A 57,022-nucleotide genomic window follows, 5' to 3' on the forward strand; every position below is an offset into this window, starting at 1 on the left:
GCCTGGTTCGAAGAGCAGGGTCTGCGTGGCCTTCACGGCGGCAGCGTGGAGAGCGTCATCTCCACCACTCGCCGTGCCCTGGTGGGCGGCGAGAGCCGGACCGGCGCGGGTGCCCGCGTCGGTGCCGCGCCGTCGCGGTTCGCCGCTCTCGCCGCGGCCCATCGTGCTCGCGCGCGCCGGCCCGAGATCGCTCCGGAGAAGCCGGCGGGGCTGGCCGCGTACCTGGCGCCGTTGCCCGTCTCGCTGCTCAGCTCGCGCGGCGAGGTCGCCGCGTTGCCGGAGGCGTTCGAGCGCTTCGGGATCGCGACCCTCGGCGAGCTGGCCAAGCTCTCGCGCGCTGCGCTCGCCGATCGCTTCGGCAACCCCGGCCTGCTGGCACGAGACCTCGCGCTCGGTCGGGACACACCGCTCCGCCCGCGTGTCCCCACCGAGCGTCTGCAGGAGATCCTCGAGCTGCCGGAGGCCGCGCTCGGCCAGCAGCTCGAGCGGGCCCTCGGCATGCTGATCGACCGTGTCCTCGCGCGGCCCGAGCGCCGCGGCCGGACGGTGCGGGCCGTCGTGCTGTCGGCAGCGCTCGTCGGCGGCGGCACCTGGCGCTCGCAGCTCACCTTCCGGGAAGCACTGGCCGACCCACGCCGGATGCGCCTCGCCCTCGGGGGACGCCTCTCCGAGCTGCCCGCGCCGGCGGACTCGCTCCGCCTGCGCGTGGAGGCGTTCGGCCCGCCGAACGGAGATCAGCGTTCCCTGCTCGCCGAGCCGGCCGCGATCCGCCGCGCTCGCCTGCGCGAAGCCGTCCGCCAGACCCGCGCGGCCGCGGGCCCGGACGCCGCCCTGCGCATCCTTGCCGTCGACCCGGACTCACGCGTGCCCGAGCGTCGCCTGGCGCTCGCGCCGTGGGAGCCATGAGCCAGCCGAAGCCCGCGCGGGCTCGGGCGGCGGCCATCGCGCGTGCCACCGGCGCCGTGCCCCTACCGCGTCTCGCGCAGGCTCGGCCCGTCGCGCGGGCGACCGGCGCCGTGCCCCGGCCGCGTCTCGCGCAGGCTCGGCCCGTCACGCGTGCGCCTGGCGTCGTGAGCCTGCCGCGTCTCGCGCAGGCTCGGCCCGCCACGCGTGCGGCCGGCTCTGCGGCTCGGCCGCGGCGGTGCGTGCCGTCGTGAGCGCCGAGCGCGGTCATCCACCCAGCCGTCCGCAGGCGGGTCCGCCGCCCGCCCAAGGCGGTCCGCGCCGGCTCCCCGCGGCGGTCTCGCCTGGGGAGGAAGCGCCGCCGGTTGGCCTTCGGCGCGTGCGGGGCTCGAGCGCGGCGGGCGAGGCTCGCAACGCGGCGCAACGCGGCGGCGCCGCCAGCGTCGGCATCGAGCCGCTCACGAGCCGCGGTCCACGGCGCCTCGCGAAGCCCAAGCCGGTGCGCGTCCAGGCGGACAAGGTCGGCCGGCCGCTCCGGATCGGGCACCGCGAGGTGGACGCCGTGCGCGAGTCCTGGCTCGTCGAAGACCGCTGGTGGACGGACGAGCCGCTCCGCCGGCGCTACTGGGAGGTGGTCACGGGCGACGGTCGAGACCTCGTCGTGTTCCGAGATCTCGAGGAGGGCCGCTGGTACGCGCAGCGCTAAGCCACAGCGTGGCGAGCACGCGCGCGATCGCCGGATGGCGCAGCGCGCCTGGGCGCTCGCCCCGCGGAGTGAGCGGCCGCCCGCGCCGCCGCCGCCGCGCGGGCTCCGCGACGCGGCTGGGTCAGCGCGAGAGGCGTTGGTAGCGGCGCACGGAGAGCGGCAGGAAGATCGCGGAGATCACGACCGGCCACACCACCGCCATCAGGACGGCGTGGGAGCCGATCCAGGAGTCGGCGGTGTTCGCGCCGACGTTGCCGAAGAGCTCACGGGCCGCGCCGACCGTCGAGGACAGCGGGTTCCACTCGGCGAGGAAGCCGAGCCAGTTCGGCATCAGCTCCGGGGCGACGAACGCGCTCGTGACCATGGTGACCGGGAAGAGCAGGCCCCAGACCGAGCCGGCCGCCTCCGGGCTGCCGACGATCAGGCCGAGGTAGATGCCGACCCACAGGCACGCGAAGCGCAGCAACAAGAGCAGCGCGACCGCGAGGAGCGCGTTCCCGAGGCCGTCATGCCAGCTCCAGCCGACGACGAGGCCGCAGCCGATCGTGATCAGCAGGCCCGCGAACGAGTTGATCATGTCGGCCGTGCAGCGCCCGGTCACGATCGCGGACGGCGCCATCGGCAGCGAGCGGAAGCGGTCCATCACGCCGCGCTCGATGTCGGTCGCGACCACGGTCATCGTGTTGCCGATCCCGAACGCCATCGTCATCGCGAAGATGCCCGGCATCAGGAAGTCGCGGTAGTCACCGCCGCCCGGGACGACCATGCCGCTGCCGAAGACGTAGCCGAACAGCAGCACGAACATGATCGGGAACGCCAGCTCGCCGATCACCCGGACCGGGCTGATGATCCACGTCAGGAGGTCCCGGCGCGTGATCGTCCAGGTGTCGTACACGCTCCACTGCAGCCGCGCGATCACGCCGCCACCTCCTCGGAAGCCGTCTTCTCGGCCGCCGGGCGACCGGTCAACTGCAGGAACACCTCATCCAGCGTCGGACGCCGCAGCGCCACGTCCTCGGCTGTCACGCCGACATCCTCGAGCCCGCGCAGCACCGCGCTGAGCGCCGCCACCGGTTCCGCCGCGGGCGCGGTGATGCGACGGGCCAACGCGTCGACCGAGGGTGAGCCGCCGCACGCCAGCTCGATCGCCGTCGCCGCGACCGACACGTCCGACTCGGCCGCCACGACCACGTCGATCTGCGACCCGCCGACCCGTGCCTTCAGCTCCGCCGGCGTGCCCGCGGCGATCACCCGCCCGCGGTCGATCACGGAGATCGAATCCGCGAGTTGATCCGCCTCGTCGAGGTAGTGCGTCGTCAGCAGCACGGTGGTCCCCTCGGACACCAGCGTCCGCACGACGTCCCACACCTCGTTGCGGTTGCGCGGGTCCTGCCCGGTGGTCGGCTCGTCCAGGAACAGGACGCGGGGCGCGCGGATGAAGCTCGCCGCGAGGTCCAGCCGACGGCGCATGCCGCCCGAGTACTTCTTCGCCGGCCGCAGCGCCGCCTCCGTCAGCCCGAACCGCTCGAGCAGCTCATCCGCCCGCTGTCGCGCGGCCCGCGGCGAGAGATGGTGCAGCCGCCCGAACATCTCCAGGTTCTGGCGGCCGGTGAGCACGTCGTCGACCGCGTCGTGCTGGCTCGTCAAGCCGATCCGCGCCCGCACCGCCCGCGGCTCGGAGACCACGTCGCAGCCCGCGACCCGCGCTCGCCCCGAGTCCATCCGCAGCAGTGTCGCGAGCACGCGCACCGCCGTCGTCTTGCCCGCGCCGTTCGGGCCGAGCAACCCGCAGACGGTCCCCTCCGGCACCGCGAGGTCGAGCCCGTCCAAGGCCACCGTGTCCCGGTACCGCTTGCGCAGCCCGTCTGCGACGATCGCCAGCTCATCCACCGAAACCGACCCCTTCCGAGTACGCTGTACGCATAAGCGAGTACAGCGTACGCACTTTGTCAAGTCCGCATGCCTGAATCGACCGGCGGAAGCGACTTCCGCATCAGTCTGAAGCTCCTCTGGGGCACGAAAGAACGCGCGCCGCGCGGCCCCAAGCCGACGCTGACGGTCGCGCAGATCGTCGAGGCGGCGATCGCGCTCGCCGACGCCGAGGGGATCGACAACGTGAGCATGCGGCGCGTCTCCGAGCGCCTCGGCGTCGGGGCGATGTCGCTCTACCGCTACGTGCCCTCGAAGGCCGAGCTCCTCGACGTGATGCTGGACACGATCCACGCCGAGCACGCCAACGCGCCGGCGCCGGCGGACAGCGAGCCGTGGCGCGTGCGGCTCGCGTGGCACGCGCGGCAAAGCCGCGCGCTGATCCAGCGCCACCCGTGGATGCTCCAGGTTCGCCATGGCCAGCGCCCGCCGCTCGGGCCGAACATCATGGCCGTCTTCAATGCCTACCTCGGCACGGCCAAGGACATCGGCCTCGAGCCGCACGAGACGCTCGCGGTCACTGAGCTCGTCGGCAACTACGTCCAGGGGGCGACGCGCGCCAGTGTCGAGGCCGTGCAGGTCGAGCTGGAGAGCGGCACCTCGGACGAGGAGTGGTGGGGCGAGCGCAACGAGTTCTGGGAGGAGTACTTCGACGTCGAGCGCTTCCCGCACATCACCCTGATGTGGGAGCAGGGTGGCTACGACGAGCCGGTCGATCAGTTCGAGTTCGGCCTTCAGCGCGTGCTCGACGGCATCGAGGCGATGCTCGCCGGGCGCTGACCGCGGAACACGGCGTGAGGCCGGCCGAATGCGAGCCGCTCGCCGGCACGCTGCATCCCGAGCTTCGTCAGCACGTGCAGCGATGCGACGTTCGCCGGCTCCGCCAGCGCGACCACCTCGTCCATCCCCAGCCGGTCGAACGCGACTTTGAGCCACGTCCCGGCGGCCTCCGTCGCGTAGCCGCGACCCCACCACGCCGCTCCGAGCGTGTACCCCAGCTCGACCTCGCCCGCCGGCGTGCGGTACAGCCCCGCGTCGCCGATCAGCGCTCCCGACGAGCGCTCGACCACCGCCCAGAACGAGTACCCGTGCAGCACCTGGTGGTCGCTGTAGTCGTCGATGAGGCGCCGTGTGTAGGCGAGGTCGGCCATGGGCCCCGTCGCGACGTAGCGCATGACCTCCGGGTCCGAGTAGATCGGGTGGACGAGCGCCACGTCCCGCGGCGTGAACGGCCGCAGCAGCAGGCGCGATGTCAGAAGCTGATCCACGCCTCGGTTCTACCTCACGCGTGCGCTGCGTGCGGTGGTGGCGCTTCGGCTGCGTGAGTTCCGTGAGGGCCATGGGATGCGAACGAATGTACGTATCCGTCCGGACGGAATGAGAACATGTGTTCGTGCCGTACGTCGAGCTTCACGCCCACACCGCCTTCTCCTTCCTGGACGGCGCCTCCTCGCCCGCAGAGCTGGCCGCCGCGGCGGCGGAGCTCGGCCACGAGGCGCTCGCGGTCACGGATCACAACGGCGTGTCGGGGTCGATGGAGTTCGCGCAGGCGGCCAAGCCGCTCGGCCTGCGGGCCATCCACGGTGTGGAGCTCGACGTGGAGGACCCGCGCCCCGAGCGTGACGGCGAGTACCGGCACGTCACGCTCCTGGTCGAGAACACGGTCGGCTGGCGCAACCTGTGCCGGATCGTCTCGCGTGCGCACGAGCACGACCGTGATCCGCACGAGCCGCCGCCTGCGGTGCCGGTCGAGGTGTTGGAGGCCCATCCCGAGGGCCTGGTCTGCCTGAGCGGATGCGCGGATCACGGGGTCCATGACGAGGCGACGCTCGCGCGGCTGAAGACGGCGTTCGGCCCGGACAACCTCCGCGTGGAGCTCCAGCGGCCGTTCCAGCGCCACGACCGGTCGCGCAACCGGGAGCTGGCACAGCTCGCCAAGCGGCTCGGGCTGAAGACCGTGGCCACGGGCAACGTGCATGTCCATGCGCGCTCGCGGGCGTCGCTGCAGGACGCGTTCGTCGCGCTTCGCCACCACCTCACGCTGGATTCGTCAGAGCCGGTGCGACGGGGGAACACGGCGCACGTGCTCGCGTCACCGAAAGCCATGGCCGCGCGCTTCGAGGGGCACGCGGAGGCGGTGGAGGAGAGCGGGGAGCTCGCGGCCCGGCTGCGGTTCGACCTCACGCAGGATCTCGGGTACCGGTATCCGGGGGCGGAGGACCCGCAGGCGGCGCGCAAGCTCTCGGAGCTGTGCTGGGCGATGCTCGAGGTGCGCTATCCGCCGGGGGCCGCGAACCACGGCGCGGCGCATTCGCGGCTCATCGAGGAGCTGCGGGTGATCGACTCGCTCGGCCTCCCGGGCTTCTTCCTGCTGCACCGCGACCTGCTGGAGCTGGCGCGCGACGTCGCGGTGGAGGTGCGCGGGCCCAGCTCGGCGCGCGCGCTGTTGCCGCCGGGGCGCGGGCGCGGGTCCTCGGTGTCGTCGATCGTCTGCTACCTCACGGGCCTCTCGCACATCGATCCGATCGCGAACGACCTGTTTCTCGGGCGGTTCCTCAACGAGGACCTCAACTCGCTGCCGGACATCGACCTGGACTTCCCGCGGGACGTGCGCGAGAAGCTGATCCCGCGCATCCATGACCGCTACGGCATGCAGCGGTCGGCGCTGGTGGCGGCGTTCCCGACGTTCCGGTCGCGCGGGGCCATCCGCGAGCTGGGGAAGGTGCTCGGCCTGCCGGCGGGGGAGCTCGAGCGGGTGGCGCGTGGCTCGGAGCCGTGGGCGGTCAAGAGCGTGGGGCGGGACGTCGAGGTCGCGATGGGGATGGAGCCCACGGGGGAGCCCGGGCCGTTCATCGACCCGGACGCGCGGGCGAACGCGTTCGCGATGAGCACGAGTGAATGGCTCGCGATGGTCAATGGCAAGCGTCCTGACCAGGCCGAGGCGCACGAGACGGACACGTCGGATCGGTCGTACGCGCACCTTCCGGGGCGCTGGGCGTGGCTCGCGCGGCTGTGCGACGAGGCGTACGGGCTGCCGCGCCATCTCTCGCAGCACTCGGGCGGGATGATCGTCTCCACCCGCCCGTTGATCGACTGCTGCCCGGTGCTGCCGGCGGCGATGGAGGGGCGTCAGCTCTGCCAGTGGGACAAGGACTCGTGCGCCGACGCGGGGTTCCTGAAGATCGACCTGCTGGGGCTCGGGATGCTGTCGGCGGTCGAGCGCTGCGTGGAGGAGATCGGGCGGGTGCGTGGGGAGCGGGTGGACCTGTCGCGGATCCCGTACGACGACAAGCCGACCTACGACGCGATCCAGGTGGCCGACACGATGGGTGTGTTCCAGATCGAGTCGCGTGCGCAGATGGCGTCGCTGCTGCGGACGCGGCCGGAGTCGTTGGAGGACCTGACGATCCAGGTGGCGATCGTGCGGCCGGGGCCGATCCTGGGCGGCGCGGTCAACCCGTACATCCAGCGTCGGCAGACGCAGCGCGAGAACCCGGACTACGAGGTGCCGTACGAGCACGAGTCGCTGCGCGAGGTGCTCAAGGACACGCTCGGCACGATCATCTTCCAGGACCAGGTGATCGAGGTGGCGATGGCGTTCGCCGGCTTCTCGCCCGGAGAGGCGGAGGGGTTGCGCCGCGCGATGAGCCGCAAGCGCTCGGCCGAGGCGATCGAGGCCTACCACCAGCGGTTCCTCGACGGCGCGCGGACCACGCACGGCGTGGGCGAGGAGGTCGCCGAGCGCGTCTACGGGATGATCGTCGGCTTCTCGGGCTTCGGCTTCCCGAAGGCGCACGGCGCGGCGTTCGGGCTGCTCGCCTACCAGTCGACGTGGCTGCGCGTGCACCACACGCCGGAGTTCCTCTGCGCGCTCCTGAACGAGCAGCCGATGGGGTTCTACGCGCCGGACACGCTCGCGCACGAAGCCCAGCGCCGAGGGGTCGAGCTGCGCCCGCCGGACGTCAACGAGAGCGAAGCGCTGTGCATGGTCGAATGGGTGCCCGAGCTGGGCCCGTATCCCGGGCCGCCGAGTGACGCCGACGCCGAGCGGGCCGCCGCGGCCTTGATCGAGGTGGGCATTGCCGCAGGCGACGGCCAGGCGCTGCGAGTCGTGGAGGGAGGCGCGGGTAGCGGGGGCGGCGCGGCGGGCGCCGTCCCCGCGGGGGTCGTGCGGCTCGGGCTCGGCTATGTGTCGGGGGTGCGGGAGGACGAGGTCAAGGCGCTCGTGGCGGCGCGGAAGGCGGGTGGGCCGTTCCGATCGCTCGCGGATCTGGCTTCGCGGGCCGGGGCCGGGCGGCCGGCGCTGGACAAGCTGGCGTGGGCCGGGGCGTGCGACTCGCTGGTGGGCGGGGCGTCCGAGCATGCGCGGCGAACGGCGTTGTGGCAGCTCGGGGTGGCGGCGCCGGGGGAGCGGCTCGTCGAGGGGACGCAGCTGGCGCTGCCGCTGGAGGTCCCGGACGCGCCGGAGCTGCGGCCGCTCACGCCGTGGGAGTCGATGATCGGGGACTACGCGACGACGGGGCTCACACTCGGGCCGCATCCGATGAAGCTGCTGCGACGGTCGTTGCCGCCGAACACGGTGTCGATCGCGGACCTGCAGCGGATTCCGCACGACACGCCGGTGCGGTTGGGTGGGCTCGTGGTGGCGCGGCAGCGGCCGGGGACGGCGAAGGGGATCGTGTTCCTGCTGCTGGAGGACGAGTTCGGGACGATCAACCTGATCGTGCCGCCGGACCTGTATGAGGCGAACCGGCTGACGGTGCGCTCGGAACCGCTGCTGCTGTGCCAGGGGCGGCTGGAGAAGCTGCCGCAGGCGGGCGGCGGGATCAACCTGTTCGTCAAGGCGGTGCGGGCGCTGGTCACGCCGGACGACGTGAAGGCGGACGTCGTCGAGCTGGCGGAGCGGCGCGTGCAGGCGGCTGCGACCGGCCGCGGCGAGGGCGAGCAGGGCGGGCGCGAGGCGGCGGCCACGATGGGCGAGTTCCGCCAGGTCTCGCCGCCGATCCAGAGCTTCGCGTCGGGGCGGCGACGGTAGATGCCGGCGCCGACTCGAGGCTCTGCCTCGGGTGTGGCGTGGCCGATACGCGGCTCAGGTTCGGGCCTGAGGCGGTGAGGTATCGGTGCGTTTGGAGGGGTTCTGAGACAGTCTCGCCGCTAGCCACCCGGTGGAGCGGGTACATTGCACGCCCGTGGGCACCCTCTTTTTCGTCCTTGCCTTTGTTGGGCTTGCACTGATCACGCTCGTGGCCGCGATGAGTCGCGGTCGCGGGGGACTCGCCGGACTCATGCACTCGGATTCTCGAGGCAGTCGCCGGACGATCCTGCTGCTGTTCTTCCTGTCGATCGTGGTGCTCGGCGGGTTGGTGCCGGCGTGGGTGATCAGCTCCGAGGCCAACAACAAGGACATCCCGTCCGCGCAGATCTCCGGTCTCACGGACGAGGAGAAGCGTGGTCAGGAGCTGTTCGGCAAGCGCTGCAGCCTCTGCCACACGCTGAAGGCCGCGAACGCGGTCGCGAAGGTCGGCCCCAACCTCGACACGCTGGCGCCGAACGAGGAGTTCACCCTGGACGCGATCCTCAAGGGTCGCTCGAACGGGAACGGCCAGATGCCGGCCGAGCTGTACACGGGTCAGGACGCCGAGGACGTCGCGAAATTTGTCGCAAAGTCCGTGGGCGCTGCCCCTCCGTCCGGCGGTTGATGTAGAAAGCACAAGCGTGCAGGCGCTTTCGGCGCTGGTACGATTTCGAGCGCATCCGCTGAATTCCCGTTGGACGCGGGAAGCGGGGGACCCACTGCAGGTGGGGCGAATCGATGGTCGTCCTGGTCGTCGTAGCGCCGCTCTTCTGGCGCGAGCCCGTCAGCTAACCCCGTAAGCCGAGGAAGAGGACGAGTCGATGGCCCCTGAACAAGAAGCCCACGAACGGGCCTTCTACGACCGCGAGAACGCGGGGACGCCCCGGCGTCAGCGTGCCGCGGCCGACTGGGGTGTCAACGAGGACATCTTCGACCGCATGCCCAGCCGCTTCGCTCGCGTCGAGCGGCGCGCCGAGCACCGCGAGATCGTCATCCGCCAAGAGGGCGAGACCGCCACGGCGGTCGTCGAGCGCGGAGGGGACGAAGGGCGCCGGTTCGCCCGCAGCAGCGAGACCGGCGAGTGGACGAGCGTCGAGCTCGTACGCGCCGACGGCACGGCGACGCGAGCCGCGAGCGCCCGCGCCGAGCGCACGCCCGTCCGCGACGAGCGCGCCGAAGCCTCGGCCGCGCGCCGCGACACCGACCTTGATCCCCGCGCCGCGGCACGTGCCGTGATGTCGTGGGGCGCCGACCTCGACGAGGCGCCGCTCGTGCCCGGTGAGAGCCGGACGATCGTGCTCTCGCGCGACGAGGACGAGCTCGTCGACGACACGCCGCGAGCGCGCCAGACGGCCGAGTTCGACTCGCTGCCCGTCGAGCCGCAGGAGCGCAAGACCGTGGTGATCAGCGGGCACCCGGACCGGCTTCCCGTGCCGCGCACGGAGCGCCGGCCGCGGACCGCGGTGGAGCGGATCGGGCACCGGCCGGACCGGATCGCGGGCTACGCGGTGGCCCTCGGATTCCTGCTCGTGCTGATCGCGGTTCTGACCACCGGCCAGTGAACCTTGCGCCGAAGCCTTGCGGGGCGCGGCGTCCGGACATACCCTTACCTGTCGTAAGCCCCCCTAGCTCCCCCACGGTGGTGGCCATGCCCAAGACAGAGATGAGCCGGTTCCCTATCCACGACGACCTGACGGCGCCGGAGGACTCGATCGCGATCCTCAAGGGCGCGTCGTCGGCCGCCGGACAACTGCCGAACTTCCTCGGCGTGCTGGCGGGCGCGCCGGCGGCGTTGCGAGCGTACGTCCGCTTCAGGGCGGAGCTCCGCAAAGGCCATTTGCCGCGGCACTCCGCTGAGCGGATTGGGCTCGCGGTCGCCGAGTACTACGGCTCCAAGCCGGGCCTGCAGCTGCACACGCGTACGGGCCGCCAGGCGGGCCTCGGCATCGACGAGGTCGCGCGAGCGAAGCGCTGGGACTCCTCCGACCATCGCGAGGCGGCGCTGCTGCGGTACGTGCGCCCCTTGCTGACGGACGGCAAGTTCCCGCAGCACCTGCACGAGGAAGCGCGCGAAGCGGGCTGGACCGAGGAGCAGCTGCTGGAGGCGATCGCGGTGCTCTCCATGGAGTCCTTCACCGCTATGGTCAACGTCGCCGGCGACGTCCCCGTGGACGGCTCCGTCGAAGAGACGCGGGTGCTGCGCGCCGCGTAACCCCATGAACCCCGGGTCGACGACAACTCAGGCCCCAGATGGCGCCGCCGAAACGCACGACTGCCCGTGCTGCCCGCGCTACCACGAAGCGGTCGAGCTCGTGGGCAAGCGCTGGACCGGCGCGATCCTCTACGTCCTGCTGCACGGCGGTCGGATGCGGTTCACCGAGATCGCACACTCGGTGCCGGACCTGTCCGACCGCCTGCTCTCCGAGCGCATGAAGGAGCTCGAGGCGCGGGGCATCGTCCTGCGGCATGTGAGCGACGGCACACCGACCAAGGTCTCCTACGAGCTGACCGCCAAGGGGCGCGAGCTCGCGCCCGCGATGGCGGAGATCAAGCAGTGGGCCGACCGCTGGTTGGACTGAGTCCGACCGCACGTACACCCCGACACGCCGCCGTGTCCATTAGCCTGCACGGCGCCATGTCAGACCGTCCACAAACTGCCGAAGACGTCAAGGCGCTCGTCGCGGAGAACAACATCCGCTTCGTCCGCCTGTGGTTCACCGACATCCTCGGGCAGCTCAAGTCCTTTTCGATCTCCGCCGAGCAGCTCGACGACGCCTTCGAGGGCGGCATGGGCTTCGACGGCTCTTCGATCACCGGCTTCAACGCCATCGAGGAGTCGGACATGATCGCCATGCCCGACGCGTCGACCTTCAACGTGCTGCCCTGGCGGCCGGAGGACGGTGCGGGCGTAGCGCGCATGTTCGCCGACGTCCAGACGCCGGAGGGCCGCCCCTACGAGGGTGATCCGCGCCACGTCCTCCGCCGCGCCGAGCAGCGCGCGAAGGACATGGGCTTCGACGTGTTCAACGTCGGCCCGGAGCTCGAGTACTACCTGTTCAAGGACAACAAGGGCACCGAGGTCCTGGACGAGGGTGGCTACTTCGACCTCACGACGCTGGACGCCGGCTCGGACGTGCGCCGCGACACGGTCCTCGCGCTCAACCGCCTGGGCATCGACGTCGAGTACTCGCACCACGAGGTCGGCCCGTCCCAGCACGAGATCGACATGCGCTACGCCGGCGCGCTGAAGATGGCCGACGACTGCATGACCTACCGCATCACGGTCAAGGAGTACGCGCTCAAGTACGGCTGGCACGCGACGTTCATGCCTAAGCCGCTGTTCGGCCAGAACGGCTCCGGCATGCACACGCACCAGTCCCTGTTCAAGGACGGCCGCAACGCCTTCTACGACGCGGACGACAAGTACTTCCTGAGCGACACCGGCAAGGCCTTCATCGCCGGCCAGCTCCGCCACGCGCGTGAGATCTGCAGCATCTTCGCCCAGTGGGTGAACTCCTATAAGCGGCTTGTGCCTGGCTACGAAGCGCCGGTCTACGTCGCCTGGAGCCGTCGCAACCGCTCGGCGCTGGTGCGTGTCCCGCTGTACCACCCCGGCAAGGAGAACGCGACCCGGATGGAGCTGCGCGCCCCGGACCCCGCGTGCAACCCGTACCTGACGTTCGCGGTGCTCCTGCAGGCCGGCCTGGAGGGCATCGAGCGCGGCTACGAGCTGCCCGAGCCGATGGAGAAGAACCTCTACCACCTGTCCCCGGACGAGCGGCGGCGCCTCGGCATCGAGCAGCTGCCGGAGACGCTGGGCGAGGCGGTCGAGGTCACCGCGGAGTCCGAGCTCGTGCTGCGGACGCTCGGCGAGCACATCTTCAACCGCTACATCGAGATCAAGCGCCAGGAGTGGGAGGACTACCGCGTCCAGGTCACTCCGTGGGAGCTTGAGCGCTATCTCTCGATTCTCTAGCTAGTCGGGAAGGCCACCACACCCGGCGGCCGACGTCTATGACGGCCGCCGGGACGATCACCGATCGCACCACGAACGTGTCCAGCAGCACGCCGAAGGACACGATGAAGCCGATCTGCGTGAGCACCACGAGCGGGAGCACGGCCAGCGCGCCGAACGTCCCCGCCAGCACGATGCCGGCGCCGGTGATCACCGCACCGGTGACCGCGAGGCCACGCAACGTCCCTTCGCGCGTGCCGTGCTTGTGCGCCTCCTCGCGGACACGCGCCATCAAGAAGATGTTGTAGTCGATCCCGAGCGCGACGAGGAAGACGAACGCGAGCAGCGGCAACGTCGGCCCGACCCCGGTGAAGCCGAAGATGTGGTCGGACACGAAGATGCCCGTGCCGAGCGCGGCGGCGAAGGACACGATCACGCTCGCGATCAGCACCAGCGGCGCGACGACGGCCCGCAGCAGGACCATGAGGATCCCGAACACGACGACGAGCGTGAGCGGGATGATCAGCTTGTTGTCGCGCGTCGCCGCCTCGCGCAGCTCGTACTCCTGGGCGGACGGGCCGCCGACGAGCGCGCCCTCGCCCACTGCCTCGCGGAGCCTGGGGATCGTGTCCAGCGCCGCCGTGGAGTAGGGCGCGTCGCGGAGCGTGACCGTGAGCTGCGTGCCGGTCTCGTTCGACGGACCGGGGAGCACTTGGCCGAACTCGCCGGCGGCGCGCGTGACGTCCTCCACCCGCGAGCGGTCGGTGACGACGACATCGGTCGGCGCGGACGCGCCCGCCGAGAAGTTGCGCGTGAGCATCTCCTGGCCTGTGACGGAGTCGACCTCGCCGCGGAACTGGTCGCCGGTCGTCTGGCCCGTATCCAGCGCGGCGACGTTCGCGGCGAGGATGAGCAGGATGATCGTGCCGACGATCCAGATCGCGCGCGGCCGGCGGGCGACGCGATCGCCGACCCGTCGCCAGAACCCGTGCGTCTCGTCGCTGCCGGTCTGGCCGGTGTGCGGGATCGTGTCCATCCCGGGCGACCAGAACGCGTTGCGGCCGGTTATCGCCAGCAGCGCCGGGAGGATCGTCAGCATCGAGATCATCGCCAGCGCGATGCCGACCGCCCCGACCGGGCCGAGCCCGGCGGTGGAGTTGACGTCCGCGAGCGAGAGGCACAGCAGCGCCGCGATCACGGTCATGCCGGACGCGATGATCGCCGGGCCGGCGCTCTTCATCGCGATCGCGACCGCCTCGTGCTTGTCGTCGTGGCGCCGGAGCTCCTCCCGGTATCTCGACACGAGCAGCAGCGCATAGTCCGTGCCCGCGCCGAAGACGAGCACGGGCAGGATGCCGCCCGTCTGGCCGTTGATCGTCAGCCCGGCCTCGGCGAGCAGGTAGCCCGCGCCGCGTGACGCGCCCTCGGCGAGCAGCACGGTGAAGAACGGGATCGCCCAGAAGATCGGCGAGCGGTAGATCGCGATCAGCAGCACGAGCACGATGCCCGCGGCCGCGAACAGCAGCGGGCCATTGACGCCGCCGAAGACCTTGATCGCGTCCAGGCTGAACCCGGCCGCGCCGGTGAGTCGCACCTCGAGCCCGTCCTCGGACTCGCCCGCCCGGTCCGCGATCGACTGCACCGCGAGTTCGAACTTGTCACCGGTGCCGTCGCCCGGCCGCACGGGCTGGACGATCAGCGCCGCCTTCCCGTTCTCGCTGAACACGGGCTCCTGCGCCTCGAGCACGAGCTCGCGCCGGTCCTGGTTGAGCCGCGTCCGCGTCTCGGTGATGCGCTCGCGGTCGGCGTCGGTGAGCCCACCCGGGCGCTCGAACGCGACCACGGCCGGCGCGAGCTCGCCGCCGGGCAGCTTCTGGATCGCCTCGAGCGCCTTGACGGACTCCGCGTCGCCCGGAAGGAACGAGGACGTCTCGTTCTTCTGGACGCCTTCGAACTTGCCCGCGAAGGACGCGAGGCCGATGAAGAAGAGGGCCGCGAGGACCAGGACGACGTACTTCGAGCGGCGGCCGGCGGGGAGCGTCAGCATTTGGTGACCCTACGGGGAGCGCCCGCGTTTTGGATTCTTGTGAGTGTTTGCTCGGGTTGCGTAGTCGCTTGGGTCCAGGTGACGCGGACGACGCGTTCGCCGTGGGCTTCGAGACGAGCCTGCTTGGCGGCGTCGTCCTGGCGGGCGAGCACGTGGTCGTGGTACTGGGAGCCGTCGGCTTCGACGCAGAGGTTGATCGCCGGCCAGCGGAAGTCCGGCGTGGTGGGGATGCCGTCGAGGATGAGGGTCTGCTGGGCTATGGGCGGCTCGAACGTCGTGCGGATGAGATCGTGGACGGCGTCCTCGAAGACGTTGCGCGTTGGGACGAAGCCTTCGGCGAGGGCTTCGTCGAGGCGTTTGGTCTGGCCGCGGAGCTCGGTGATGGTGGCGCGGCGGGTCGCTAGTGCCTCTCTTGCCGCGCGGCGAAGTGATTTCAACGGCATCACCGAGGAGATGTCGGCCAGGGCGCGTGCCGGGGAGGTGACGGGGATGCCGTCGAGGAGGAGGACGCGGGGTGGTTTGCGGGTGCGGTGGACTTCGATGCCCGGGACCTTCCTCGCGTGCCTCGTGGCGACCACGATTTGCGGTGGAGCGACTTCGTCGAAGTCCACGACGCGCCAGAGGGACAGGCACGAGTAACGAGCCAGCGTGCCGTCGGTGGCCTTCGTGGCCGCGAGGAACCTTGCTTGCACCGAAAGAGGGGGAGCGGCGACGGAGTAGACGCCTCGGTAGACGAGGTGCAGCGTGCCTCGTCGACGGCGGGTCGCGATTGCGTGATCGGAGAGACCGCACGCGCGAAGCTCCGCAACGTCGAGAACACCCCACTGAGAGGCTGCGCGGATCGCCACGGCCAGGTCGGGCGAGTTGTTTGACTGTCGATTTCCTGCAGTAGAACGACTCACCCCCGGAGCATCAGCTCCAGGGGTGAACGGAACAAGACGCTATTGCAACGCCTTCGTCAAATCTTCCGCGCTGGTTAGCGGAAGCTGGCACGTGAAGTTCTCGCAGACGTAGGCGGTGGCGCCGCCGTCTACGGGGGTGCGACCCGCGAGGAGCGGGATCGCGTCGCTGTCTCCGCCCGCGAGGACGACGTGCGGGTAGAAGCCTCGGCGGACGACCGCGGCCAGCTCGTCGGACGGGCCCGCCAGCGCCACCTCACGGACGGGCGAGACGAAGAAGTCCATCGCGCGGAGCAGGTGGCCGAAGGCCAAAGGATGCCGAGGGGCGATCGGGTGGAGCAGCGCGATCAGGGACGACGCCGCGTCGAGGTAGGACGACTCGCCGGTCAGGCGCGCCAGGCGCAACAGGCCGAAGCAGGCGGACGACGCGCCGGAGGGGATCGGGGCGTCCTCGAGGTCCTTGCGACGGGCGATGAGGCCCGTGTGCTCGGCGCCGGTGGAGAAGAAGCCGCCGAGCTCCGGGTCGTAGAAGCGGATGAGGATCGCCTCGGCCAGCTCGACCGCGCGGATGAACCAGCGCTCGTCGAAGGTCGACTCGTACAGCGTCAGGTACGCCTCGAGCAGGTAGGCGTAGTCGTCGAGGAACCCCGGCTGCTTCGCCCGGCCGCGGTTGAAGACGCGCAGGAGCCCGCCGTCGTCAGCACGCAGCTCACCTTCGACGAACTCGGCGCACGCCACCGCGGCAGCGAGGTAGTCCGCCCGACCGAACGCGGCGCCCGCGTCGGCCAGCGCCGAAATCATCAGCGCGTTCCAGGACGTCACGCGCTTGTCGTCCAACGACGGCCGCACTCGCAAAGACCGCGCCGCGAGCAGCCCAGCCTTGATCGCAGCCAGGTCGGCCGGGTCGCCGCTCACGCGCGACAACACCGTGGCACCGCCCTCGAAGTTCCCGCCGTCCGTCACCCCGTAATGCGCGATGGCCGCCGACGCGAGCTCAGGCGAAAGCGCCTCGCGGACCTGATCGGCCGTCCACACGTAGAACTTGCCCTCGACGCCCTCCGAGTCCGCGTCCAGGGACGAAGCGAAGCCGCCCTCGTCCTGCCGCAGCTCACGGATCGCCCAGTCGAGCGTCTCCTCGGTCACGCGCCGGAACAGCGGGTCGTCCGTGATCTGCCACGCGTGCAGGTAGGTGCGGGCCAGCAGCGCGTTGTCGTAGAGCATCTTCTCGAAGTGGGGGACCGCCCACTGCGCGTCGACGGAATAGCGCGAGAAGCCGCCGCCGACCTGGTCGTACAGCCCGCCGGAGGCCATCCGACGCAGCGTCTGGAGCGCCATCGGGCGCTCGCCCCGGGCCAGCAGGAACTCGATCACGGGCGGGAGCGGGAACTTGGGCGCGCCGCCCCAGCCGCCGAGCTCGGAGTCGAAGACCTGCTGGAGGATCGCGACCGCCTCATCCAGCAGCGCCGGGTTGAGCTCCTCGCCGGAAGCCTCGAGCGTCGCCGCGCCCTGCAGCCGCGGCACGATCTCGCGCGACGCGGTCACGATCTCCTCACGCTGATCGACCCACGCCTGGGCCAAGGAGGTCAGCACGTCCCGCCACGACGGCATGTTCTGGCGCGAGACGGGCGGGAAGTAGGTGCCGGCCCAGAACGGCGTCCCTTCGGGCGTGACGAACGCGTTCAGCGGCCAGCCGCCCTGGCCGGTCATGGCCTGGACCGCGTCCATGTAGATCGCGTCGACGTCCGGTCGCTCCTCGCGGTCGACCTTGATGCACACGAAGTGCTCGTTCATCAGCGCGGCGGTCTCGGCGTCCTCGAAGGACTCGTGCTCCATGACGTGGCACCAGTGGCACGCGGCGTAGCCGATCGACACCAGCACCGGCTTGTCCTCCTCCCGCGCACGGGCGAAGGCCTCGTCACCCCAGGGGTACCAGTCGACGGGGTTGTCGGCGTGTTGGAGCAGGTACGGCGACGTCTCAGAAGCAAGGCGATTCGGCATATCGGTACGGTCCTTCTCATGTCCCAGTCTCGTGAAACCGTGACGGCCAACCCGGGCCCGCCCGCCGCCGGACCCTACTCGCACGCCGTGAAGTCCAACGGCCATCTCTTCGTCAGCGGCCAGGTGCACCTGGACCCGGAGACCGGCCAGCTCATCGAAGGCACGCCCGCCGAGAAGGCCAAGCGCTGCCTCGACAACCTGACGATCATCGCCGAGGCCGCGGGCGCCAAGCTCGAGAACGCCGTGCGTGTCGCCGTCTACGTCACCGACATCAGCGTCTTCGCCGAGATGAACGAGGCGTACGCGACCTACTTCCCCTCCGACCCGCCCGCGCGGACCACGATCGGCGTCGCCGCCCTCCCGATGGGCGCCGAGGTCGAGATGGACGCGATCATCGCGCTGTGAGCGTCACCGCGCGCGACGTCAGAGCCGCACGCGCGGCGGTCGAGACCGTCGCGCGCCGGACGCCGATGCTCTCGACCCGAACGTTCTCCGAACGGGTGGGCGGGACCGTGGCCCTCAAGGCCGAGAACCTGCAGCGGACCGGCTCCTTCAAGGTCCGCGGCGTGGCCTCCAAGCTGGACTCCCTGGGTGAGCAGGGCTGCGCGAACGGCGTGATCGCGGCCTCCGCCGGCAACCACGCGCAGGCCCTCGCGGCCGGCGCGGCGGTCCGCGGCGTGCACTGCGAGGTCGTCGTCCCCGAGGACGCGCCGATGGCGAAGGTCGAAGCGGCTCGCCGCTACGGCGCGACCGTCCACACGGGCGGCAAGAGCGTCGACGAGTGCATCGTGATCGCGCTCGAACGGGCCGAGCGCGACGGACTGGCGTTCGTCCACCCGTTCGACGACCCCGCGATCGTCGCCGGCCAGGGCTCGCTCGGGCTGGAGCTGCTGGAGGACGTGCCGGACCTGGCGCAGGTCGTGATCCCGATCGGTGGCGGCGGCCTCGCCGCCGGGACCGCGCTCGCGATCAAGGACGCCAAGCCGCACGTCCGCATCATCGGCGTCCAGGCCGCGGCGTGCGCGCCGTACCCGGAGTCGATGCAGGCCGGCATGCCGATCGAGGCCAAGACGGCGCTGACGATCGCGGACGGCATCGCCGTCAAGCGCCCGGGCGGCATCCCGCTCGCGATCCTGCGCACGCACCTCGACGACCTCGTGGTCGTCGACGAGGAAGCGACGGCCGAGGCGATGGCGCTGCTGCTCGAGCGCTGCAAGCTCGTGGTGGAAGGCGCGGGAGCCGTGAGCGTCGCCGCGTTGCTCGGCGGCCACGTGGACCTCACCGACGGCACGACCGTCGCCGTGCTGAGCGGCGGGAACGTGGACGCCGGCCTGCTGGCCGCGATCGCCCGCCGGCACGAGACCGAGGCCGGGCGACGGCTCGTCGCGCTGACCCGGATCCCCGACCGGCCGGGCGGCCTCGCGACGCTGCTCGCCGCCGTCGCGGGCACTGGCGCGAACATCGTCGACGTGAGCCACGTGCGTGAAGGCCTCGGCCTCCACGTGCGCGAGACGGCCGTCGAGCTCGTGCTGGAGACCCGTGGCCGCGACCACGCCCAGACCGTGCTCGGCAAGCTCCAGGAAGAGGGCTACGAAGCGCAGGTGCTCAGCTAGCGGCAAGCTCTGGGCAAGCATTGGGCAACCCCGGGTAGCGAAATTCCCGGCATGCTCCCCCGCCTCCTCCTCGCCGCCGGCCTGGTCGCGTTGCTCGCGCCGGCCGCGGCGAACGCCGACTCGATCGTCTACATCGACCAGGGCAACGTGTGGTCCGCCGCGCCGGACGGCTCGCACAAGGTGCAGCTGACCGGCGGCGGTGGCTGGCACTCGCCGACCCAGGCCGACGACGGGCGGATCGCCGCCGTGCAGGGCGCGGGGCCGATCCAGGTGCTGGCGCCGAACGGCAAGCCGCTGCACACGATCACGACGCCGCCCGCCAAGTCCGGCGACGGCGGGACGTTCGCGCCCAACCCCGGCAACCTCTCGTTCTCGCCCGACGGCACGAAGATCGCCTACGACTACATCGCGTACTCGTGCCCGGTCGCGTCCACGTGCGGCTCGATCCAGCGCTCGGTCTTCTACACCGACGCCGGCGTCACCACGGCCACGCCGCACAGCGTCTACGGCAATCAGCACAGCGTCTCCAACCCCGAGTGGGTGACGAACAGCCGCACGCTCGTCTTCGGCGGGTTCGGGCGCCAGGTGGCGATCGACGACCTCGACGCGGGCGACTACAACAGCAAGCCCTGGATGGTCCCGAACGGGGACATGGGGGACGGCGAGGTCACGCGCGACGGCACCAAGCTCGCCGTCACGAGCGACTACGGCGACAACCTCAAGCTCACGTTCTTCGCCGTCAAGGGCGACATCAAGACGCAGTTCCCGCCCGCCTACCCCGAGTTCGCGTGCGAGATGACCAAGCCGGACGCCAGCTACCACGACCCGAGCTGGGCGCCGGACAACGCCGGGATCGCGTACGGCTCGAGCAAGGGCATCGAGGTCTCGCGCTTCACGGAGTTCGGGCCGAGCCACTGCGCCGCGCCCGACGACAGCATCCTCACGCCGACCGGCACCGAGCCCGACTGGGGACCGGCCGACCCGCCGCCCTCCGCGTGGGTCCCGACCACGCCGCCGCCCGTCACGCCACCGACGCCCCCGACCCCGGTGCCCGCTCCCGCGCCGCCCGCCAAGGCGACGATCGCGCTCACCAAGACCACCGTCAAGGCGCTGCGCAAGGGCCTTGCGGTGAAGGTCACCGTCCCCGCGCCCGGCAAGGTCACCCTTTCGGCCAATCTGAAGACCCGCAAGCTCGCGACGGGCACGGCCACGGCCAAGCAGCCCGGGACCGTCACCGTCCGGCTCGCCAAGACCAAGAAGGCCAAGAAGGGTCACACCCTCACCCTCAAGTTGACGTTCAACAACGTGACGTCGTCTCATTCCGTGAAGGTGCGCTGACGGTAGGGTGCGCGGCGATGTCGCACGATTCGCGTGTCGCCGCGCTTGACTCCCTCCTCGAGGACGCTGGCCTGGATGCCGTCCTCGCCACCAAGGACGCCTCGATCGCGTACCTCACCGGCTTCTGGGGCCTGCAGATGGAGCGCTTCTTCGGCGTGACCGTCCGCAAGGGCGGCGAGGGCGCCCTGATCGCCCCGAGCCTGGACCGTGACGCCGTCGCCGCCGCGCCGACCGGGCTCGAGAAGGCGCTCTACGACGCCGCGAAGGGCAACGGCCTGTCGACGCTCTACGAGACGTTCGGCAGCGCCAAGCGGATCGGCGTCGAGGAGGACCACTTCATCTGGGCGCGCGCGAAAGAGCTAACCAGCGCCGGATACGAGCTCGTCCCGGCCTCCGACCTGATCATGGAGCTCCGCGCCGCCAAGGACGCGGAGGAGATCGCCGCCGTCAAGCACGCCTGCGCGCAGATCATCGCGGTCTACGAGGAGGTCTGGGCGGACCTGAAGGTCGGTGACAGCGAGGCCGACGTCAACGCGAAGGCCGCCTACAGCCTCGCCCGTCGCGGTGGCGCCCACCCCGGCCCGCACATCCTCTTCGGCGCGCACGCCGGCGATCCGCACGGCTCCCCCGGCTCCCGCACGCTGCAGGAGGGCGACGTGATCGTCGCCGACATCGCCGCGCAGTTCGACGGCTACTGGGGCGACATGACCCGCGTCGCGCACGCGGGCACGCCGAGCGATTGGGCGGCGAAGGCCTGGGACATCGTCAAGGAGGCCTACGACGACGCCGTCGCGGCGACCATGGTCGGCAACACGGCGCGCGACGTCGACCACGCGCAGCGGGTGATCGTCGAGGCGCACCCCGAGATCGGCGCCTGCCTGCACGGCGCGGGCCACGCGATCGGCACGGAGATCCACGAGCCGCCGTTCCTGGTGGCGACCTCCGAGACGCCCCTGCGCGAGGGCATGATCTTCACGGTCGAGCCGGGGATCTACAACAGCGAGAAGGGCGGCATCCGGCTCGAGGACGACATCCTCGTCGCCGCCGACGGCCCGGTGAACCTCTCGCCGAGCGCGCTCGAGCTACGCGTCATCGAGTAGCTGCGCCGCGCGCTTGCGCGCGTACATCCGCCGCATCTTCTCGCGGGAGCCGCAGGTCGCCATCGAGCACCACCTGCGGCGCCCGCTCGTGTCCAGGAACACCCAGCCGCAGTCACGGCCCGGGCACCGGTGCAGCCGCGCGATCCGCGCGGGATCGGCGAGCAGCGCGACCGCGTCCGCGGCGACCGCGAACCGCACGCGCCGCGTCTCTTCCTCCGACCACTCGAGGCCGAACGCGCCGTCGGGCTGCTGGACGAGCGTCCCCGCCGCGACCGCCTGCGCGTAGGCGAATCGTACCCGCGCCAGCGAGAAGTACTCGGGCGTCTCGTCGCGGGCGAGCGCGGAGAAGACCGCGTGGAGCGCGCTGCGCAGGCCCCGCGCCAGCTCGAGCTCCTCTACCCCGCCGGGGCGGCCCGCCACGCCCATCCGCGCGCCCCAGCGCTCCAGCGAGTCCGGCTCGAGCAGGACGTCCTGGGCCTCGATGACCTCCTCCGCGGCGGTCCAGTCGGCCGTGTTGGCGAAGTCGATCGACAGCGAGCCGCCCTGGAGCTTGATCGTCTCTGGCGTCGGTATTACCACTGCACGGACATCATACGGTAAGGTGCCCGCCCAGTGACCGACGAGTTCCACGCAGGGGTGAAGGCCGGCGTCTCGCTCATCCTTCCCACCCTCGCGGGCGGGATCTCGTTCGGCGTGCTCGCCGAGCCGGTGCTGGGCGCAGCCGCGTCGATCGTGATGTCCATCACCGTCTTCTCGGGCGCGGCGCAGTTCGCCGCGCTGACCGTCCTGGCCACGGGCGGCGGCGCGCTGGCCGCGATCATCGCGGGGATGCTGCTCAACGCGCGCTGGCTGCCGATGGGGCTCGCGCTGGGCCCTTCGCTGCGAGGGAGCCGCGCCCGCCGCGCGGTCGAGTCGGTCGCGCTCGTCGACGCGTCCTTCGTGGTCGCCAGCAACGGCGACGGCACCTTCAGCCGCGACCGGCTGATCGGCTCGACGCTGCCGCAGTTCGCCGCCTGGAACCTCGGCACGGTGATCGGCGTGCTCGGCGGCTCGTTTCTCGGCGACCCGGAGGCGCTGGGTCTCGACGCGATGTTCCCGGCGTTCTTCGCCTGCCTGCTGTTCGACCTGCTGAAGGACCGGACCAGCGTGGTGACGGCTGCGCTCGGCGCGCTGATCGCGTTCGTCCTGATGCCGTTCACGCCTGCGGGCGTCCCCGTCGTCGCGGCGGCGTGCGCCGCGCTGATCGGCCTGCGGGCCCGCGCATGACCGCGGTCTGGATCACGCTGGCGGTGCTGACCGTCGGTACGTTCGCGTCCAAGGCGGCCGGCACGCTCGTGCTCGGCAGCCGTGAGCTCAATCCGCGCGCGCTGAGCGTCACCGCGCTGCTCGCGCCCGCGTTGCTCTCCGCCCTGGTGGTCTACGAGACGTTCGGCTCGAGGGACGGCATCACCGTCGACCCCCGCGCCGCCGGGCTCGCCGCCGCGATCGCCGCCATCCTCGCGAAAGCGCCGATGTTCGTCGTGATGCTGATCGCAGCGGCCGTTGCAGCAGCAGTGCGTGCGTTTACGTAGCGCTTAAGCCGGGGAGCCAACCCCTCGCTAGCGCACGCGTGGGGGAGGAGAGCACCGTGAGGACCAAGTCCATCGCGATCTGGTCGGCCGTGGCCATCGTCGGGGCCGTCGCCTGGGGAGTCATCGCGCTCGTGCGCGGGGAGTCGATCAGCGCGGCCTGGCTGATCGCCGCCGCCGTTTGCTCGTACGCGATCGCCTACCGCTTCTACGCGCGGTTCATCCAGTACCGGGTGCTCGGCGCGGATCGCAACCGCGCGACGCCCGCGGAGCGCCTGGACAACGACCGCGACTTCCAGCCGACCGACCGGCGCGTGCTGTTCGGCCACCACTTCGCGGCGATCGCGGGCGCCGGCCCGCTCGTGGGCCCGGTGCTGGCCGCGCAGATGGGTTACCTGCCGGGGACGATCTGGATCATCGTCGGCGTCATCTTCGCCGGCGCGGTGCAGGACATGGTCGTCCTGTTCTTCTCGATGCGCCGCGACGGCAAGAGCCTCGGGCAGATGGCGCGCGACGAGATCGGCCCGGTCGGCGGCGTCGCCGCGCTGGTCGCCGTGTTGTCGATCATGGTCATCCTGCTCGCGGTCCTCGCGCTGGTCGTCGTCAACGCGCTCGCGAACTCGCCGTGGGGCACGTTCAGCATCGCGATGACGATCCCGATCGCGCTGTTCATGGGCTTCTACCTGCGCGTGATCCGGCCCGGGCGGGTGCTGGAGACCTCGCTGATCGGCGTCGTATTGCTGCTGATCGTGATCGCCGCCGGCGGCTGGGTCCAGGACTCGAGCCTCGCCGACGCGTTCACGCTGGAGCCCGAGACGCTCGTCTTCTGCCTGATCGCCTACGGCTTCGTGGCCAGCGTCCTGCCCGTCTGGATGCTGCTCGCGCCGCGCGACTACCTCTCGACCTTCATGAAGATCGGCACGATCGTGCTGCTCGCGATCGGCATCCTCGTGACGCTGCCGGTGATGGAGAACGAGGCGGTGACGAAGTTCGCCTCCAACGGCGAGGGCCCGGTGTTCGCAGGCTCGCTGTTCCCGTTCGTGTTCATCACGATCGCCTGCGGCGCGCTGTCCGGCTTCCACTCGCTGATCGCCTCGGGCACGACCCCGAAGCTGATCGAGAAGGAGACCCAGGTCCGCTTCATCGGCTACGGCGCGATGCTGATGGAGTCGTTCGTCGCGGTGATGGCGATCATCGCCGCGTCGATCATCGACCCGGGCATCTACTTCGCCGTCAACTCGCCCGCGGGCGTCACCGGCGGGACCGTCGAGACGGCGTCCCAGTTCGTCAACGGCCTCGGGTTCGCGATCACGCCGGACGCGCTGCAGGCCGCGGCGACGGCGGTCGAGGAGGAGTCGATCATCTCCAAGACCGGCGGCGCGCCGACCTTCGCGCTCGGCGTGTCGGAGATCTTCGCCGGCGTCACCAACGGCGGAAAGGCCTTCTGGTACCACTTCGCGATCATGTTCGAGGCCCTGTTCATCCTCACCACGGTGGACGCGGGCACGCGGGTCGGGCGCTTCATGCTTCAGGACACGCTCGGCAACGTCTACAAGCCGTTCCGCCAGGTCTCCTGGAAGCCCGGCGTGTGGCTCTGCAGCGCGATCATCGTCGGCGCGTGGGGCTACTTCCTCTACGTCGGCGTGACCGACCCGCTCGGCGGGATCAACCAGCTGTTCCCGCTGTTCGGCATCGCGAACCAGCTGCTCGCGGCGATCGCGCTGACCCTCTGCACGGTGCTGCTGATCAAGCACGGCAAGCTCAAGTGGGCGTGGGTGACCGGCATCCCGCTCGCGTGGGACGCGGTCGTCACGCTCACGGCGAGCTACCAGAAGGTCTTCAGCGCCGATCCGAAGCTCGGCTTCTTCGCCCAGCGCGACAGGTTCCAGGACGCGATCGCCGCCGGTGAGGTCCTGCCGCCGGCGAAGAACCTGGACGACATGAACGCGGTCGTGACAAACTCGACGGTGGACGGCGTCCTCGCCGCGTTCTTCGCCCTGCTCATCATCGTGGTCATCCTCGACGCCACCCGCATCTGCATCAAGGCCATCCGGTCGCGGGAACCGCTGCCGACGTCCGAGGTGCCGGCGCAGGAGTCCAAGCTCGAGGCGCCCGACGGCCTGCTGGACCGCAAGCCGGAGCTGGTGGCGTGACGGTCCGCGACGTCTTCACCGGCGTGCGCTGGTACCTGCGCGAGGTGTCGGGCGAGTCTGCCTACGACCGCTACGTCGAGCATCGCCGTCGTGACCATCCGGACGAGCCGGTGCTGAGCCGCCGAGCGTTCGAGCGCGCGCGTCAGGACGAGCGCGAAGCCCGGCCCCAAGCGCGCTGTTGCTGAAGCTCGGCGCGGCTTCACCCTTCGTGGCGGTCGAACGCTCGCGCTGGAGCGAGCTGGGAGACCGCGCGGTGCCGCTCGACTACGACGAGCTCGCCCGGTTGTCCGGCCTCGGCGAGCCCGTCGGCATGGACGAGATCGACGAGGTCTACCTGCCGCTCGCGCGCCTGCTGGAGCTGCGGATCGAGGCGGCGAAGACGCTCTCCGCCGCCCAGGGCGAGTTCCTCGGCGACCCCGAGCACGCGGTGCCGTTCCTACTCGCGCTCGGCGGGAGCGTCGCGGTCGGCAAGTCCACCGCCGCGCGCCTGATCGTGCGGCTGCTGCAGGCGATCCGCCCCGAGTGGCACGTGGAGCTCGTGACCACGGACGGGTTCCTGCTCCCGAACGCGACCCTGATCGAGAAGGGCATCCTCGCCCGCAAGGGCTTCCCGGAGAGCTACGACCGGCGGCGGCTGCTGCGCTTCGTGGCCGACCTCAAGAGCGGCGTGGACGAGGTGCGCGCGCCGGTCTACTCGCACCTGATCTACGACATCGTCGAGGACGAGCAGCGGGTCGTGCGGCGCCCGGACGTGGTCGTGCTCGAGGGCGTGAACGTGCTCAAGCGCGGCAGCGGGCGCGTCTACGTGTCCGACTTCGCCGACTTCGCGCTGTACCTGGACGCGGAGGAGGCCGACGTGCAGCGCTGGTACCTGAACCGCTTCCTCACGTTGCGCAACGGCGCCTTCCAGGACCCCGACTCCTACTTCCATCGCTACGCGGTGCTCTCGGACGAGGAGGCGACCGCGGTCGCGGAGGGCATCTGGCAGCGTACGAACCGCCCGAACCTGCTCGAGAACATCAAGCCCACGCGCTCCCGCGCGGACCTCATCCTCGAGAAGGGCGGCGACCACTTCGTGTCCCGGATCCTGCTGAGGCGCACATGAGTCACGACTTCGACTGGCTCGTGATCGGCTCCGGCTTCGGCGGGAGCGTGTCCGCGCTGCGGCTGGCGCAGAAGGGGCATCGGGTCGGCGTGCTCGAGTGCGGCCGGCGGTTCAAGGACGACGAGCTGCCGAAGTCCACGTGGGATCTGCGGCGCTACTTCTTCGCGCCCTGGTTGGGGATGCGCGGGATCTTCCGGCTGACGATCTTCAAGGACGTGGCGATCGCGTCCGGGTCGGGCGTCGGCGGCGGGTCGCTGGGCTATGCGAACACGCTCTACCGCGCCCCGGCGCGCTTCTACGACGACCCGCAGTGGTCGAAGCTGAACGACTGGCAGGTCGAGCTCGCGCCGCACTACGCCGAGGCCGAGCGGATGCTGGGCGTGACGACCTACGACGAGGACGATCCCGCCGACGACTACCTGCGTGAGTACGCGCAGGAGATCGGCGTGGGGGAGACGTACGCGAAGACACGCGTGGGCGTGTTCCTGGGCAAGCCGGGCGTGACGGTTTCCGATCCCTTCTTCGGCGGGGAAGGCCCGGATCGCACGGGCTGCCTGCGCTGCGGGCGTTGCATGGTCGGCTGCCCGCACGGCGCCAAGAACACGCTCGTGAAGAACTACCTGTGGTTCGCGGAGCGCGCGGGCGCGACGATCACCCCCGACCGCATGGTCACCGACATCAAGCCGCTGCCGGGCGGCGGCTACGCGGTGACGAGCGAGCGCTCGGGCGCGTGGGTGCGCAAGCGGCGGCGGGTGCAGACGGCGCGCGGCGTCGTGGTCGCGGCGGGCGCGCTCGGGACGAACCGGCTGCTTGCGCGCTGCAAGCTCAACGGGTCGCTCCCGGGCATTTCCGACCGGCTGGGGGAGCTCGTGCGCACGAACTCCGAGGCGATCCTGGCGGTGACGCTGCCGCGGGACGCGCCGTACGTGGGCCGGCGCGTCGCGATCACCGGCTCGGCCTACCCCGACCCGGACACGCACATCGAGACCGTCGTCTACGGCAACGCGGGCGACAGCATGTCGAGCATCTTCACGCTGCTGACCGGGGACGGCACGTCTCTGACGCGGCCGCTGAAGCTGCTGGGCGCGGCGGCGCGGCACCCGGTCCGGCTGGCGCGCTGCATGAACCCGCGCGGCTGGTCGCGCCGGACGATCATCGTGCTCGTGATGCAGTCGCTGGACAACGCGATCTCGCTGCGCGCGTCGAAGGGGCGCGGCGGGCGTGTGCGGCTGCGGACCGAGCAGGACCCGGACCGGCCGAACCCGACCTTCATCCCGGTCGCGAACGCGTTCACCGAGTGGCTCGCGAAGCGCACCGGCGGGATCGCGCAGAGCTCGATCATGGAGGCGGCGGCGAACATCCCCTCCACGGCGCACATCCTCGGCGGCGCGGTGATCGGGACCTCACGCGAGACGGGCGTGATCGACAAGGACCTGCAGGTGTTCGGCTACGAGAACCTGCTCGTGTGCGACGGCGCGGCGGTGCCGGCCAACGTGGGCGTGAATCCGTCGCTGACGATCACGGCCCTCGCTGAGCACGCAATGTCCCGGGTAGCCTGAGAGGCGTGTCCGCCGCCCCGGCAGAGGTCCAACTCCCCGCCACCGACGATGAGCAGGTCCCGGATCGGCCGTGGATCGTGATCGTCTGGAACGACCCGATCAACCTCATGAGCTACGTCGTCCTGGTCTTCCAGAAGCTGTTCGGCTACAACCGGGAGCAGGCGACCGAGCTGATGATGGACGTCCATCACAAGGGTCGCGCCGTGGTCTCCAGCGGCACGCGCGAGAAGGCCGAGCTGGACGTCTTCCGCCTGCACGAGCACGGCCTGTGGGCCACCATGCGGCAGGACTGATGCGGCGCATCGACAAGCGCCAGGGCAAGTTCCTGCTGGCGATGGAGCCGCAGGAGCGTGCGCTCATCCGGCAGCTGCTCGACGAGCTGCGCGAGCTGCTGGCGCTCAGCCCCGACGATCCGCGCGTGCGCCGGCTCTACCCGTCCGCGCACGAGCAGGACGTCGAGCTCGAGAACGAGTACCGCAGCCTCACGCGCGACGAGCTCCAGAACGGGCGGCTCGCGAGCATCGACGCCGTCGAGGCCAGTGTCGACGCCGAGCTGCTCGACGTCGATCAGCTCACGGCGTGGATGCAGGCCGTCAACGCGCTGCGGCTCGTGCTGGGCACGATGCTCGACATCACCGACGACGATGACGAGCTGTCCTTCAACCCCGAGGACCCGAACGCGCGGACGGTGGCCCTGTACGGCTATCTCGGTGGCCTGCTCGACGAAATCGTCGACGCGCAGCTTTCCGACTAGCGGCGCTAGAGCGTGGCGAGCGGGTCATGGCCCATGACCTTGGTGTCGGTGGGCATGACGACCATCATCGCCACGTACGCGAGCGCGGCCGCACCGCCGGTGAACAGCGTCGTGAGGATGAAGCCGACGCGGGTCACGGTCGTGTCGACGCCGAAGTAGTCGGCAAGGCCGGCGCAGACGCCGCCGACCTTCTTGTCGGTGGAGGAGCGGGTGAGAGGCTTGTTCTTGAGGTCCATGGTCAGCAGATTGCCGTGACGGCGACCTGCCGACCATTGGGAATGACCCTAGGGAACCCCTAGAGGTTCCCTACTAGAAGACGTGCTCCGAGAGCCACTGGTTGGTGAAGAACGCCAGGAACAGCGGCACGAGCGCCCACATCAGCGGGTGCACCTTGCTCGCCCGGCCGGTGGAGGCCATGACCGCGACGTAGCCGAGCACGCCGAACCCGATGCCCGCGGCGATCGAGAACGTCAGCGGCACGCCCGCGATCACGAGGAAGGCCGGGATGCCGGCCTCGGGGCGCGACCAGTCGATGTCGGCGACGAGCCGGATCATCAGGAAGCCGATCATGATCAGCGCAGGCGCGACGGCCGGGTGCGTCTCCTGCGTCGCGCCCTCGGGGCCGATCACGACGGTCTGCGCGACCACCGCGATGAGCGGCACGAAGAAGATCGTCAGCAGGAAGCAGGCGGCGGTGACGAGGCTCGCCAGGCCGGTGCGCGCACCCTCGGCCACGCCGGCGCCGGACTCCACGTACGTCGTGTTGCTCGAAGTGCCGAGCACGCCGCCGCCCGCGGCCGCGATCGAGTCCACGAGCAGCAGGTTCTTCAGCTTCGGCGGGTCGCCGTTCTCGTCGAGCAGATCACCGGCGCGCGAGACCGCGACCGCCGTTCCGATCGTGTCGAAGAAGTCGGTAACGAACAGCACGAAGATCACCGGGACGAGCGCCCACGTCAGCGCGTCCAGCAGGTTGTCCGGGGCGAGCGCGTCGCCGATCGTCGAGAAGTCGCTGCTCTCGGGGAAGCGCGCGATGCTGTCCGGAGTCTCCAGCACGCCGAAGATGAGGCCGAGCGCGGCCGAGACGAGGATGCCCACGAGGATCGCGCCCCTGAACCCGCGCGCGGTGAGGATGATCATCACCAGCAGGCCCGCGAGCGCGATGAGCGGCGCGCCGCCCGTGAGCACGCCGAGGCCGATGCCCGTCGCCGGGTTGTTGACCGTGATGCCCGCGTCGCGCAGGCCGACGAGCGTGATGAACAGGCCGATGCCGACGCCGATCGACAGCTTGATCTCGTGCGGGACCGCGCGCATGATCGCCTCGCGCAGGCCGGCGAGCACGAGGATGATCGCCACCACGCCCTCGATCACGATGCACGCCATCGCCACCTGCCACGGCAGCTGGCGGCCGAGGATGAGGTCGAACGCCACGACCGCGTTGATGCCGAGGCCGGCGGCGAGCGCGAACGGCAGGTTCGTGGCCAGGCCCATGATCGCCGTGAACAGCGCCGCGCCGAGCGCCGTCGCCACCGTCACCGCCGCCACCGGGAGCCCGGCCGCGCCGAGGATGGCCGGGTTGACGAAGACGATGTACGCCATCGTCAGGAAGGTCACGACGCCGCCGAGGACCTCGGTGCGTACGGTCGACCCGCGCTCGCGGATGTGGAAGTAGCGCTCGAGCGCGGAACCCTCGTTGCCTGACGTGCTGGCGGCCATGGCGGCACGCTACACCCGGATCCGGCGGGAAGCCCATGGACCGTCCGTCGGGGTGCTCTCGCCGATGCGGTGGGGTTCGTGACCGCGGAAGTTTTCCCACCGAGCTGTCCGTGGATGCGACCATCGGTGAGTGGTCGTGTTCAGGCCACGAACCTCGAGCGGAGGTGTGCGATGGAACCGCGTGGTGCGCGAACGGGCCGGTTCTTGCGGGCAGCGGCGCCGGTCGCTCTGGCGGCCGCGGCCGCCGTGGCCTCAGCCCTGCGCAACCGTGCGGCATCGGAGTTGCCCGTCGAGCAGGCCGACGACGACATGGCCGAGCTCATTGCGATCGCCGGCGCGCAGACGGCCACCCACCAGGCGATGGTGCGGGCGGTCGCGGAACGCTCCGATCCACGCCACGACGCGGGACCGGCGTTCGAGCACTACTTCACGCACGCCCGCGCCCTCGTCGCCCGGATGGAGGCGGCCAACGAGCGCTGGCCGGGTCTCGTCACGTCTGAGACGATCGTCGGCACCGCGAGCTCGCTGGCCCAGCACCTCGCCATGCAGGCCGACTACGAGGACGCGAATGGCGATCGCGAGCGCGCGCGCGGGCTCCGCGACGAGTCCGCCCACTTCGCGGGCCGGTACATGCCGGCGGGCGGCCGAGCGGGGATGCGACGTGCGGAGGCGATGGGCCTGGCCATGCAAGGCGAGTTCAACGCGGCGCTGCTCGCGCTCGACGAGGCGCGGGAGGCGTTCGTCGCCGCGCACCGTCTCGACGACGCGGCGCAGACCTCGCTCTACCAGGCGAACCTCTACGAGTGGCTCGGCGACGTCGACCGGGCGGTCGACGTGCTGGCCCAAGTGCGTGCCGCGCTGGCGCCGCGGCTCGCGGGCGGCGCGCCGTCCGCAGCCGACGTTGCGACGCGGATCGACGAGCAGTTCCGGGCGATCATGCAGGGCATCGCGAGCCAGGCGGGCGAAGACGCGTTGCGCCTGCGGATCGTGGCTTTCGAGATGGCCACTCAGGAGGCACGGCTGCGCCGTGAGCTCGGTCAGTTGGACGTGGCCGAAGCGCTCTTTCAGGAGACCCGGAGCTTCCACGAGGAGAACGGCCTGCTCGCCTCGTTGCACTTCCATCTCGCCGTGCTGGCGGTGCGCCGCGGGTACGGCGACCACGCGCTCGCGCTGCTGGAGGGCATCGAAGGCGCCTTCACGCACGGGCTGCTGCGCCCGCGTCGCCCGGCGCTGCGCATGGTGCAGGCTGACGCCCTGCTGCTGCGCGGCGAGCCCGAGCGGGCGCTGTGCACGGCGGACGAGGCGATCGCGGACCTGGAGACCTACCCCGACAGCGAGCTGGCCTGGAAGCTGCGCTGGCGACGCGGGCAAAGCCTAGAGCGCCTGCGCCGCGAGCCCGAGGCGATGGCCGCGCTGCTCGATGCCGCGGCCGCCGCCGACCGGCTGCGCAAGTCCTCCCTGGGCTACCGCCTCGACACGACCTTCCTGCGTGACAAACGATCCATGTTCGAGGCGGGCATCGACCTCGCCGTCAAACGCCGCGACGGCCGCGGTGCCGCCCTGCTCATCGAGCTCGTCAAGGCCCGCGCGCTGTCGGCGACGCTCAGCATCCCGCGCGAGGCGCGCCACGGCCAGTCGGACGAGGAGCAGGCCTTCGACGCGCTGTCGGCGCGGCTCGACGCGCTCGACTTCGAGGTCAACACGGCCGGCACAATGACGATCGCGCGACGCGAGGAGTGGGACGCGCTGCTCGCCGAGCGGACAGCGCTGATCGAGCGGATGCGGATCGCCGACCCCCGCTGGCGCGGCTTGTCCGCGCCACCCACCTTCGACGTGGCGGCGACGGTCGACCGGCTGGACCGGCGCAACACCACCGCGTTGACGCTGCTGCATCGACCCGGCCGGATCGACGCCGTCCTGCTCGGCAACGGCGTCGCGGAGGTCCGATCCCACGCCCTGACCGCCGAGGTCGAGGCCACGCTGGCCGAGTACGCGGCCAACCTGCGGCGCGCATCACCGGACGAGTGGCTCTTCGACGTGTCCTCGGAGCGTGGGCTCGGGTTGAGGGATCTGGTCCCCGCCGAGCTGCTCGACACCGCGCTCGCCGGCGGCGCGCTCGTGATCGTTCCGCACGGCGTCCTGCACCTGCTGCCCTGGGCCGGGCTCGCCGCGCCCGACGGCCGTCGCGCGCTGGAGCACACCGCCGTGAGCGTCCTGCCGAACCTGACCTGCCTGTCGCTGCTCGACGCCCCGTTCGGGCCGCCTGTCGCCGCGGCAATCATCGGGGACCCGGACTACGCAGGCCTCACGCGCTATCCGCCGCTCGAGCACGCAGCCGCCGAGATCGCCGACGTCGCCATGATCCACCACCACCGGCTGATCGCGCCGCCCTGCACGGCCGAGGCGGCGACCGAGGCGGCCTGCCGCCGGCTGGCTACCGCGCGCGACCTCGATCGCGGCGTCCTCCATGTGAGCGCGCACGGGACCCTCGATGCCTCGGAGCCCCTCCGCTCGGGCCTGCTGTTCTCCGGCGGTACGCTGCTCGATGCCGCCGAGCTCGCGCAGTTGCACCTGGCCGCGGACGAGATCGTGCTGAGCGCCTGCAGCACGGGCTGGCGACCTCAGGCCGTGGGTACGCTCACGCTGGCGGGCGACGACGCGCTCGGCTTGCCCGCCGCGGCGCTCGAGGCCGGTGCGCGCGCGGTGCTGGTCAGCATCGCGCCGCTCGCGGACGAGCCGGCGCGGGACCTGTTCGTCGGCTACCACCGCCGGCGAGCCGCGGAGTGGGAGCCCGTCGCCGCCTTCAACGGCGCTCAGCGGGAGCTGCTCGCCGCGGGCGCGCACGAGCCGTGGACCTGGATCTCGGCAACCGCGTACGGCTGGTGAAGCGCCCCGTCGCCGACATCGTCGTGCTGCTGCCGGGCATCACCGGCAGCGTCCTCCAGCGCGGCGACCGGGACGTGTTCGCGTTGTCGGCGGGCGCGGGTTGGCGGGCGCTCACATCCCGCGGCAAGAGCCTGTCCGAGCTGATCCTGGGGGAGGATCCGGTCGACGTGGACGATCTCGGCGACCACGTCCGCGCGACGCGCCTCGCGCCCGATGCGACGTTGGTCCCCGGCCTGTGGAAGATCGACGGCTACGGCAAGGTCGCCGCCACGTTGCGGCGCGAGTTCGACCTCGTTCCCGGGGAGAACTACTTCGAGTTCCCCTACGACTGGCGGCGCGACAACCGGGTGCATGCGCGCCGGCTGCAGCGGGAGTCGGCGGAGTGGCTGCGCCGCCGCCGCGAGCAGGCACCCGGCGCGCGGCTCGTGCTGATCGCGCACTCGATGGGCGGGCTCGTCGCCCGCTACTTCCTCGAGGTGCTCGGAGGCTGGCGGGACACGCGCGCGCTGGTGACGTTCGGGACGCCGTACCGCGGCTCGGTCAAGGCGCTCAACGCGCTCGTCAACGGGATGCCGAAGCTCCCGTTCCTGGAGCTGACGGAGGTCGTGCGCTCGTGCACGTCCGTGTACCAGCTGCTGCCGATCTATCCGTGCCTGGACACCGGCGACGGCGAGTTGCACCGGCTCCAGGACGTGACGCTCGACCACCTCGACGCTGAGCGCGTCCGTGCCGCCGACGCGTTCCACCGCGAGATTGAACGCGCGGTCGAAGCGAACCGCCGCGACGACGACTACCAACGCGACGGGTACCTGATCCGGCCGATCGTCGGGGTCGAACAGCCGACGTTGCAGTCCGCCGTCCTGCGCGCCGGCGGGCTGGAGATGCTGCGGACATGGAACGGTGAGGCCCTCGACGGCGACGGCACGGTGCCCGCGGTCTCGGCCGTCCCGATCGAGCTGAGTGACCTCAAGCAGGAGTTCCCCGCCGCGACTGCACACGCCTCACTTCAGAACGCCGACCACGTCCTGCGCTTCGTGAGAACGCTGCTCACGGAGGCGCGCCAGTACCGCTTCCGCGCCGGCGCACCGGTGACCGTGTCGCTCGACGTCGACGATGTCTACCTCGCCGGCGAGCCCGTCGTCCTCCACGCGCAGCTTTCCGATCGCTCGCGCCCCGCCGTCGGCGTCATCCAGAGCGCGGACGACGGCACGCCGATCGCAAGCACCCCGATCCCCGCCTCTGACGCCGACTGGCGGGAGATCACGTTCGGCGCGCTCGTGCCGGGTGTCTACCGGTTCGTCGTCGCCGGTGGCGACGACGTTCAGCCCGCGTCGGACCTGTTCGCGGTCATGTCGGGCTGACGCGCCGGCGGGAAGGTGCCGAGCTCCTCGACGCGGTAGCCGTCCGGGTAGATCGCGAACTCATGCGTGGGGCGAAGTCGACCGCGGGGTCCAGCCGCGCGATCTCGCGCTGCCAATGGTCGCGCCTCACCGCTCCATCGTCACAGATTCGTGAGACGTGGCCACTCTGGGGGTGCATGGAGGAGATCACCACGTCGAACGGGTTCGTCGCGCTCTACCGGCGCGAGTCCGAGCTCGTGCTGCGCTTCTGCGCGCGGCGCGTGCTCGACGCCGAGACCGCGGTCGACCTGTGCGCGGAGACGTTCGCGCAGGCGTTCCGTGGGCGTCGCGGCTTCCGCGGGACGACGGAGCCGGAGGCGCGCGCGTGGCTGCTGACGATCGCCCAGCGGCAGGTCGCCCGCTACCTGAAGAAGGGCGTCCTCGACCGGCGTGCGCGGGAGGCGCTCGGCATCCAGACGCCGCAGCTGCTGGAGGGCGAGGCCGAGGAGATCGAGCGGCGGATGGGGATGGCGCCGCTGCGGGCCGCGCTGGCCGAGGAGCTGGAGCGGCTCGGCGGTGATCAGCGTGAGGCGCTGCGCCTGCGGGTCGTCGAGGAGCGGCCGTACCCCGAGGTCGCGTCCTCGCTGGGCGTGAGCGAGGCGACGGCACGGGCGCGCGTGTCCCGCGGGCTGCGCGCGCTCGCGGCGTCATTGGAAGTGCGATGGGAGGGTGAGCGGCCATGAGGGTCCTGGACGAGCTGGGACGGGAGATCGAGCGCGTGGCGACCGAGGCGGGCGACGTGCGTCCGCGGCGCCGCTGGTGGCGGCCGGGCGCGCTGTTCGTCCTGCTCCCGCTGTGCGTCGGGACCGTCGCCGTCGCCGCCACGACGCAGCTGCTGCAGGGCGAGCCGGTCCGCAACCCGCCCGGCCTGCAGCTCGACCCCAAGCAGGGGCTCGGCGTGATCGTCGGCGCGGGCAAGCTGCTGCCGCCGCGCACGGCCGACCCCGCCGGCGGTCCGCCGTGGGGGCTGCGCGTGGTGAAGACCTCGCGCGGCCTCGGCTGCGTCCAGCTCGGCCGCGTCCACGAGGGCAAGCTCGGCGTGCTCGGCCAGGACTTCGCGTTCGACGACGACGGCAAGTTCCACGAGCGCGGCGCCGAGATCATCCAGAAGACCGACTGCCAGCTCGCGGACGCCGCGGGGAACGCGTTCATCGCCATCAGCCACATCGGCCTGCCCGCGAGCGGTGACCTCACCGGCTGCAACCCGCAGAGCGCGTACAAGCAGACGCCGATGTGCGAGCGCAGCTCGCTGCGCAACGTCTTCTACGGCCTGCTCGGCCCCGAGGCCACCGCGGTCACCTACAAGGACGCCGACGGGAAGGTCGTGCGCCAGCGCGTGAGCGGACCCGAGGGCGCGTACCTCGTGGTCAAGCCGACCGAGCCGGACCGCCGGCAGATCGGCTACTGGTCACCCGGCGTGTCGCCGGGGAGCGGGCTGCGCAGCGTCGAGTACCGCGACGGCAGCACGTGCATGATCCCCAACCCGCGGCGGATCGGCGGCGCGCGGGCGTGCCCGGTCAAGGGCTACGTCACGCCGGAGCTCACCCCGGCGACGCGGGAGGAGCTGGCCACGCCGATCCGCGTCCGCGTCGGCCGCGAGCCGGTCGGCGTCAAGGGCGCCGACAAGCAGCGCCGCGTCACGTTCAGCTTCCGCGCCCGCCGGGCCGGCGACTCGCGCTCGCAGTACACGTTCGAGGCCAAGCTCGTCAAGCGCGGCAAGCACTGCTCGTCGGGAACCACGTTCGGCGCGATCGCCAAGGACGTGGCCGCGGGCGAGGTCGTCAGCTCCGAGCTGTTCTTCCCCTACCGCTGCCGCGGGCGGCTGCAGCTCAAGGTCGGCTACAGCCAGGAGCGGCGCCCCGACGCGCGTCGCGTCGTCGGGTTGAACGACGACAAGGTCGGGACGGTGCGCGTGGACCTGCGGTGATCAGCCCAACGCGCGCTTGTGGCGCTCGGCGCGGAAGGCCGCGATCGCCGCGCCCACGTCGGACGGACCCGGGACCCAGAGCTTGCCCGCCGGCTTGCGCTCGGGCTCCGGCTCCTCGGCCACCGGCTCCGGGATCGGGTCCGGGAGCGGCTGCAGGTTCGGGCGGCGCGCGGCGGGCGTGGAGCCCTCCATCGCGGCGGCGATCTCGAGGTGGTCGATGTCGCCCGCGGCCAGCAGCGCCTGCGACAGCCGCTCGAGCTGCTCGCGGTGCTCCTCGACCAGCGCGATCGAGTCGCGGTAGGCCTCTTCGACGATCCGGCGGACCTCGCTGTCGGCGGTCGCCATTGCGTGGTCAGAGCGCATGCCGACGACCTGGCCGACGGCGGCGCTCAACCCGTACTGCTCGACCGCGGCGCGGGCGATCTGGTTCGCCTTCTCGAGGTCGTTCGCGGCGCCCGAGGACACCGTGCCGTAGATGACGTGCTCGGCGGCGCGGCCGCCGAGGATGTAGATCAGCTGCTCGTGGATGTGCTGCGCGGTGTGCAGCGCGCGGTCGCTTCGACCCACCACCGCGAAGCCCGCGGCCTGGCCACGCGGGTTGATCGTCGCGTGCAGGGTCTTGTCGACGGTCGGGCACAGCTCGGCGGTGAGGACGTGGCCGGCCTCGTGGTACGCGACGGCCTCGCGCTCACCCGCGGCGAGCATCGCGGACGCCTTGCGCGGCCCGGCGACGACGCGCAGGAAGCCCTCGAACAGATCCTCGTGCGTGATGACGGCGCGCTCGGCGCGGGCGGCCATGATCGCGCCCTCGTTGAGCATCTCGGCCAGCTCGGCACCGCTCGAGCCCGCCGTGACCTTCGCGAGCTGCGGGAGGTCGACGTCGTCGGCGAGCGGCTTGCCCTTGGCGTGCACGTTCAGGATCGACAGGCGGCCCTCCTCGGACGGCGCGCCGACGTGGATGTGGCGGGAGAAGCGACCGGGGCGCAGCAGCGCGGGGTCGAGCGTGTCGAGGCGGTTGGTGGCCGCGATCACGAGCACGCGCTCGTTGCCGCTGAAGCCGTCCATCTCGACGAGCAGCTGGTTGAGCGTCTGGTCGGCCTCGCGGTTGGACTGGCCACCGTCCGCGCCGCCGCCGCGCTTGGCGCCGATGGCGTCGACCTCGTCGATGAAGATGATCGCCGGGGTGCCCGCGCGGGCCTTGGCGAACAGGTCGCGCACCCGGCCGGCGCCGACGCCGACGTACATCTCGACGAAGTCCGAGCCGGACATTGCGAAGAACGCCGCGCCTGCCTCACCCGCGACGGCCTTGGCGAGCAGCGTCTTGCCGGTGCCGGGAGGGCCGTAGAGCATCAGGCCGGAGGGCATCTTCGCGCCGAGCCGGCGGTAGGCCTCGGGCGCCTTGAGGAACTCGACCAGCTCGGCGGCCTCGTGCACGGCCTCGTCGCAGCCCGCGACGTCGCTGAAGCGCACCGCGGGCAGCTCGCCCTGGGCCTTGGCCTTCTTGGTGTGCTGGTCGTGCGCGCCGCTCTGGGCCTTGGCCTGCTGGCGCTGCATGTAGATGATCAGGCCGATCACCGCGAACAGGCCGAAGATGAAGATCAGCGCGCTCCACGGGAAGCCGCGCTTGGCGAAGCTGGTGTCGATGTCGACTTCCGCGCCCGCGGCGTCGAGGTCGGCGTAGAGCGTCTCGTCGGTCGGGGCGTAGCCGACGGCGTGCTTGGCGCCGTCCTTGAGCTCGATCTCCGCCTTCAGCTCGGCCGGCTTGAGCGTCGCCTCCTTGACCGTCTTGTCCTTGATCGCGGTGCGCAGGTCCGAGTAGGTGAACTCGTCCTGCTTCGACGCCTTGTACGGCTGGCGGGCGGTGGAGCCTCCACCGACGACCGCCGCGAGCGTGGCGGTGCCGGCGAGGAGCGCGACGAGCGTGAGCGTGATGGCGACGCCCGGGCGGGGGCGGAGCCAGGCCACGACCGCCCGGAACGGGCGGGTGACGGCGAACAGCAGTCGGCGCAGGAAGGAGGACATTGGGGAGCCTTGGTCAGGTCGGCGGTCGCTTATGTGATTCGGGCAGCTGCCGCCCCTTCAGTCATGCGGCGTCCCCCTTACGGGGGGGTATCGGTCGCGCGCGTCCAGTTCATGACCGCGCGCGCCGGACAGACCCGTCGAGCTGTTTTTACAGGCGCTTACGTAGGGTTAGCTAAAGAGTCAGGTCGTTGTGTGACCGATCTCCTGGACCAGCGCCTTCAGCGTCCACAGGTAGATCTCGCTGAACGTCGGGAACGGCTGGATCGTGTCGAGCAGCACGTCGAGCGGGACCCGCGCGCGGATCGCGAGCGTGGCCTGCTGGAGCCATTCGCCCGCCTCCGGCCCGAGGGCGTGCGCGCCGGTGATGTGCTCGCCGTCGCTGAGGAGAGTCAGATAGCCGGTGGAGTCCTCGTAGTTGCGCGTGTAGGCGGCGGTCTTGGCCACGTCGGGGAGCTTGTAGGTCGCGCTGTACTCTGCCTCGGTCGCGCCGACCGCGGCGGCCTGCGGGTCGGTGTAGGTCACGCGCGGGACGGCCTCGTAGTGCGCCTCGCGCGGCTCGCCCAGGATGTTCGCGGCGACGATCCGGCCCTGGTACTTGCCGACGTGGGTGAGCGGGAAGATGCCCGTGACGTCGCCGATCGCCCACAGCCGGTCCTGCACCCGCAGGTGCGCGTCGGTCGGGACGCCCTTCGGACTGGGCTCGATGCCGACCGTCTCCAGCCCGATGCCCTCCGTGCGCGGGCGCCGGCCGGTCGCGACGAGCAGCTTGTCGCCGCGCAGCTCGCGACCGTCGTCGAGCGTGAGGACGTAGTCGTCGCCGTCGCGGCTCGCCGCCGCCACGCCGACGCCGAGGACGAGCTCGATCCCGTCGTCGGCGAGCGGCTTGGCGAGCGCCTCGCCGAGGGCCTTGGGCTCGCGGCCGAGCAGGTGCTCCGAGCGCTCGATCAGCACGACCTCGCCGCCGAGCCGGCGCACGGCCTGCGCCATCTCGGTGCCGACCGGGCCGCCGCCCATGACGAGCAGCCGGCGCGGCACGGCCTTCATGCCGGTCGCCTCGCGGTTGGTCCAGACGCCGTCGAGGTCTCTGAGGCCGGGGATCGGCGGGATGATCGGGTCGGCGCCGTTGGCGAGGACGACGTTCTGGGCGGTGTAGGTGCGGCCCTCGACCTCGACGGCACCGGGGCCCGCGAGCTTGCCGGCGCCGCGGATCAGGGCGATGCCGTTGTCGGCGAGCCATTTCTCCTGGCCCGCGTCGGAGTAGTCGGAGACCATGAAGTCGCGCCAGCCCAGGGCGGCCTCGACGTCGACCTCGGCCGTGGCCAGCGCGTCGCGCGCGCCGTGCACCGCCTCACCCGGGCGCAGCAGCGTCTTGGACGGGATGCACGCGTAGTACGAGCACTCGCCGCCGACCAGCTCACGCTCGACCACCGCCACTTTCAGGCCGCCCTCCGCCAGCGCACCCGCGGCGTGCTCGCCCGGTGATCCGCCGCCCATCACGATCACGTCGTAGTCCATCTCGCCCTCCCTGGGATTCGCTCGTGCCCGGGAAGCTACCGGGAGGCAGACCAGGGACTTACCCGGGCGCGAAGGAAGCCGGTTCGCGGGATCGTTGATCCATCGAAACACCCCGCCCCGCACGAAGGAGCTCACCATGACCGCCACGCAGATCAACCCCGCCAGCGCCCTGCCCACCACGGGCGAGTTCCGCCTCGAGGTCATCGCCATCCCGGTGTCCGACGTCGACCGCGCCAAGCAGTTCTACGGCTCCCTCGGCTGGCGCGAGGACGTCGACTTCAAGATCCGCCCGGACTTCCGCGTCGTCCACATGACCCCGCCCGGCTCGCCCGCCTCGGTCCTGTTCGGCAAGGGCGTCACCAACGCCGAGCCTGGTTCGGTCTCCGCGCTCACGCTCGCCGTCGACGACGTCGACGCGGCCCGCGCCGAGCTCGTCTCCCGCGGCATCGACGTCTCCGAGGTCTTCCACGGCGCGAGCGGCTTCGACCTCGCCGGCCAGGACGCCCGTGAGCCCGGCCGCGACCCCGAGAACCAGTCCTACAGCTCCTGGGCGTCCTTCAGCGACCCCGACGGCAACGGCTGGCTCCTGCAGGAGATCAAGACCCGCCTCCCGGGCCGCTGATCATGGACACCGCCGAACTTGCGGCCCTGCTCCAGGAGACCGCCGAGCACCACGACCCCTACGAGAAGAGCTCCCCGCCGCACCACTGGTGGGACTGGTACGCGGCCTACATCACCGCCCGCCAGCAGGGCCACACGCCCGAGGACGCGAGCGTCGCCGCCTCCCGCTACATGCTCTCGCTCGTCCCGCACTGAAGCCCCGAAGCCCCGCGCCCAACCGGCGCGGGGCCTTTCGTTCTGCTCGGCCCGCCCGCATGCGAAACCCTGACTGAGGGGGCCGATCGTCGGGTATTCGGTGCAGCATGAGCACCTATGGAGAAGTGACGCAGTCGCAGTCCGCTCCGCGGACGCCCGGCAAGGCCACCGCCGCATTCGTCCTCGGCCTCGTGGGACTCGTGCTGATCCCGCTGATCCCGTCCGTCCTCGCGATCGTGCTCGGTGGCGGCGCCAAGCGTGAGATCGACGGCTCGGGCGGAAGCCTCAGCGGTCGCGGCCTGGCCACCGCCGGCGTCGTTCTCGGGTGGGTCGCCCTGGCCATTTGGGCACTGTTCATCGTCGCAATCGTCGCGTTGTAGTTGACACGCCCCGTTCCCACGCGATGATCGCGTCGTGAAGTCCATCGCGTGGGAACGGACGAAGTACGCGGTGGCGTGGCTCGCGGTCGCGGCGCTGCTGCTCGACGACCTGGTCCTCGGCGGTCCGTGCTTCAACGTCGACTGCCCAGGCGATCGCTCTCCGATGGCCGACACCGTGTTCGTCGTCGCGGTGCTCGTGCTGATCGTCTGCGTGATCTGGTGGATCGCGAACCGTCTCCAGCGCTGGATGGACGGTCCGGAGCTCTAGGCGCGGTCGCGCGCGAAGCGCTCGCGGAACGTCGAGCGCGACGTGCGCGACACGCGGCTCAGGTACCAGGCGTTGAAGTCGCCGTACAGCGGGCGCATGCCCGTGAATGGGCCGGCTCCGTCCTTCGCGCGGGCGAGCCCGAGCGCGAGCGACTCCAGGTCGTCGGCGGCCGGATCGAGCGCCGCGGCCAGGACCGGGATGGCCGACGCCCGGTCGGCGCGGTACCCGTAGACCGCCGCGTTGTGCACGAGCGGCGTGCACGCCTCGCTCAGCAGCTGCTCGATCTCGTCGGCGAGGCGTCCGCGGAACTTCCGGCGGTTGATGAACTGCCTGGGCAACGCGACGGGGCGTGCACCGACGAGCGCCAGCTTGTCCGCCGTGGCCTGCGACACGGTCGTGCGCACGTCCTCGAGCGACTGCACCTCGAACCCGGCCTTCGCGTACCGCGCGAGAATCTCGTCCTCGGTGCGGATCCGCCACAGCTCGGGGTCGGCCAGTGCCGACTCGATCGCCTGCCGGACGACGATGACCGTGTCCGGCCCGGGTGTGTGCCCGGAGCGCAGCCGCCAGCGCAGCAGTCGCGCGCTCTGGGTCCGCTCGGGCTGGCTCAAGCCGCGCAGCCTAGTCGGTGACCTCCCGCGCGAAGGCCTCGAAGGCGTCGACGTAGGCCTGCAGGTCCGCTTCGGTGTGCAGGACCGACAGCGTCCACTCCTCGTCCTGGCCGGGCGTCATGAAGATGCCGTGGTTCATGTGGAAGAGCCAGGCGAGGTCGGTGAGCTCGTGGTGGATCTTGGTGAGGTAGTCGCGGTACTCGAGGACGGGCTCGGTGGACATGACGACGCAGCCCTTGGAGCCCATGCCGACCGTGTGCGCGGGCAGCTCGTAGGCCGCGATCACCCGCTCGCACTCGGCCATCAGCTTCGCGTTCAGCGCGTGCAGGCGCGCGTAGGCGTCGTCGGTCAGCACGTCGAGCAACGTCACGGCGGCCGCGGCCATCGTCAGCGGGTTGCCGTTGAAGGTGCCCTGCTGCTTGACGCGGCCGGCGGCGACGAGCTCGCCGAGCGCGGACGTCATGCCGATCGCGCCGCCCGGGAGACCGCCGCAGATCGCCTTGGCCAGGCAGACGACGTCGGGCTTCACGCCGTAGAGCTCGGTGGCGCCGCCGGGCGCCACGGCCGCGCCCGTCTTGACCTCGTCGAAGATCAGCACGGCGCCGGCGGCCGAGCACAGCTCGCGCACGCGCTCGAGGTAGCCCTCGACCGGCGGGACGATGTTCACGTTCATCATCGCCGGCTCCATGATCACGCCGGCCACGTCTTCGCCCAACGCGGCTTCCAAAGCCGCCGCGTCGTTGAACGGCACCACCCGCGTGGCCGCCGCGGTGCCGGGCGCGAAGCCGTCGCCGTAGGGCACGGAGGCGGGCGCCGAGCGCGGGCCCATGCGCTCCGGCGGCGGCTTGACGGACACCATCACGGCGTCGTGGTGCCCGTGGTAGGTGCCCTCGATCTTGATGATCACGTCGCGCCCCGTCGAGCCGCGCGCGAGGTGGATGGCGTCCATGGTCGACTCGGTGCCGGAGTTCGTGAAGCGCCACGCGGGGAGCCCCCAGCGCCGGCGCAGCTCCTCGGCCACGACGATCGAGCCCTCGGTCGGCGCGGCGAAGTGCGTCCCCAGCGCCATCCGCGCCGACACGGCGGCGGCGATCACCGGGTTCGCGTGCCCGACGCACATCACGCCGAAGCCGTTGTGGAAGTCGCGGTACTCGTTGCCGTCGACGTCCCACACCTTCGCTCCGGCCCCGCGCTCCAGGTACACCGGCCACGGCTCGGCCGACTGAAACTGCGAGGGCACGCCACCCGGCATGACGGCGGACGCGCGCGCGAAGTACTCACCCGACCGCGCGGTCCGCGCGCGCAACCTCGCCCGTTCGCGCTGCGTCAACTCCTGCACGCGCGCGGGATCGATGTGCTGCGGCTTCGACAGCGTCGTGGCCATGCGAGTGACACCCCCTGGACGGTGGGAGAAGACCAGCACCGCGAGCGTACTCTCGCGCGGGGCGGAACCTGGTACGGATATCCGGCCTATGCGCGTGGTCATCATCGGCGCCGGGTTCGGTGGCATCGCCGCGGCGATCGAGCTGCGCCGCCACGGCCTGCACGACATCACGATTCTGGACCGCGCCGACGGCCTCGGCGGGACGTGGCTGCTGAACGACTACCCGGGCGCCGCGTGCGACGTCCCGAGCCACCTGTACTCGTACTCGTACGCGCAGCGGCGCACGTGGCCGCGCCTGTGCTCGCCGCGCGACGAGATCCTCGCCTACATCCGCGCCGTCGCCGCTGAGCACGGGATCGACGGGCTCGTCACCCCGAACGTCGAGATCACCCACGCCGACCACACCGACCACTGGACGCTCACCGCGACGGACGGCCGGACCTGGCAGGCCGACGCGCTGATCGTCGCCACCGGCCAGCTGCACCGCACGCACACCCCGCGCCTCCCGGGCGCCGACCGATTCCAGGGCCACGTCTTCCACTCCGCCGAGTGGGACCACGAGTACGACCTCACCGGTAAGCGCGTCGCGGTCATCGGCACGGGCGCGAGCGCCGTCCAGTTCGTGCCGGAGATCGCGCGCGCGGCAAAGCAGCTCGTCGTCTTCCAGAGAACGGGCAACTGGTTCATGCCGCGCAAGAACCACCCGTACCCGCGTGCGGTCAGGGCGCTCATCCGCCGCGTCCCGGGCCTGCAGGCCTACCGGCGCACGTTCGTCTTCCACTACGGCGAATCGCTCACCGCGATGATCCGCCACCCGCGCACGCTCGGCCGCCTCGGCCACGCCAGGTCGGCCCTGTTCATGCGCTGGCAGCTGCGCAACCACCCGCAGCTCCGCAAGCGCATCTGGCCCGACTACACGTTCGGCTGCAAGCGCGTGCTGTTCAGCAGCCACTTCCTGCCGGCCCTCGCGCGCGAGAACGTCACGCTCGTCACGGAGCCGCCGACGGTCACCGAGCACGCCGTCAACGGCCACGAGGTCGACTGCATCATCTACGCGACCGGCTTCAAGGCCACCGACTTCATGTTCCCGCTCGAGATCACCGCCCGCGGCCGCATGCTGCGCGACGCCTGGGCAGACGGCCCGTTCGCGCACCTGGGCATCACGGTCCCCGGCTTCCCGTCGCTGTACCTGATGTACGGGCCGAACACGAACACGAGCGGCGGGTCGATCCTGATCTACCTCGAGGCCCAGGCGAGCTACATCCGCCAGGCGCTCCAGCACGGCGTGCTCGAGGTCCGGCCGGAGGTCGCGGCCGCCTCCGACCGCGACCTCCAGCAGCGCTTCCACGGCACGGCCTGGACGCGCTGCGACTCCTGGTATCGCGACGCGTCCGGCCGCATCGTCACCAACTGGCCGGGTTACATGCGCGAGTACCAGGAGCGCACGAAGACCTTCGATCCGTCCGAGTTCAGCTCCCTCGCACCGTGAACGGCTTCCCGCCCAGCGTGCCGGTCGCGCTCGAACGCGTGAAGCGCACCGTGCCCGCCGCGGCCTGAGAGCCGCTCACGGTCAGCGTCCCGGACGCGCCGCGCAGCGTGCCGGAGACCTTCACGCCGCTCACCCACTCGACCCCGTGGAGCGTGAGCGACGAGCCCTTGCCGGTGACGTACCCCGCCCGCAGGCCGGGCAGCCGGAAGGACTTGTCGGTGTCCACGCCGGCGGTGTCGAACGCGATGCCGGTGAGCGTCACGCGCACCGCGCTGAACGTCTGCCCGGCCTTGCCCGACGTGCCGGTGGCGCGCAGCGCCGAGAGCGAAGCGGGGATGAACGGACCGGCGGGCAGCGCCGCCTGGTCACGCGACTCGAGCTGGGAGCACTGCTGCACGGCCTCTCCACGCAGGAAGGCGACCATGCCCGTGGCGGCGCAGCCGGTGAAGTCGGTCGACAGCACCGAGTGCCCGGCCGACCGCACGGCGAGCAGCTTCCCGTTCGGGTACTGGCCGAGCGTGCGGCGCGCGCTCTCCAGCGGCGTGCGCAGGTCCTGGCGGCCGGCGATGATCAGCACCGGCACGTCGGGCCCGGCGTAGGGGACGCCCTCGGGCTTCGGGGTGGGCGGCCACGTGGCGCACAACCCGGCGAGCGAGGAGTCGAGCACGACCTCCGGGTCGAACGGCGCGAAGGCCTCGGTGCGCGCGGCGACGAACGCCTTCAGCGCGTCGGCGCGAATGGCGACCGGCGAGTCCGGCGCCCACGGCAGCCGCGCCTCGACGCACGACGTGGCCAGCAGGCGCGAGATCGCGCTCCCGGAGCCCCCGCCGCCGTCCTCGCCGAGCGTGACCGACACGAGGTGGATGAGCGGCGCCGCGTCGCCGGCGGCGAGCGAGGCGATGGCGGCCGGCAGGCCGGCGCGCAGCAGCGGCGACGTGTCGCTCGCCGCGATCAAGCTGTAGAGCGAGGCCTGCGTGATCCGGGCCGTCGTCACGCGCCCGCTGGGGGAGACGAGCGGGCCGCGCAGCGCGCCGTCGCCGAGCCGCTCGACCGCGGCCTCGAGCGCGTCGGCGGGGGCCTGCACGGTCTCGTGGCAGACGCCCGGATAGCAGACCTCACGCAGCACGCGCGGGGCACCGAACGTGCGCAGCTCGTCGACCCCGTCGAGCCCGTCGACCGGCGTGGGGGAGTCGAGCACGACCGCCGCGGTCTGCGCCGGGTAGCGGCGCACGTACTCCTGCGCGACCTGCGCGCCGTAGGAGACGCCGAACAGCGTGAGCTTGTCGACACCGAGCGCGATCCGCAGCCGCTCGAGGTCGTGCGCGGTCTGCGAGGTCGTCCAGAAGGCGCGCTTGTCGCCGAGCTTGGTCGCGCACGCGGCGACGTCCTCAGCCTCCTCGACCTCGCAGTCGACGGCGCCCGAGCCGCCGGTCCCGCGCTGGTCGACGGCGACGATGTCGTAGCTCGAGCGCAGCGGCTCGATCAGCTCGGCGAAGTCATTCAGGATCGGCAGAGCGGCCTGGCCGGGACCGCCCGTGAGCAGCACGAGGGTGCCGCTGCGGGTGCCGGTGGCCTTCAGCGTCCCGTACGTCAGGTCGACCGTGCCGGGCGCGGCGCCCTTGTGGTCGAGCGGGACCGTCAACTTCCCGCACTGGGCGCCTTCCGGGCACTGCGCGGAGGCGGTGGCGGGCGCGAGGCCGATGGCCCCGAGGGTCAGTACGGCGAACGTCGCAACGCGTGACAGCAAGTGGGGCCCTCTCTACGAACTGTGAATAAGGAGTGAACCGCTTCGAGCGCGCGCTCAGTCAGCACTCATCAAAATGTAAGCGGTCGCACGTACCAGAAGCTGGCCATCCGGTTCCCGGAGCGGGCTCTCAACAAACAAGATTGCCCACGCGTGTGGTCCTGGAATGGTCGCGACGACCCCGTATGGGGATCCACGATGATCGGAGGGTGCCGCATGCTTGGTCGTACCCGAAAGTCCACGCGATGGGCGGTTGCCGTGACCGCGGCGGCGTTGGCCGTCTGGCCCGCGGTCGCCGCGGCCGACACGGTCAGCATCGAACCGGACGAGATCTGCAACGTCTTCGACAGCGGTGGCGGACAAAACTGCGACTCCGTGTACTTCGCCGTCGGCAACTACACCGACCCGCCGACGCTGAACCAGTACGCGCTCGGGCTGCTCAAGTTCGACGTCGCCGGGAACCTTCCGAGCGGTGCGACCGTGACATCGGCCAAGCTCGTGCTCAACGTCGAAGGAAACGGCTGGGCACCGTACGAGGAGCCCTACACGTGGCAGGCCTCGATCGGCGTGCATCAGATGACGCACGACTGGACCGACGACGTCACCTGGGACGACTACGACGGTGTCAACGCCTGGCCGAACGGCCTCCAGCCCGGTACGAGCGTGACCGACTACGCGGCACCGGACGAGAACGTCGTCATCGACCCCGACCTAGCCAACAGCGCCGACACGGCTTTCGGCTCCTGGGAGTGGGACGTGACACGCACGGTACGGGCGTGGGCGACGAGCAGCGCGCCGAACTACGGGGTCGCAGTGGTCGATCCGGAGCCGACGAACCGCCAGATCACGAACTTCTGGGGCGAGAGCGTGTTCAGCCCCAGCGAGATCCCACGGCTCGAGATCGAGTACACGCTGCCGTGCCCGTCCGACCCATTCGCCGCCGCCCAAGGCGCGTCGGCCGATGCGGTCTACGCCTGGAACGAGGTGCTGCTGGACGTGTATCGCGAGGTCGGTGGGGCGCCGACGCCGCTCAGCCGCGCCGGGGCGATGATGAACGTCGCCATCTTCGACACGTTCAACTCGGTGTTCTTCGCCAAGCTCGAGGACGAGGCGACCGGCACGCCGACGGACGAGCTGTGCGGCTGGGCGTCGTACCGGACGCTCGCGGAGACGCCGCCGACCACCGACGCCGACGACGCGGCCGGGATCGCGGCGCGCGCCGTCCTGCTCGGCCTCTACAGCGATCCCGACGTCGTCGACATCGTCGAGGAAGGCTTCGACGAGCTGGTCTCCGCGACGCCGGACGCCGACGCGGAAGAGCTCGGCGCGTACGTCGCCGCGCAGACGCTGGCTGACCGGGATGAGGACGGGTCCGACGATGCGATGCCTTACACACCCGTCAACACGCCGGGAGCGTGGCGGTCGACCGATGCTGCCTGCGTGGCGCCGGCGACTCCGGGTTGGGGGCTCGTGACGCCGTTCGCGCTGTACAGCGGCTCCCAGTTCCGCGAGTCGCTCCCGGCCGGGCACCTCACCTACGCGAATCTACTCGCAAGCTCAACATACGCCACGCAGTTCCAGGAGGTCAAGGACTATGGGGCCGCGACCGGCTCGTCGCGCAACAGTGACCAGACCGAGCTCGCCTGGTTCTGGGCCAACGACCTCGACCGCACCTACAAGCCGCCCGGGCAGCTGCTCGCCCATACGCGGCTCGTCGCCGAGTCCCAGCCGGCGGCCGACGCGTCGGGCACCCCGACCGAGTTCTTCACGCAGTGGTCGCAGCAGGGCATACGGGTGGCGCGCCTGTTCGCCTCGGTGTCGCTCGCCATGGCCGACGCGGGCATCGCCGCCTGGGACGAGAAGTACCTGACGCCCATCGACCTTTGGCGCCCGATCACGGGCATCCACGAAGCGGACACCGACGGCAACGGGTCGACGTCCGAGGACGACCTCTGGCAGCCGCTGTCGGCCAACCGCTCCGGGGTGAACTTCTCGCCGTGCTTCCCCGCGTGGGTCTCGGGACACGCGACCTTCGGCGCGGCGTGGGCGCAGACGATGGAGGCCGAGTTCCGCGCGCCCGCCCACGACGATCCGTTCCCGCTGACGCTCACGACCGAGGATCCGCACTCTGAGATCGGCGGGCTCGGCTCGAACACCGGCGTGTTCGTGACCCGCGACTTCGACAGCTTCCACGAGGCGGCCCAGGAGAACGCGGACAGCCGGATCTTCCTCGGCGTGCACTGGCGCATGGACGCGGTGAACGGCATGCGGACCGGCCGCCGCGTGGCCGACTACGTCACCGACAGTGAGCTGCGCTGGTCACAGACCTGCGCGAGCTGGAGCTGCGCCACGGCGATCCCGTAGCGCGCTGACGGGCGACGGGACCGCGGCGTCGATCGAGGTCCCGTCGACCCCAGCTTCTTGCCACCGCGGCACTCAGAGCTTCTTCGACAGCTCGGCCATGCGCCCGATCTCGATGCTCTGATCGGAGTCCACGTGCCCGACGAACTGGTTGATCTCTGACTCGCTGGCCCCGCCTTCGCTGATCAGCTCCTGCACCATCACGAGCGCGCCCTGGTGGTGCTGGGTCATGTACCGCAGAAACAGCTGGTCGAACCGCTTGCCCTTCGCGGCCTTCAGCTCGGCCAGCTGCTCGTCGGTGAGCATGCCCGGCATCCCGGAGTGGCCCGCGTGGTCGGGCTCGGTGCCGAAGTTGCGGGCCTTGAGCCAGCGCTTCATGAACTCGACCTCGTCGGTCTGGGAGACCTCCATGCGCTTCGCCATCAGCCGCACGCTGGTGTTCGAGCCCTGGCGGGGGACGAGCGCCGTCATGACCAGCGCCTGGTCATGGTGGGCGATCATCTTCTGCATGAACTCGACGTCCGCGGGGACGAAGCCGCCGCCCTTGGGCGTCGGCACCGGTGTGGCCTTGCGGGACGGCTCGCCGGGGGCGCCCGGCTGGACGTAGTTGACGTTCGGGTCGGCGGTCGCCGTCTGCTCCGCCGGGGCCGCCGCGTCGGGGGCCGCTGGATCGTCCTGCTTGGAGCCGCCACAACCCACCAGAACGGCGGCAATCGCCACCAGTGTCAACCCTGACCTCATTGCGCCAATGTAACGCCATGGGGACAGGTTGAGAACGAGATGAGTTGCACTTGACCCCTCGATGAGGATATTTTCCGGTCTGAGGGCCCGCGGTCCGCGGGAGCACACACCGTTATGGAGGGGGTTTCCATACCTATGTCGCATGACGCGACGTCGGCCCGATCTGCACGTCGGGCCTCGCGAAAGCTGCTCGGAGCCGCCTTAGGCGCGGTCGTCCTGGCCGGCGCCACCGCCGCCACGGCGTCCGCCCAGCAGTACCCCGTCACCTCGGGTGACCCGCGCATCGGGCTCGCGCCCGGCGCCGACAACAGCGCCGGGCAGGCCGCCAAGGGCCTGCAGCTGCTCGCGAACCGGCCGAAGCCCGCGAACGTCGCCGGCGTCACCTCGGACGCCGCCTTCCAGGGCGACTACGCGTTCGTCGGCAACTTCGAAGGCATCAACATCTACAACATCGCCGACCCGGCGGACCCGAAGCTCGTCACGGCGATGTCCTGCCCGGGCAGCCAGAACGACGTCTCGGTCTACGGCAAGTGGTTGTTCGTCTCGGTCGAGTCCGGCCCGTCGACGAAGAGCTGCGGACGCGCGACGGCCGCCACGCCTGACAGCGAGCGGTTCCGCGGCATTCGCATCTTCGACATCTCCAACCCCGCCAACCCGCAGAACGCGGGCGGTGTGGAGACGTGCCGCGGTTCGCACACGCACACGCTCGTGCGGCCGAAGAACGACAAGGACAACGTGTACATCTACGTGTCCGAGACGTCCGGCCTCGCCAGCGCCGCTCAGCTCGAGGGCTGCGCCGGTGCCGATCCGACCAACCCGAACAGCTCCTACTGGCGGATCGACGTCATCAAGGTCCCGCTGGCGGACGCCTCGCAGGCCGCGATCGTCGACCAGCCGCGCCTCTTCAAGGACGAGGCGACCGGCCGCATGGACGGTCTGCAGAACACCGTCCCGACGCCTCAGCACCCGTGCGCGTCCGCGACGCCCGCCTGCTCGGGCAACGTGAACGGCAACCCGAACCCCGGTGGCGCCTCGTGGTCGCCGCAGCCGATCACGGATGCGTGCCACGACATCACGGTCTACGAGGAGATCGACCTCGCGGCCGGCGCCTGCGAGGGCAACGGCATCCTGATCGACATCTCCAACCCGGCCGCGCCGAAGCGCATCGACGCGGTGGCCGACCCGCTGTTCGCCTACTGGCATGGCGCGACGTTCTCCAACGACGGCAAGGCCGTGCTGTTCACGGACGAGTGGGGCGGCGGCAACTACGCTCGCTGCCGTGCTGCCGACCAGCTGAGCTGGGGCGCGGACGCGATCTACGAGATCGTCAACAAGAAGCTCGTGTTCCGCAGCTACTACAAGCTGCCGGTGGCGCAGACGAACGCCGAGAACTGCGTCTCGCACGTCGGCAATCTCGTCCCGCACCCGACGCGCAACCTGATGATCCAGGCGTGGTACCAGGGCGGCGCGTCGCTGATCGACTGGACCGACCTGAGCAAGCCGAAGGAAATCGGCTTCTTCGACCGCGGTCCGGTCAACGCGGCGGGCAACCCGTCGTCCGGCGGCTTCTGGTCGACGTACTGGTACAACGGCCGCATCTACGGAACGGAGATCGCGCGCGGTCTTGACACGTTCAAGCTCACGCCGACGGCCGACCTGTCGGCCGAGGAGATCGCGATCGCCGAGGGGCTGCAGAAGAGCCCACGCGTGAACCCGCAGAGCCAGGACATGATCAAGTGGCAGGCGCCGCCGGTCACCGCCCCGGTGGGCGGCAACGTCCCGGCCACGCTGTCGCTGTCGCTGGGCGTGCCGGCCTCGTTCGGCGCGTTCACGCCGGGCCTGCCGAAGGTCTACGAGGCCTCCACGAAGGCCACGATCATCTCCACCGCCGGTGACGCGCTCCTGAGCGTCGCCGATCCGTCGAGCACCGCCACCGGCCACCTGGTCAACGGCGCGTTCTCGCTGCCGCAGCCGCTGCAGGTCCGCGCTCGCAACGCGGCCAACACCGGCACGGCGTACAACAACCTCGGGTCGGGCCTGAACCTCCTGACCTACAGCGGCCCCATCTCCAACGATGAGGTCCAGCTCCAGTTCGCGCAGGAGATCAAGGCCGGCGACGCGCTCCGAACGGGCACGTACTCGAAGACCTTGACCTTCACGCTCTCGACGACGAACCCGTAGGTTCGAGCGCGGCGGGCCTGCCTTCGGGCGGGCCCGCCGCCCACGTCGTCGCCAGCGCTCCGGTTGCCCGGTTGCTCACCCGGCTCTCACTGTTTATGGTCCTCCACTGAGGGTTTCTCTCATCTGTTGAGGCGGAGAGGAGTGGCGTATGTCGGGACTCGGGGCGCGTGTTCGACTGGCGTTGGTAGCGGGGGCGGTGGTGTGCTCCGGTGCGCTCGCGGCATCGGCCTCGGCGCAGCTGCCGAGCACGACCGACCCACGCGTCGGCCTGTCCGCGGGCTTCGACAACGCCGGGGTGGCGAAGCGGGGCATCGAGCTGCTCGCCAACCGCCCGAAGCCGGCCGGCTGGGGTACGCCCGGCGAGGTCGCGTTCTTCAACTCCGACATGGCCTTCCAAGGCAACTACGCGTTCGTCGGCGGCTGGAACGGCTTCCAGATCTTCGACATCTCCAACCCGTCGGCACCGGTCCTGAAGACCGCGGCCGTGTGCCCGGGCGGCCAGGGTGACCTGTCGGTCTACGGGAACCTGCTGTTCGTCTCCGTCGAGGAGACGCGCGCCCGCAAGGACTGCAAGCTCGCCTCGGAGGAGAACGGCCCGACGACGTCGGCGAACCGCTTCCGCGGCGTCCGCATCTTCGACATCTCCGACATCAACAACCCGCAGAACAAGGGCGGCGTGCAGACGTGCCGGGGCTCGCACACGCACACGCTGGTCGAAGGCAAGGGCGATCCGAGCTCGGTCTACATCTACGTGTCCGGCACCTCCGGCACGGTCGGCCAGACCGACGACATCGCCACGTGTGACGCCGGCCCGGCGACCAACGCGAACCCGTCGCAGTGGCGCATCGAGGTCATCAAGGTGCCGTTGGCGAACCCGACGGCCGCGGCGATCGTCAACGAGCCGCGAGTCTTCAAGAACGAGCAGACCGGGGCGCTGAACGGGCTGCAGAACCTGCCGCAGACGCAGAACCACCCGTGCACCGCGACGTCGCCGAACGCTCCGGGTGGCGGTTGCCAGACCGGCGCGACGGGCCCGACCGGCAACTGGCAGCCCGTGCCGGACACGAACTCCTGCCACGACATCACGGTCTTCGAGTCCCAGGACATCGCGGCCGGCGCGTGCGAGGGCAACGGCCTGCTGCTGGACATCAGCGACCCGGCCAACCCGCGCCGGATCGATGCCGTGGCCGACCCGCTGTTCGCCTACTGGCACGGCGCGACGTTCTCCAACGACGGCCGCTACGTCGTCTTCACCGACGAGTGGGGTGGCGGCACGAACCCGCGCTGCCGCGCGACCGACCAGCTGAGCTGGGGCGGCAACGCGATCTACGAGATCGTCAATCGCAAGCTCGTGTTCCGCAGCTACTACAAGATGCCGGCGGCGCAGACCGTCACTGAGAACTGCGTCAGCCACATCCCGTCGATCGTGCCGGTCGAAGGCCGCCACGTCTTCGTCCAGGCCTGGTATCAGGCGGGCGCCTCGATGGTGGACTTCACCAACGCGGCGGCGCCGAAGGAGATCGGCTACTACGACCGCGGCCCGATCAGCGCGACCACGCTCGTGTTCGGCGGCTGGTGGTCGACGTACTGGTACAACGGCACGATCTACGCGTCCGAGCTCTCGCGCGGCTTCGACTCGCTCGCGCTGACGCCGACGACCGACCTGACGGCGGCCGACCTGGCCACGACGAAGAACGTCCTGCAGTCGCAGCGGCTGAACGTGCAGACGCAGCAGCCCTACCTGCGGACGTCGACGTCCGAGGACGGCAACGTCGGCGGCACGGTCCCGGCGACGCTCGGGCTGTCGTTGGGCACGCCGGCGAACTTCGGCACGTTCACTCCGGGCGTCCCGAGGACGTACGAGGCCAGCACGAAGGCGACCGTGATCTCGACGGCCGGTGACGCGCTGCTGAGCGTGTCCGACGCGGGCCCGAACCCGGGCTTCCTGGTCAACGGCGCGTTCAAGCTCACCGAGCCGCTGCAGGCGCGGGCGCGCAACGCGACCAACACCGGCACGGCCTACAACAACGTGGGCTCGGTGCTGAACCTCCTGCAGTACTCGGCGCCGATCTCCAACGACGAGGTCCAGCTGCAGTTCTCGCAGAAGATCAACGCCAACGACGCCCTGCGCACGGGCACGTACTCGAAGACGCTGACGTTCACGCTGTCGACGACGAACCCGTAAGGCTCGCGACGCACCGGGGTTAGGGTACCCTAACCCCGGTGCTCACCGCGACGTTGAAGGACACGCTCGAGGTCACGCCCCGGATGCTGCGGCTGACCTTCGAGGTACCCGGCGCAGCGCAGGACGGTCGCCCCGACGACTGGCTGCAGATCTTCTTCGGGGAGCCGGGGGATCACGAGAACCGGCGCAACTACACGGTCCGCGCGCTGCGGCCGGGCGAAGTCGTCGTCGACTTCGCACTGCATGCCGGCGGGCTCGCGGCGACGTGGGCGCGGGAGGCGCGTCCGGGCGCGGAGCTCGTGTGGATCGAGACCGAAGGCGGCTACGACCCGCCGCCGGATGCGCAGTGGCAGCTGCTCGTCGGCGACCTCACGGCGCTCCCGGCGATCGGGCGGATCGTCGAGGGCCTGCCCGCCGGCACCCGCGCGAAGGTCGTCGCCGAGGTGTTCGACGAGGCCGACCGCCAGGAGTGGCAGACCGAGGCGGACCTCGACGTGCGCTGGCTGCACGGCAGCGGCGACGGCGCGGCGGGGAGCCGGCTCGACGACGTCGTGCGCTCCTGCCCCGATCCCTTCGAGGACGGCTACGTCTGGATGGCCGGGGAGACGCGCACCGTGCGCTCCGCCCGCCGCTACCTGCGCCACGAGCTCGGCGTGGACCGCACGCGCTACTCGCTCACCGGCTACTGGCTCGCGCGCAGCGAGGAGTGGCTCGAGCGCTACGCGCCGATCGCCGATGACATGGCGGAGCTGTGGGAGAGCGGCGTGGCCTCCGGGCGCGACCCCGAAGAGCTGCAGGACGACTACGACAACGCGCTCGAACGGGCCGGGCTCTAGCCGTCGTCCAAGCCGAGCGCGCGGGCTCGTTCGCGGGCGGGCGCCGGGTCGTAGGGCGCGCGGTGCCACGTGGCGGTTCGCTGTTCGACGTCCAGCTCGAGCCAGAACGCGCCGTCGGCCGCCTCGGCGTCCAGCGCCGCGAACCAGCCCTTGCGCGGCGGCACGGGCGCGCCGACCGCTCCCGGGTTCAGCAGCCACTTGCCGGTGCTGACGTCCAGCGGCTCGTCCAGGACGATCGGCACGCGCCGGCGGCCGGGCGTGAACGCCGCGGCGGTGTGCGTGTGCGCGACGAGGCCGAGGTCCGCGCGCTGCAGCTTCAGCGCGGCGGGCGCGGTGGACGGCGTCACGAACTCCCACACCGGGTTGCGCGGCCCACCGTGCCAGCACTGCACGCCCTCGCGGCGCGCGGCGGGGCGGCGGTGGCGCATCCAGTCGAGGTCGTCCTCGGACAGCGTCGCCTGCGCATGGAGGAGCGAGGCGGTCGCGTCGCCGAGCCGGGACGGGTCGACCGAGCCGGTCGCCGCGTAGTCGTGGTTGCCCATCAGCGCCACTGAGCAGCGCGCCCGCGTGGTGCGGACGACGTGAACCGGGTCCGGCCCGCCGCCGATCATGTCCCCGAGCGACCACAGCGCGTCCACCTCGGCGTGGTCGGCCGCGGCCACCACCGCGTCGAGCGCGTCGGCGTGGGCGTGCGCGTCGCCGAAGACCGCGATCCGCATCTACGCAGTGTGCTGCTCGAGCGCCGCGACCACGGTGTCCCAGTGCCGGCGCGGCGGATACTCGTGCCCGGTCTCCGGCAGCACGAGCAGCGTCGCGCCGGGGATCTCGCGCGCGAGCGTCTCGCCGTGCTCGAGCGGGAACATCGGGTCCTGCGCGCCGTGGATCACGAGCGTCGGCACCGTGATCTCACCCAGCCGATCCCGCCACGGTGGGCCGAACGAGAAGCCCTCGAGCGACGGCGGCGGCGTGCCGCGGTCGGCGACACGGACCGCGATCTCCCGCTGCGTCGCTTCGTCGAAGCGCGGCGAGTACGCGCGTTCGGCCTCGACCACGTACTGGATCACGGCCGCGCGATCGGTCCAGTCCGGCGTGGGCGGCTCGTGGTCGAACAGGCCGTCGGCGGGCGCGGGCAGGTCGTCGCCGCCGGGCGTGGTGGCGATCAGCGTGAGCGAGGCGACGCGCTCCGGGTGGGCCAGCGCGAGCTTCTGCGCGACCATCCCGCCGAGCGAGAGGCCGACGACGTGGGCACGGTCGATCAGGTCGAGCGCCTGGCGCACGAGGCCGTCGAGATCGGGGCCGTCGAGGTCGTAGCGGATGACGTGGCGGCCGGTGGCCGCGAGGCGCGCGCACAGCTCGTCGTGCCACGAGAACAGCGTGTTGCCGGCGCCGTGCAGGAGGAGGATCGCCGGGTCCGAGGGAGCTCCGAAGGTGTCCATACGGAGCTTTGACGGCCGGGCGCGAGCGAACTCATCGCTCGCGCCCGGGTCGTGATGCGTCTACGCGCGCTTGAAGTGCAGCAGCGCGAGCTCCGTCTGGAACACGCCGTCCGTGCCGCGCCCGGCGGACTCGGCGGCGATCGCGAGCGCCTGCTCGTGCGTCTTGGCGAGGAGCTTGTTCAGCTTCTTCCACGCCTTCTCGTCGAGCTCGATCGGGGTGCGGGTGAGCACCACCTCGGGGTCGGTGAGCTTGTCCGCGTCCGCGGCGGCCGCGAGATCCTCCACGAGCGACGTGAGCGTCCCGTTCGAGAGCTCGCCGCGCAGCTGCGAGGGCAGCGTGCGCCACGTGGCGTCCTCGAGGTTCGGGCGCGCCGTCGCCTTGTAGAAGTGCTGCAGCGCGCCGCGCACGGGCTCCGTGCGGACGAG

The 57,022-nt window shown here is 71.1% G+C and carries 52 protein-coding genes and 1 riboswitch (2 of these 53 running past the window's edge); of the genes, 34 read left to right on the forward strand and 18 right to left on the reverse strand.

Going from position 1 to position 57,022, the window contains the following annotated elements; translation table 11 throughout:
- Together OJ997_RS04400 and OJ997_RS04405 are read left to right on the forward strand one after the other, a co-directional pair.
- Positions 1-906: the 3' portion of a Y-family DNA polymerase gene (locus OJ997_RS04400; protein ID WP_270023811.1), read on the forward strand. The gene continues 327 nt to the left of window position 1, outside the view; only the last 906 of its 1,233 coding nucleotides appear in the window; the start codon falls outside the window, past its left edge; the stop codon is at positions 904-906.
- A 376-nt stretch (positions 907-1,282) separates the two neighbouring features.
- Positions 1,283-1,609 carry a hypothetical protein gene (locus OJ997_RS04405; RefSeq protein WP_270023812.1) on the forward strand — a complete coding sequence of 109 codons (327 nt, stop codon included), beginning with the start codon at positions 1,283-1,285 and terminating at the stop codon, positions 1,607-1,609.
- Between the two features lie 121 nt (positions 1,610-1,730).
- On the opposite strand, the gene OJ997_RS04410 is transcribed toward OJ997_RS04405, so the two are convergent.
- Positions 1,731-2,525: an ABC transporter permease gene (locus tag OJ997_RS04410; RefSeq protein ID WP_372517864.1), complete on the reverse strand. Its 795-nt coding sequence runs from the start codon at positions 2,523-2,525 to the stop codon at positions 1,731-1,733.
- Positions 2,525-3,499, reverse strand: a complete 975-nt coding sequence (locus tag OJ997_RS04415; RefSeq protein ID WP_270023814.1) for an ATP-binding cassette domain-containing protein — start codon at positions 3,497-3,499, stop codon at positions 2,525-2,527. Before OJ997_RS04415 ends, OJ997_RS04410 begins: the two co-directional genes overlap by 1 nt.
- A 69-nt stretch (positions 3,500-3,568) precedes the next feature.
- On the opposite strand from OJ997_RS04415, the gene OJ997_RS04420 reads away from it, so the two are divergent.
- Positions 3,569-4,318, forward strand: coding sequence for a TetR/AcrR family transcriptional regulator (locus OJ997_RS04420; protein WP_270023815.1), 750 nt, complete (start codon positions 3,569-3,571; stop codon positions 4,316-4,318).
- Here the strand turns inward: OJ997_RS04420 and OJ997_RS04425 are convergent.
- A complete protein-coding gene (locus tag OJ997_RS04425) occupies positions 4,273-4,806 on the reverse strand; it encodes a GNAT family N-acetyltransferase (protein ID WP_270023816.1) in 534 nt (177 codons plus the stop codon). The genes OJ997_RS04420 and OJ997_RS04425 overlap by 46 nt on opposite strands.
- A gap of 125 nt (positions 4,807-4,931) precedes the next feature.
- On the opposite strand from OJ997_RS04425, the gene OJ997_RS04430 reads away from it, so the two are divergent.
- The 6 genes from OJ997_RS04430 to OJ997_RS04455 all read left to right on the forward strand — a co-directional run bounded on the left by OJ997_RS04430 (position 4,932) and on the right by OJ997_RS04455 (position 12,588).
- The gene (locus OJ997_RS04430; RefSeq protein WP_270023817.1) at positions 4,932-8,573 is read left to right on the forward strand and encodes a DNA polymerase III subunit alpha; all 3,642 of its coding nucleotides are present in this window, start codon (positions 4,932-4,934) and stop codon (positions 8,571-8,573) included.
- Between the two features lie 250 nt (positions 8,574-8,823).
- Positions 8,824-9,237 carry a cytochrome c gene (locus OJ997_RS04435; protein ID WP_270023818.1) on the forward strand — a complete coding sequence of 138 codons (414 nt, stop codon included), beginning with the start codon at positions 8,824-8,826 and terminating at the stop codon, positions 9,235-9,237.
- 46 nt (positions 9,238-9,283) lie between these two features.
- A riboswitch (cyclic di-AMP (ydaO/yuaA leader) is annotated at positions 9,284-9,429 on the forward strand.
- A 4-nt stretch (positions 9,430-9,433) separates the two neighbouring features.
- Positions 9,434-10,174, forward strand: coding sequence for a hypothetical protein (locus OJ997_RS04440; protein ID WP_270023819.1), 741 nt, complete (start codon positions 9,434-9,436; stop codon positions 10,172-10,174).
- Between the two features lie 101 nt (positions 10,175-10,275).
- Complete coding sequence (locus tag OJ997_RS04445; protein WP_270023820.1) at positions 10,276-10,824, forward strand: carboxymuconolactone decarboxylase family protein; 549 nt, start codon at positions 10,276-10,278, stop codon at positions 10,822-10,824.
- Positions 10,825-10,828: 4 nt separating this feature from the next.
- On the forward strand, positions 10,829-11,191 hold the full coding sequence (locus OJ997_RS04450; RefSeq protein ID WP_270023821.1) for a winged helix-turn-helix transcriptional regulator: 363 nt from the start codon (positions 10,829-10,831) through the stop codon (positions 11,189-11,191).
- A gap of 56 nt (positions 11,192-11,247) precedes the next feature.
- Complete coding sequence (locus OJ997_RS04455; RefSeq protein ID WP_270023822.1) at positions 11,248-12,588, forward strand: glutamine synthetase family protein; 1,341 nt, start codon at positions 11,248-11,250, stop codon at positions 12,586-12,588.
- Here OJ997_RS04455 and OJ997_RS04460 read toward each other — a convergent pair.
- Genes OJ997_RS04460 through OJ997_RS04470 form a run of 3 tightly spaced genes read right to left on the reverse strand, consistent with a single transcriptional unit; the run spans position 12,548 to position 17,511 of the window.
- Positions 12,548-14,614: an MMPL family transporter gene (locus OJ997_RS04460; protein ID WP_270023823.1), complete on the reverse strand. Its 2,067-nt coding sequence runs from the start codon at positions 14,612-14,614 to the stop codon at positions 12,548-12,550. The genes OJ997_RS04455 and OJ997_RS04460 overlap by 41 nt on opposite strands.
- Complete coding sequence (locus OJ997_RS04465) at positions 14,608-15,516, reverse strand: type IV toxin-antitoxin system AbiEi family antitoxin domain-containing protein (protein ID WP_270023824.1); 909 nt, start codon at positions 15,514-15,516, stop codon at positions 14,608-14,610. The genes OJ997_RS04460 and OJ997_RS04465 overlap by 7 nt, the downstream gene beginning before the upstream one ends.
- Before the next feature lie 39 nt (positions 15,517-15,555).
- Positions 15,556-17,511, reverse strand: a complete 1,956-nt coding sequence (locus tag OJ997_RS04470; RefSeq protein ID WP_270023825.1) for a thioredoxin domain-containing protein — start codon at positions 17,509-17,511, stop codon at positions 15,556-15,558.
- A gap of 18 nt (positions 17,512-17,529) precedes the next feature.
- Here OJ997_RS04470 and OJ997_RS04475 point away from each other — a divergent pair, with 18 nt between their 5' ends.
- The 4 genes from OJ997_RS04475 to OJ997_RS04490 are packed head-to-tail and all read left to right on the forward strand — an operon-like array spanning position 17,530 to position 21,562.
- Entirely contained in the window at positions 17,530-17,916 is a 387-nt protein-coding gene (locus OJ997_RS04475; protein ID WP_270023826.1) for a Rid family detoxifying hydrolase, read from the forward strand.
- Positions 17,913-19,124, forward strand: coding sequence for a threonine ammonia-lyase (gene ilvA / locus OJ997_RS04480; RefSeq protein ID WP_270023827.1), 1,212 nt, complete (start codon positions 17,913-17,915; stop codon positions 19,122-19,124). The genes OJ997_RS04475 and ilvA overlap by 4 nt, the downstream gene beginning before the upstream one ends.
- Before the next feature lie 51 nt (positions 19,125-19,175).
- A complete protein-coding gene (locus tag OJ997_RS04485) occupies positions 19,176-20,462 on the forward strand; it encodes a TolB-like translocation protein (protein WP_270023828.1) in 1,287 nt (428 codons plus the stop codon).
- Between the two features lie 17 nt (positions 20,463-20,479).
- Positions 20,480-21,562, forward strand: a complete 1,083-nt coding sequence (locus OJ997_RS04490; protein ID WP_270023829.1) for a M24 family metallopeptidase — start codon at positions 20,480-20,482, stop codon at positions 21,560-21,562.
- On the opposite strand, the gene OJ997_RS04495 is transcribed toward OJ997_RS04490, so the two are convergent.
- A complete protein-coding gene (locus OJ997_RS04495; RefSeq protein ID WP_270023830.1) occupies positions 21,545-22,141 on the reverse strand; it encodes a CGNR zinc finger domain-containing protein in 597 nt (198 codons plus the stop codon). The genes OJ997_RS04490 and OJ997_RS04495 overlap by 18 nt on opposite strands.
- 33 nt (positions 22,142-22,174) lie before the next feature.
- On the opposite strand from OJ997_RS04495, the gene OJ997_RS04500 reads away from it, so the two are divergent.
- The 8 genes from OJ997_RS04500 to OJ997_RS04535 are packed head-to-tail and all read left to right on the forward strand — an operon-like array spanning position 22,175 to position 28,701.
- A complete protein-coding gene (locus OJ997_RS04500) occupies positions 22,175-22,828 on the forward strand; it encodes an AzlC family ABC transporter permease (protein ID WP_270023831.1) in 654 nt (217 codons plus the stop codon).
- Positions 22,825-23,133: an AzlD domain-containing protein gene (locus OJ997_RS04505; protein WP_270023832.1), complete on the forward strand. Its 309-nt coding sequence runs from the start codon at positions 22,825-22,827 to the stop codon at positions 23,131-23,133. The genes OJ997_RS04500 and OJ997_RS04505 overlap by 4 nt, the downstream gene beginning before the upstream one ends.
- 56 nt (positions 23,134-23,189) lie before the next feature.
- The gene (locus OJ997_RS37360) at positions 23,190-25,283 is read left to right on the forward strand and encodes a carbon starvation CstA family protein (protein WP_270023833.1); all 2,094 of its coding nucleotides are present in this window, start codon (positions 23,190-23,192) and stop codon (positions 25,281-25,283) included.
- A complete protein-coding gene (locus OJ997_RS37365; protein WP_270023836.1) occupies positions 25,280-25,468 on the forward strand; it encodes a YbdD/YjiX family protein in 189 nt (62 codons plus the stop codon). The genes OJ997_RS37360 and OJ997_RS37365 overlap by 4 nt, the downstream gene beginning before the upstream one ends.
- Before the next feature lie 23 nt (positions 25,469-25,491).
- Entirely contained in the window at positions 25,492-26,388 is an 897-nt protein-coding gene (gene coaA, locus OJ997_RS04520; RefSeq protein ID WP_270023837.1) for a type I pantothenate kinase, read from the forward strand.
- Complete coding sequence (locus OJ997_RS04525) at positions 26,385-27,947, forward strand: GMC oxidoreductase (RefSeq protein ID WP_270023838.1); 1,563 nt, start codon at positions 26,385-26,387, stop codon at positions 27,945-27,947. Before coaA ends, OJ997_RS04525 begins: the two co-directional genes overlap by 4 nt.
- On the forward strand, positions 27,944-28,240 hold the full coding sequence (gene clpS, locus OJ997_RS04530; protein ID WP_272599361.1) for an ATP-dependent Clp protease adapter ClpS: 297 nt from the start codon (positions 27,944-27,946) through the stop codon (positions 28,238-28,240). The genes OJ997_RS04525 and clpS overlap by 4 nt, the downstream gene beginning before the upstream one ends.
- Positions 28,240-28,701, forward strand: coding sequence for a DUF2017 family protein (locus OJ997_RS04535; RefSeq protein WP_270023841.1), 462 nt, complete (start codon positions 28,240-28,242; stop codon positions 28,699-28,701). The genes clpS and OJ997_RS04535 overlap by 1 nt, the downstream gene beginning before the upstream one ends.
- Before the next feature lie 5 nt (positions 28,702-28,706).
- On the opposite strand, the gene OJ997_RS04540 is transcribed toward OJ997_RS04535, so the two are convergent.
- Together OJ997_RS04540 and OJ997_RS04545 are read right to left on the reverse strand one after the other, a co-directional pair.
- Positions 28,707-28,937, reverse strand: a complete 231-nt coding sequence (locus OJ997_RS04540) for a PspC domain-containing protein (protein ID WP_270023842.1) — start codon at positions 28,935-28,937, stop codon at positions 28,707-28,709.
- Positions 28,938-29,010: 73 nt separating this feature from the next.
- A complete protein-coding gene (locus OJ997_RS04545; protein ID WP_270023843.1) occupies positions 29,011-30,414 on the reverse strand; it encodes an NCS2 family permease in 1,404 nt (467 codons plus the stop codon).
- 204 nt (positions 30,415-30,618) lie between these two features.
- On the opposite strand from OJ997_RS04545, the gene OJ997_RS04550 reads away from it, so the two are divergent.
- The 4 genes from OJ997_RS04550 (at position 30,619) to OJ997_RS04565 (ending at position 36,627) form a co-directional block, all read left to right on the forward strand.
- The gene (locus tag OJ997_RS04550; protein WP_270023845.1) at positions 30,619-33,300 is read left to right on the forward strand and encodes a CHAT domain-containing protein; all 2,682 of its coding nucleotides are present in this window, start codon (positions 30,619-30,621) and stop codon (positions 33,298-33,300) included.
- The gene (locus OJ997_RS04555; protein ID WP_270023846.1) at positions 33,297-34,661 is read left to right on the forward strand and encodes a lipase/acyltransferase domain-containing protein; all 1,365 of its coding nucleotides are present in this window, start codon (positions 33,297-33,299) and stop codon (positions 34,659-34,661) included. The genes OJ997_RS04550 and OJ997_RS04555 overlap by 4 nt, the downstream gene beginning before the upstream one ends.
- Positions 34,662-34,837: 176 nt before the next feature.
- The gene (locus OJ997_RS04560) at positions 34,838-35,383 is read left to right on the forward strand and encodes an RNA polymerase sigma factor (RefSeq protein ID WP_270023847.1); all 546 of its coding nucleotides are present in this window, start codon (positions 34,838-34,840) and stop codon (positions 35,381-35,383) included.
- A complete protein-coding gene (locus tag OJ997_RS04565; protein ID WP_270023848.1) occupies positions 35,380-36,627 on the forward strand; it encodes a hypothetical protein in 1,248 nt (415 codons plus the stop codon). Before OJ997_RS04560 ends, OJ997_RS04565 begins: the two co-directional genes overlap by 4 nt.
- On the opposite strand, the gene OJ997_RS04570 is transcribed toward OJ997_RS04565, so the two are convergent.
- The gene (locus tag OJ997_RS04570) at positions 36,628-38,649 is read right to left on the reverse strand and encodes an ATP-dependent metallopeptidase FtsH/Yme1/Tma family protein (protein WP_270023849.1); all 2,022 of its coding nucleotides are present in this window, start codon (positions 38,647-38,649) and stop codon (positions 36,628-36,630) included.
- Between the two features lie 180 nt (positions 38,650-38,829).
- Positions 38,830-40,164: a dihydrolipoyl dehydrogenase family protein gene (locus OJ997_RS04575; RefSeq protein WP_270023851.1), complete on the reverse strand. Its 1,335-nt coding sequence runs from the start codon at positions 40,162-40,164 to the stop codon at positions 38,830-38,832.
- Positions 40,165-40,300: 136 nt separating this feature from the next.
- On the opposite strand from OJ997_RS04575, the gene OJ997_RS04580 reads away from it, so the two are divergent.
- From OJ997_RS04580 to OJ997_RS04595, 4 genes are all read left to right on the forward strand, one after another.
- The gene (locus OJ997_RS04580; protein ID WP_270023852.1) at positions 40,301-40,786 is read left to right on the forward strand and encodes a VOC family protein; all 486 of its coding nucleotides are present in this window, start codon (positions 40,301-40,303) and stop codon (positions 40,784-40,786) included.
- A gap of 2 nt (positions 40,787-40,788) precedes the next feature.
- Positions 40,789-40,980 carry a bleomycin resistance protein gene (locus OJ997_RS04585; protein ID WP_270023853.1) on the forward strand — a complete coding sequence of 64 codons (192 nt, stop codon included), beginning with the start codon at positions 40,789-40,791 and terminating at the stop codon, positions 40,978-40,980.
- 107 nt (positions 40,981-41,087) lie between these two features.
- The gene (locus tag OJ997_RS04590; RefSeq protein ID WP_270023854.1) at positions 41,088-41,360 is read left to right on the forward strand and encodes a DUF4190 domain-containing protein; all 273 of its coding nucleotides are present in this window, start codon (positions 41,088-41,090) and stop codon (positions 41,358-41,360) included.
- A 34-nt stretch (positions 41,361-41,394) separates the two neighbouring features.
- Positions 41,395-41,628: a hypothetical protein gene (locus tag OJ997_RS04595; RefSeq protein WP_270023855.1), complete on the forward strand. Its 234-nt coding sequence runs from the start codon at positions 41,395-41,397 to the stop codon at positions 41,626-41,628.
- On the opposite strand, the gene OJ997_RS04600 is transcribed toward OJ997_RS04595, so the two are convergent.
- Positions 41,625-42,239: a hypothetical protein gene (locus OJ997_RS04600; protein ID WP_270023857.1), complete on the reverse strand. Its 615-nt coding sequence runs from the start codon at positions 42,237-42,239 to the stop codon at positions 41,625-41,627. The two genes, OJ997_RS04595 and OJ997_RS04600, sit on opposite strands and share 4 nt — an antisense overlap.
- Before the next feature lie 10 nt (positions 42,240-42,249).
- Positions 42,250-43,623: an aspartate aminotransferase family protein gene (locus OJ997_RS04605; RefSeq protein ID WP_270023858.1), complete on the reverse strand. Its 1,374-nt coding sequence runs from the start codon at positions 43,621-43,623 to the stop codon at positions 42,250-42,252.
- Between the two features lie 88 nt (positions 43,624-43,711).
- On the opposite strand from OJ997_RS04605, the gene OJ997_RS04610 reads away from it, so the two are divergent.
- On the forward strand, positions 43,712-45,112 hold the full coding sequence (locus OJ997_RS04610) for a flavin-containing monooxygenase (RefSeq protein ID WP_270023860.1): 1,401 nt from the start codon (positions 43,712-43,714) through the stop codon (positions 45,110-45,112).
- Here the strand turns inward: OJ997_RS04610 and OJ997_RS04615 are convergent.
- Positions 45,093-46,859 carry an alpha/beta hydrolase gene (locus tag OJ997_RS04615; RefSeq protein WP_270023861.1) on the reverse strand — a complete coding sequence of 589 codons (1,767 nt, stop codon included), beginning with the start codon at positions 46,857-46,859 and terminating at the stop codon, positions 45,093-45,095. The two genes, OJ997_RS04610 and OJ997_RS04615, sit on opposite strands and share 20 nt — an antisense overlap.
- Before the next feature lie 255 nt (positions 46,860-47,114).
- Between OJ997_RS04615 and OJ997_RS04620 the strand changes: the two genes are divergently transcribed.
- Positions 47,115-49,220: a DNRLRE domain-containing protein gene (locus tag OJ997_RS04620; RefSeq protein WP_270023863.1), complete on the forward strand. Its 2,106-nt coding sequence runs from the start codon at positions 47,115-47,117 to the stop codon at positions 49,218-49,220.
- 72 nt (positions 49,221-49,292) lie between these two features.
- Here OJ997_RS04620 and OJ997_RS04625 read toward each other — a convergent pair whose 3' ends face one another.
- Positions 49,293-49,937 carry a DUF305 domain-containing protein gene (locus OJ997_RS04625; RefSeq protein ID WP_270023864.1) on the reverse strand — a complete coding sequence of 215 codons (645 nt, stop codon included), beginning with the start codon at positions 49,935-49,937 and terminating at the stop codon, positions 49,293-49,295.
- Between the two features lie 156 nt (positions 49,938-50,093).
- On the opposite strand from OJ997_RS04625, the gene OJ997_RS04630 reads away from it, so the two are divergent.
- The 3 genes from OJ997_RS04630 to OJ997_RS04640 all read left to right on the forward strand — a co-directional run bounded on the left by OJ997_RS04630 (position 50,094) and on the right by OJ997_RS04640 (position 55,160).
- On the forward strand, positions 50,094-52,139 hold the full coding sequence (locus tag OJ997_RS04630; RefSeq protein ID WP_270023865.1) for an LVIVD repeat-containing protein: 2,046 nt from the start codon (positions 50,094-50,096) through the stop codon (positions 52,137-52,139).
- A gap of 148 nt (positions 52,140-52,287) precedes the next feature.
- Positions 52,288-54,324 (forward strand): LVIVD repeat-containing protein, encoded by a 2,037-nt coding sequence (locus OJ997_RS04635; protein WP_270023866.1) that lies wholly within the window; start codon positions 52,288-52,290, stop codon positions 54,322-54,324.
- Positions 54,325-54,362: 38 nt separating this feature from the next.
- Positions 54,363-55,160 carry a siderophore-interacting protein gene (locus OJ997_RS04640; RefSeq protein ID WP_270023867.1) on the forward strand — a complete coding sequence of 266 codons (798 nt, stop codon included), beginning with the start codon at positions 54,363-54,365 and terminating at the stop codon, positions 55,158-55,160.
- Here the strand turns inward: OJ997_RS04640 and OJ997_RS04645 are convergent.
- The 3 genes in view from OJ997_RS04645 to OJ997_RS04655 are tightly spaced (at most 60 nt apart) and all read right to left on the reverse strand, a layout consistent with a single transcriptional unit that may run on beyond the window.
- Complete coding sequence (locus tag OJ997_RS04645) at positions 55,157-55,879, reverse strand: metallophosphoesterase family protein (RefSeq protein ID WP_270023868.1); 723 nt, start codon at positions 55,877-55,879, stop codon at positions 55,157-55,159. The two genes, OJ997_RS04640 and OJ997_RS04645, sit on opposite strands and share 4 nt — an antisense overlap.
- Entirely contained in the window at positions 55,880-56,596 is a 717-nt protein-coding gene (locus OJ997_RS04650) for an alpha/beta fold hydrolase (protein WP_270023869.1), read from the reverse strand.
- Between the two features lie 60 nt (positions 56,597-56,656).
- On the reverse strand, positions 56,657-57,022 hold the 3' portion of the coding sequence (locus tag OJ997_RS04655) for an ArsR/SmtB family transcription factor (protein WP_270023870.1). The gene runs 180 nt beyond the window's last position; the window shows 366 of its 546 coding nt (coding positions 181-546); the start codon falls outside the window, past its right edge — the gene reads right to left on this strand; its stop codon occupies positions 56,657-56,659.

Origin of the sequence: Solirubrobacter phytolaccae (genome assembly GCF_027587195.1) — a bacterium.
GTDB lineage: Bacteria > Actinomycetota > Thermoleophilia > Solirubrobacterales > Solirubrobacteraceae > Solirubrobacter > Solirubrobacter phytolaccae.

What these genes read in the sequence shown, in the direction of transcription:
- OJ997_RS04420 (WP_270023815.1), top strand. Translation starts at nt 3,569, where the DNA reads ATGCCTGAATCGACCGGCGGAAGCGACTTCCGCATCAGTCTGAAGCTC.
- OJ997_RS04435 (WP_270023818.1), top strand. Translation starts at nt 8,824, where the DNA reads ATGCACTCGGATTCTCGAGGCAGTCGCCGGACGATCCTGCTGCTGTTC.
- OJ997_RS04440 (WP_270023819.1), top strand. Translation starts at nt 9,434, where the DNA reads ATGGCCCCTGAACAAGAAGCCCACGAACGGGCCTTCTACGACCGCGAG.
- OJ997_RS04445 (WP_270023820.1), top strand. Translation starts at nt 10,276, where the DNA reads ATGAGCCGGTTCCCTATCCACGACGACCTGACGGCGCCGGAGGACTCG.
- OJ997_RS04450 (WP_270023821.1), top strand. Translation starts at nt 10,829, where the DNA reads ATGAACCCCGGGTCGACGACAACTCAGGCCCCAGATGGCGCCGCCGAA.
- OJ997_RS04455 (WP_270023822.1), top strand. Translation starts at nt 11,248, where the DNA reads ATGTCAGACCGTCCACAAACTGCCGAAGACGTCAAGGCGCTCGTCGCG.
- OJ997_RS04460 (WP_270023823.1), bottom strand. Translation starts at nt 14,614, where the DNA reads ATGCTGACGCTCCCCGCCGGCCGCCGCTCGAAGTACGTCGTCCTGGTC.
- OJ997_RS04470 (WP_270023825.1), bottom strand. Translation starts at nt 17,511, where the DNA reads ATGCCGAATCGCCTTGCTTCTGAGACGTCGCCGTACCTGCTCCAACAC.
- OJ997_RS04475 (WP_270023826.1), top strand. Translation starts at nt 17,530, where the DNA reads ATGTCCCAGTCTCGTGAAACCGTGACGGCCAACCCGGGCCCGCCCGCC.
- OJ997_RS04485 (WP_270023828.1), top strand. Translation starts at nt 19,176, where the DNA reads ATGCTCCCCCGCCTCCTCCTCGCCGCCGGCCTGGTCGCGTTGCTCGCG.
- OJ997_RS04490 (WP_270023829.1), top strand. Translation starts at nt 20,480, where the DNA reads ATGTCGCACGATTCGCGTGTCGCCGCGCTTGACTCCCTCCTCGAGGAC.
- OJ997_RS04505 (WP_270023832.1), top strand. Translation starts at nt 22,825, where the DNA reads ATGACCGCGGTCTGGATCACGCTGGCGGTGCTGACCGTCGGTACGTTC.
- OJ997_RS04525 (WP_270023838.1), top strand. Translation starts at nt 26,385, where the DNA reads ATGAGTCACGACTTCGACTGGCTCGTGATCGGCTCCGGCTTCGGCGGG.
- OJ997_RS04535 (WP_270023841.1), top strand. Translation starts at nt 28,240, where the DNA reads ATGCGGCGCATCGACAAGCGCCAGGGCAAGTTCCTGCTGGCGATGGAG.
- OJ997_RS04540 (WP_270023842.1), bottom strand. Translation starts at nt 28,937, where the DNA reads ATGGACCTCAAGAACAAGCCTCTCACCCGCTCCTCCACCGACAAGAAG.
- OJ997_RS04545 (WP_270023843.1), bottom strand. Translation starts at nt 30,414, where the DNA reads ATGGCCGCCAGCACGTCAGGCAACGAGGGTTCCGCGCTCGAGCGCTAC.
- OJ997_RS04560 (WP_270023847.1), top strand. Translation starts at nt 34,838, where the DNA reads ATGGAGGAGATCACCACGTCGAACGGGTTCGTCGCGCTCTACCGGCGC.
- OJ997_RS04565 (WP_270023848.1), top strand. Translation starts at nt 35,380, where the DNA reads ATGAGGGTCCTGGACGAGCTGGGACGGGAGATCGAGCGCGTGGCGACC.
- OJ997_RS04570 (WP_270023849.1), bottom strand. Translation starts at nt 38,649, where the DNA reads ATGTCCTCCTTCCTGCGCCGACTGCTGTTCGCCGTCACCCGCCCGTTC.
- OJ997_RS04575 (WP_270023851.1), bottom strand. Translation starts at nt 40,164, where the DNA reads ATGGACTACGACGTGATCGTGATGGGCGGCGGATCACCGGGCGAGCAC.
- OJ997_RS04580 (WP_270023852.1), top strand. Translation starts at nt 40,301, where the DNA reads ATGACCGCCACGCAGATCAACCCCGCCAGCGCCCTGCCCACCACGGGC.
- OJ997_RS04585 (WP_270023853.1), top strand. Translation starts at nt 40,789, where the DNA reads ATGGACACCGCCGAACTTGCGGCCCTGCTCCAGGAGACCGCCGAGCAC.
- OJ997_RS04590 (WP_270023854.1), top strand. Translation starts at nt 41,088, where the DNA reads ATGAGCACCTATGGAGAAGTGACGCAGTCGCAGTCCGCTCCGCGGACG.
- OJ997_RS04605 (WP_270023858.1), bottom strand. Translation starts at nt 43,623, where the DNA reads ATGGCCACGACGCTGTCGAAGCCGCAGCACATCGATCCCGCGCGCGTG.
- OJ997_RS04610 (WP_270023860.1), top strand. Translation starts at nt 43,712, where the DNA reads ATGCGCGTGGTCATCATCGGCGCCGGGTTCGGTGGCATCGCCGCGGCG.
- OJ997_RS04630 (WP_270023865.1), top strand. Translation starts at nt 50,094, where the DNA reads ATGTCGCATGACGCGACGTCGGCCCGATCTGCACGTCGGGCCTCGCGA.
- OJ997_RS04635 (WP_270023866.1), top strand. Translation starts at nt 52,288, where the DNA reads ATGTCGGGACTCGGGGCGCGTGTTCGACTGGCGTTGGTAGCGGGGGCG.
- OJ997_RS04645 (WP_270023868.1), bottom strand. Translation starts at nt 55,879, where the DNA reads ATGCGGATCGCGGTCTTCGGCGACGCGCACGCCCACGCCGACGCGCTC.
- OJ997_RS04650 (WP_270023869.1), bottom strand. Translation starts at nt 56,596, where the DNA reads ATGGACACCTTCGGAGCTCCCTCGGACCCGGCGATCCTCCTCCTGCAC.